The organism is Thalassotalea sp. PLHSN55, assembly GCF_052030545.1.
Lineage (GTDB): Bacteria > Pseudomonadota > Gammaproteobacteria > Enterobacterales > Alteromonadaceae > CANMXU01.
Map to the genome: position 1 here is coordinate 115,343 of NZ_JBPDIH010000008.1, position 57,671 is coordinate 173,013.

Annotated in this window: 60 protein-coding genes (2 of these 60 running past the window's edge); 21 read left to right on the top strand and 39 right to left on the bottom strand. The window is 39.7% G+C overall.

What is annotated here, in order from left to right; translation table 11 throughout:
- Both clpA and clpS read right to left on the bottom strand, forming a co-directional pair.
- A protein-coding gene (clpA, locus tag ACRRSQ_RS15890; RefSeq protein WP_440876750.1) for an ATP-dependent Clp protease ATP-binding subunit ClpA crosses the window boundary here: on the bottom strand, nt 1-1,568 show its 5' portion. Its footprint begins 688 nt before the window's first position; only the first 1,568 of its 2,256 coding nucleotides appear in the window; the start codon lies at nt 1,566-1,568; its stop codon lies beyond the left edge, outside the window.
- Between the two features lie 28 nt (nt 1,569-1,596).
- Nucleotides 1,597-1,917 carry an ATP-dependent Clp protease adapter ClpS gene (gene clpS / locus ACRRSQ_RS15895; RefSeq protein ID WP_440876751.1) on the bottom strand — a complete coding sequence of 107 codons (321 nt, stop codon included), beginning with the start codon at nt 1,915-1,917 and terminating at the stop codon, nt 1,597-1,599.
- Between the two features lie 211 nt (nt 1,918-2,128).
- Between clpS and cspD the strand changes: the two genes are divergently transcribed.
- Complete coding sequence (gene cspD, locus ACRRSQ_RS15900) at nt 2,129-2,350, top strand: cold shock domain-containing protein CspD (RefSeq protein WP_440876752.1); 222 nt, start codon at nt 2,129-2,131, stop codon at nt 2,348-2,350.
- Between the two features lie 136 nt (nt 2,351-2,486).
- Here cspD and icd read toward each other — a convergent pair whose 3' ends face one another.
- Nucleotides 2,487-3,740, bottom strand: a complete 1,254-nt coding sequence (gene icd, locus ACRRSQ_RS15905; protein WP_440876753.1) for an NADP-dependent isocitrate dehydrogenase — start codon at nt 3,738-3,740, stop codon at nt 2,487-2,489.
- A 289-nt stretch (nt 3,741-4,029) separates the two neighbouring features.
- On the bottom strand, nt 4,030-6,261 hold the full coding sequence (locus ACRRSQ_RS15910) for an NADP-dependent isocitrate dehydrogenase (RefSeq protein WP_440876754.1): 2,232 nt from the start codon (nt 6,259-6,261) through the stop codon (nt 4,030-4,032).
- A 226-nt stretch (nt 6,262-6,487) separates the two neighbouring features.
- On the opposite strand from ACRRSQ_RS15910, the gene ACRRSQ_RS15915 reads away from it, so the two are divergent.
- The 8 genes from ACRRSQ_RS15915 (at nt 6,488) to ACRRSQ_RS15950 (ending at nt 14,169) form a co-directional block, all read left to right on the top strand.
- Nucleotides 6,488-7,060, top strand: a complete 573-nt coding sequence (locus tag ACRRSQ_RS15915; protein WP_440876872.1) for a pseudouridine synthase — start codon at nt 6,488-6,490, stop codon at nt 7,058-7,060.
- Between the two features lie 38 nt (nt 7,061-7,098).
- Nucleotides 7,099-7,560 carry an NUDIX hydrolase gene (locus ACRRSQ_RS15920; protein ID WP_440876755.1) on the top strand — a complete coding sequence of 154 codons (462 nt, stop codon included), beginning with the start codon at nt 7,099-7,101 and terminating at the stop codon, nt 7,558-7,560.
- 133 nt (nt 7,561-7,693) lie between these two features.
- A complete protein-coding gene (mnmA, locus tag ACRRSQ_RS15925) occupies nt 7,694-8,860 on the top strand; it encodes a tRNA 2-thiouridine(34) synthase MnmA (protein ID WP_440876756.1) in 1,167 nt (388 codons plus the stop codon).
- A gap of 15 nt (nt 8,861-8,875) precedes the next feature.
- Nucleotides 8,876-9,490 (top strand): high frequency lysogenization protein HflD, encoded by a 615-nt coding sequence (gene hflD, locus ACRRSQ_RS15930; protein WP_440876757.1) that lies wholly within the window; start codon nt 8,876-8,878, stop codon nt 9,488-9,490.
- A 39-nt stretch (nt 9,491-9,529) separates the two neighbouring features.
- Nucleotides 9,530-10,900 (top strand): adenylosuccinate lyase, encoded by a 1,371-nt coding sequence (gene purB / locus ACRRSQ_RS15935; RefSeq protein ID WP_440876758.1) that lies wholly within the window; start codon nt 9,530-9,532, stop codon nt 10,898-10,900.
- Nucleotides 10,901-11,296: 396 nt separating this feature from the next.
- A complete protein-coding gene (locus tag ACRRSQ_RS15940) occupies nt 11,297-12,442 on the top strand; it encodes a JmjC domain-containing protein (RefSeq protein WP_440876759.1) in 1,146 nt (381 codons plus the stop codon).
- Between the two features lie 4 nt (nt 12,443-12,446).
- Complete coding sequence (locus tag ACRRSQ_RS15945; RefSeq protein WP_440876760.1) at nt 12,447-12,908, top strand: GNAT family N-acetyltransferase; 462 nt, start codon at nt 12,447-12,449, stop codon at nt 12,906-12,908.
- Between the two features lie 217 nt (nt 12,909-13,125).
- Nucleotides 13,126-14,169 carry a Glu/Leu/Phe/Val family dehydrogenase gene (locus tag ACRRSQ_RS15950; RefSeq protein ID WP_440876761.1) on the top strand — a complete coding sequence of 348 codons (1,044 nt, stop codon included), beginning with the start codon at nt 13,126-13,128 and terminating at the stop codon, nt 14,167-14,169.
- A 59-nt stretch (nt 14,170-14,228) separates the two neighbouring features.
- Here ACRRSQ_RS15950 and ACRRSQ_RS15955 read toward each other — a convergent pair whose 3' ends face one another.
- Nucleotides 14,229-14,663, bottom strand: coding sequence for a GNAT family N-acetyltransferase (locus ACRRSQ_RS15955; RefSeq protein WP_440876762.1), 435 nt, complete (start codon nt 14,661-14,663; stop codon nt 14,229-14,231).
- A gap of 191 nt (nt 14,664-14,854) precedes the next feature.
- Between ACRRSQ_RS15955 and ACRRSQ_RS15960 the strand changes: the two genes are divergently transcribed.
- A complete protein-coding gene (locus tag ACRRSQ_RS15960) occupies nt 14,855-15,511 on the top strand; it encodes a class I SAM-dependent methyltransferase (RefSeq protein ID WP_440876873.1) in 657 nt (218 codons plus the stop codon).
- 50 nt (nt 15,512-15,561) lie between these two features.
- Here ACRRSQ_RS15960 and ACRRSQ_RS15965 read toward each other — a convergent pair whose 3' ends face one another.
- The 13 genes from ACRRSQ_RS15965 to ACRRSQ_RS16025 form a co-directional block, all read right to left on the bottom strand.
- Nucleotides 15,562-15,795, bottom strand: coding sequence for a hypothetical protein (locus tag ACRRSQ_RS15965; protein ID WP_440876763.1), 234 nt, complete (start codon nt 15,793-15,795; stop codon nt 15,562-15,564).
- A gap of 46 nt (nt 15,796-15,841) precedes the next feature.
- Complete coding sequence (locus tag ACRRSQ_RS15970) at nt 15,842-16,585, bottom strand: metallophosphoesterase family protein (protein WP_440876764.1); 744 nt, start codon at nt 16,583-16,585, stop codon at nt 15,842-15,844.
- Between the two features lie 176 nt (nt 16,586-16,761).
- Nucleotides 16,762-17,169 carry a GNAT family N-acetyltransferase gene (locus tag ACRRSQ_RS15975; RefSeq protein WP_440876765.1) on the bottom strand — a complete coding sequence of 136 codons (408 nt, stop codon included), beginning with the start codon at nt 17,167-17,169 and terminating at the stop codon, nt 16,762-16,764.
- Nucleotides 17,170-17,634, bottom strand: a complete 465-nt coding sequence (locus ACRRSQ_RS15980; RefSeq protein ID WP_440876766.1) for a DUF3291 domain-containing protein — start codon at nt 17,632-17,634, stop codon at nt 17,170-17,172.
- Nucleotides 17,635-17,792: 158 nt separating this feature from the next.
- Entirely contained in the window at nt 17,793-18,482 is a 690-nt protein-coding gene (locus tag ACRRSQ_RS15985) for a hypothetical protein (protein WP_440876767.1), read from the bottom strand.
- A 243-nt stretch (nt 18,483-18,725) separates the two neighbouring features.
- Nucleotides 18,726-19,112: an SMU1112c/YaeR family gloxylase I-like metalloprotein gene (gene gloA2 / locus ACRRSQ_RS15990; RefSeq protein ID WP_440876768.1), complete on the bottom strand. Its 387-nt coding sequence runs from the start codon at nt 19,110-19,112 to the stop codon at nt 18,726-18,728.
- An 87-nt stretch (nt 19,113-19,199) separates the two neighbouring features.
- Nucleotides 19,200-19,649 carry a hypothetical protein gene (locus tag ACRRSQ_RS15995; protein ID WP_440876769.1) on the bottom strand — a complete coding sequence of 150 codons (450 nt, stop codon included), beginning with the start codon at nt 19,647-19,649 and terminating at the stop codon, nt 19,200-19,202.
- A gap of 45 nt (nt 19,650-19,694) precedes the next feature.
- Nucleotides 19,695-20,105 (bottom strand): SHOCT domain-containing protein, encoded by a 411-nt coding sequence (locus tag ACRRSQ_RS16000; protein WP_440876770.1) that lies wholly within the window; start codon nt 20,103-20,105, stop codon nt 19,695-19,697.
- Between the two features lie 30 nt (nt 20,106-20,135).
- Complete coding sequence (gene rhlP, locus ACRRSQ_RS16005) at nt 20,136-20,978, bottom strand: rhombotarget lipoprotein (RefSeq protein WP_440876771.1); 843 nt, start codon at nt 20,976-20,978, stop codon at nt 20,136-20,138.
- 91 nt (nt 20,979-21,069) lie between these two features.
- Complete coding sequence (locus ACRRSQ_RS16010; protein WP_440876772.1) at nt 21,070-21,480, bottom strand: GFA family protein; 411 nt, start codon at nt 21,478-21,480, stop codon at nt 21,070-21,072.
- Nucleotides 21,481-21,721: 241 nt separating this feature from the next.
- Nucleotides 21,722-22,189 (bottom strand): ASCH domain-containing protein, encoded by a 468-nt coding sequence (locus tag ACRRSQ_RS16015; RefSeq protein WP_440876773.1) that lies wholly within the window; start codon nt 22,187-22,189, stop codon nt 21,722-21,724.
- 62 nt (nt 22,190-22,251) lie between these two features.
- On the bottom strand, nt 22,252-22,650 hold the full coding sequence (locus tag ACRRSQ_RS16020; RefSeq protein WP_440876774.1) for a GNAT family N-acetyltransferase: 399 nt from the start codon (nt 22,648-22,650) through the stop codon (nt 22,252-22,254).
- Between the two features lie 6 nt (nt 22,651-22,656).
- Entirely contained in the window at nt 22,657-23,244 is a 588-nt protein-coding gene (locus ACRRSQ_RS16025; protein ID WP_440876775.1) for a CAP domain-containing protein, read from the bottom strand.
- 320 nt (nt 23,245-23,564) lie between these two features.
- On the opposite strand from ACRRSQ_RS16025, the gene ACRRSQ_RS16030 reads away from it, so the two are divergent.
- A complete protein-coding gene (locus ACRRSQ_RS16030; RefSeq protein WP_440876776.1) occupies nt 23,565-23,801 on the top strand; it encodes an RNA recognition motif domain-containing protein in 237 nt (78 codons plus the stop codon).
- A 206-nt stretch (nt 23,802-24,007) separates the two neighbouring features.
- On the opposite strand, the gene ydiJ is transcribed toward ACRRSQ_RS16030, so the two are convergent.
- Together ydiJ and ppsA are read right to left on the bottom strand one after the other, a co-directional pair.
- Nucleotides 24,008-27,067 (bottom strand): D-2-hydroxyglutarate dehydrogenase YdiJ, encoded by a 3,060-nt coding sequence (gene ydiJ / locus ACRRSQ_RS16035; RefSeq protein WP_440876777.1) that lies wholly within the window; start codon nt 27,065-27,067, stop codon nt 24,008-24,010.
- 168 nt (nt 27,068-27,235) lie between these two features.
- Nucleotides 27,236-29,611, bottom strand: a complete 2,376-nt coding sequence (gene ppsA / locus ACRRSQ_RS16040) for a phosphoenolpyruvate synthase (RefSeq protein ID WP_440876778.1) — start codon at nt 29,609-29,611, stop codon at nt 27,236-27,238.
- 268 nt (nt 29,612-29,879) lie between these two features.
- On the opposite strand from ppsA, the gene ppsR reads away from it, so the two are divergent.
- Both ppsR and ACRRSQ_RS16050 read left to right on the top strand, forming a co-directional pair.
- Complete coding sequence (gene ppsR / locus ACRRSQ_RS16045; RefSeq protein WP_440876779.1) at nt 29,880-30,689, top strand: posphoenolpyruvate synthetase regulatory kinase/phosphorylase PpsR; 810 nt, start codon at nt 29,880-29,882, stop codon at nt 30,687-30,689.
- Nucleotides 30,690-30,802: 113 nt separating this feature from the next.
- Nucleotides 30,803-31,855, top strand: a complete 1,053-nt coding sequence (locus ACRRSQ_RS16050; RefSeq protein WP_440876780.1) for a 3-deoxy-7-phosphoheptulonate synthase — start codon at nt 30,803-30,805, stop codon at nt 31,853-31,855.
- An 81-nt stretch (nt 31,856-31,936) separates the two neighbouring features.
- On the opposite strand, the gene ACRRSQ_RS16055 is transcribed toward ACRRSQ_RS16050, so the two are convergent.
- The 14 genes from ACRRSQ_RS16055 to ACRRSQ_RS16120 form a co-directional block, all read right to left on the bottom strand.
- Entirely contained in the window at nt 31,937-32,122 is a 186-nt protein-coding gene (locus ACRRSQ_RS16055) for a hypothetical protein (RefSeq protein ID WP_440876781.1), read from the bottom strand.
- 52 nt (nt 32,123-32,174) lie between these two features.
- Nucleotides 32,175-32,786 (bottom strand): urease accessory protein UreG, encoded by a 612-nt coding sequence (gene ureG, locus ACRRSQ_RS16060; RefSeq protein WP_440876782.1) that lies wholly within the window; start codon nt 32,784-32,786, stop codon nt 32,175-32,177.
- A 55-nt stretch (nt 32,787-32,841) separates the two neighbouring features.
- A complete protein-coding gene (locus ACRRSQ_RS16065) occupies nt 32,842-33,555 on the bottom strand; it encodes an urease accessory protein UreF (protein ID WP_440876783.1) in 714 nt (237 codons plus the stop codon).
- Nucleotides 33,545-34,024, bottom strand: a complete 480-nt coding sequence (ureE, locus tag ACRRSQ_RS16070; protein ID WP_440876784.1) for an urease accessory protein UreE — start codon at nt 34,022-34,024, stop codon at nt 33,545-33,547. Before ureE ends, ACRRSQ_RS16065 begins: the two co-directional genes overlap by 11 nt.
- A 33-nt stretch (nt 34,025-34,057) precedes the next feature.
- The gene (gene ureC / locus ACRRSQ_RS16075; protein ID WP_440876785.1) at nt 34,058-35,761 is read right to left on the bottom strand and encodes an urease subunit alpha; all 1,704 of its coding nucleotides are present in this window, start codon (nt 35,759-35,761) and stop codon (nt 34,058-34,060) included.
- Nucleotides 35,762-35,786: 25 nt separating this feature from the next.
- A complete protein-coding gene (locus ACRRSQ_RS16080; protein ID WP_440876874.1) occupies nt 35,787-36,092 on the bottom strand; it encodes an urease subunit beta in 306 nt (101 codons plus the stop codon).
- A gap of 15 nt (nt 36,093-36,107) precedes the next feature.
- Nucleotides 36,108-36,410 (bottom strand): urease subunit gamma, encoded by a 303-nt coding sequence (locus ACRRSQ_RS16085; protein ID WP_440876786.1) that lies wholly within the window; start codon nt 36,408-36,410, stop codon nt 36,108-36,110.
- Nucleotides 36,411-36,482: 72 nt separating this feature from the next.
- The gene (locus tag ACRRSQ_RS16090; RefSeq protein WP_440876787.1) at nt 36,483-37,403 is read right to left on the bottom strand and encodes an urease accessory protein UreD; all 921 of its coding nucleotides are present in this window, start codon (nt 37,401-37,403) and stop codon (nt 36,483-36,485) included.
- A gap of 150 nt (nt 37,404-37,553) precedes the next feature.
- Nucleotides 37,554-38,249: an urea ABC transporter ATP-binding subunit UrtE gene (gene urtE, locus ACRRSQ_RS16095; protein ID WP_440876788.1), complete on the bottom strand. Its 696-nt coding sequence runs from the start codon at nt 38,247-38,249 to the stop codon at nt 37,554-37,556.
- A gap of 10 nt (nt 38,250-38,259) precedes the next feature.
- Nucleotides 38,260-39,063, bottom strand: coding sequence for an urea ABC transporter ATP-binding protein UrtD (gene urtD / locus ACRRSQ_RS16100; RefSeq protein ID WP_440876789.1), 804 nt, complete (start codon nt 39,061-39,063; stop codon nt 38,260-38,262).
- Nucleotides 39,060-40,187 carry an urea ABC transporter permease subunit UrtC gene (gene urtC / locus ACRRSQ_RS16105; RefSeq protein ID WP_440876875.1) on the bottom strand — a complete coding sequence of 376 codons (1,128 nt, stop codon included), beginning with the start codon at nt 40,185-40,187 and terminating at the stop codon, nt 39,060-39,062. The genes urtD and urtC overlap by 4 nt, the downstream gene beginning before the upstream one ends.
- 104 nt (nt 40,188-40,291) lie before the next feature.
- Nucleotides 40,292-41,920, bottom strand: coding sequence for an urea ABC transporter permease subunit UrtB (gene urtB / locus ACRRSQ_RS16110; RefSeq protein ID WP_440876790.1), 1,629 nt, complete (start codon nt 41,918-41,920; stop codon nt 40,292-40,294).
- 216 nt (nt 41,921-42,136) lie between these two features.
- Entirely contained in the window at nt 42,137-43,420 is a 1,284-nt protein-coding gene (urtA, locus tag ACRRSQ_RS16115; RefSeq protein WP_440876791.1) for an urea ABC transporter substrate-binding protein, read from the bottom strand.
- Nucleotides 43,421-43,446: 26 nt separating this feature from the next.
- Entirely contained in the window at nt 43,447-44,403 is a 957-nt protein-coding gene (locus ACRRSQ_RS16120) for an outer membrane beta-barrel protein (RefSeq protein ID WP_440876792.1), read from the bottom strand.
- A gap of 280 nt (nt 44,404-44,683) precedes the next feature.
- Between ACRRSQ_RS16120 and ACRRSQ_RS16125 the strand changes: the two genes are divergently transcribed.
- Both ACRRSQ_RS16125 and ACRRSQ_RS16130 read left to right on the top strand, forming a co-directional pair.
- Nucleotides 44,684-48,052, top strand: coding sequence for an ATP-binding protein (locus ACRRSQ_RS16125; protein ID WP_440876793.1), 3,369 nt, complete (start codon nt 44,684-44,686; stop codon nt 48,050-48,052).
- On the top strand, nt 48,042-48,929 hold the full coding sequence (locus ACRRSQ_RS16130; RefSeq protein WP_440876794.1) for a response regulator: 888 nt from the start codon (nt 48,042-48,044) through the stop codon (nt 48,927-48,929). The genes ACRRSQ_RS16125 and ACRRSQ_RS16130 overlap by 11 nt, the downstream gene beginning before the upstream one ends.
- Here ACRRSQ_RS16130 and ACRRSQ_RS16135 read toward each other — a convergent pair.
- Together ACRRSQ_RS16135 and ACRRSQ_RS16140 are read right to left on the bottom strand one after the other, a co-directional pair.
- Entirely contained in the window at nt 48,901-49,101 is a 201-nt protein-coding gene (locus ACRRSQ_RS16135; protein WP_440876795.1) for a hypothetical protein, read from the bottom strand. The two genes, ACRRSQ_RS16130 and ACRRSQ_RS16135, sit on opposite strands and share 29 nt — an antisense overlap.
- Nucleotides 49,102-49,138: 37 nt before the next feature.
- Nucleotides 49,139-49,609: a low molecular weight protein-tyrosine-phosphatase gene (locus tag ACRRSQ_RS16140; RefSeq protein WP_440876796.1), complete on the bottom strand. Its 471-nt coding sequence runs from the start codon at nt 49,607-49,609 to the stop codon at nt 49,139-49,141.
- A 355-nt stretch (nt 49,610-49,964) separates the two neighbouring features.
- Here ACRRSQ_RS16140 and ACRRSQ_RS16145 point away from each other — a divergent pair, with 355 nt between their 5' ends.
- Genes ACRRSQ_RS16145 through ACRRSQ_RS16155 form a run of 3 tightly spaced genes read left to right on the top strand, consistent with a single transcriptional unit; the run spans nt 49,965 to nt 52,846 of the window.
- A complete protein-coding gene (locus ACRRSQ_RS16145; RefSeq protein ID WP_440876797.1) occupies nt 49,965-51,185 on the top strand; it encodes a hypothetical protein in 1,221 nt (406 codons plus the stop codon).
- Nucleotides 51,186-51,236: 51 nt separating this feature from the next.
- A complete protein-coding gene (locus tag ACRRSQ_RS16150; protein ID WP_440876798.1) occupies nt 51,237-52,289 on the top strand; it encodes a substrate-binding periplasmic protein in 1,053 nt (350 codons plus the stop codon).
- A complete protein-coding gene (locus tag ACRRSQ_RS16155) occupies nt 52,289-52,846 on the top strand; it encodes a CBU_0592 family membrane protein (protein ID WP_440876799.1) in 558 nt (185 codons plus the stop codon). The genes ACRRSQ_RS16150 and ACRRSQ_RS16155 overlap by 1 nt, the downstream gene beginning before the upstream one ends.
- Before the next feature lie 64 nt (nt 52,847-52,910).
- Here ACRRSQ_RS16155 and ACRRSQ_RS16160 read toward each other — a convergent pair whose 3' ends face one another.
- Together ACRRSQ_RS16160 and lepB are read right to left on the bottom strand one after the other, a co-directional pair.
- The gene (locus ACRRSQ_RS16160) at nt 52,911-53,291 is read right to left on the bottom strand and encodes a GFA family protein (protein ID WP_440876800.1); all 381 of its coding nucleotides are present in this window, start codon (nt 53,289-53,291) and stop codon (nt 52,911-52,913) included.
- An 83-nt stretch (nt 53,292-53,374) separates the two neighbouring features.
- Complete coding sequence (lepB, locus tag ACRRSQ_RS16165; RefSeq protein ID WP_440876801.1) at nt 53,375-54,025, bottom strand: signal peptidase I; 651 nt, start codon at nt 54,023-54,025, stop codon at nt 53,375-53,377.
- A 349-nt stretch (nt 54,026-54,374) separates the two neighbouring features.
- Here lepB and ACRRSQ_RS16170 point away from each other — a divergent pair, with 349 nt between their 5' ends.
- The 3 genes from ACRRSQ_RS16170 to nhaD all read left to right on the top strand — a co-directional run bounded on the left by ACRRSQ_RS16170 (nt 54,375) and on the right by nhaD (nt 57,270).
- Nucleotides 54,375-54,914: an acyl-CoA thioesterase gene (locus ACRRSQ_RS16170; protein ID WP_440876802.1), complete on the top strand. Its 540-nt coding sequence runs from the start codon at nt 54,375-54,377 to the stop codon at nt 54,912-54,914.
- Nucleotides 54,915-54,945: 31 nt separating this feature from the next.
- Nucleotides 54,946-55,455 carry a winged helix-turn-helix transcriptional regulator gene (locus ACRRSQ_RS16175; protein WP_440876803.1) on the top strand — a complete coding sequence of 170 codons (510 nt, stop codon included), beginning with the start codon at nt 54,946-54,948 and terminating at the stop codon, nt 55,453-55,455.
- Between the two features lie 423 nt (nt 55,456-55,878).
- The gene (gene nhaD, locus ACRRSQ_RS16180; RefSeq protein ID WP_440876804.1) at nt 55,879-57,270 is read left to right on the top strand and encodes a sodium:proton antiporter NhaD; all 1,392 of its coding nucleotides are present in this window, start codon (nt 55,879-55,881) and stop codon (nt 57,268-57,270) included.
- A gap of 76 nt (nt 57,271-57,346) precedes the next feature.
- On the opposite strand, the gene maoP is transcribed toward nhaD, so the two are convergent.
- Nucleotides 57,347-57,671 carry the 3' portion of a DUF413 domain-containing protein gene (gene maoP / locus ACRRSQ_RS16185; RefSeq protein ID WP_440876805.1) on the bottom strand. 29 nt of this gene lie beyond the right edge of the window, so 325 of the gene's 354 nt are visible here — the last part of the coding sequence; its start codon lies off the right edge, out of view; its stop codon occupies nt 57,347-57,349.

Genomic DNA, 57,671 nt, shown 5'->3' on the forward strand with positions numbered 1-57,671 from the left:
ATATACTCTGACATGTCAAAACGCAGTAGCTCTACACCCAAAACTTTTGCTAATTGCTGAGTAACTTCGGTTTTACCAACACCGGTAGGTCCGGCAAATAAAAATGAACCAACGGGTTTTTCTTCTGAACCTAACCCAGCACGCGACAATCGGATAACTGAGCTTAATTCATCAATGGCATGATCTTGGCCAAAAACCACTAACTTCAGGTTTCTATCTAAAGTTTTTAGGTTATCTTTTTCCGTTGAAGAAACAGATTTTTCCGGTATACGGGCCATTTTTGCCACAATATTTTCAATATCGGTATTGTTGATGATCTTTTTACGCTTTGACGGCGCAACTAGTTGCTGCTTCGCCCCCGCTTCATCAATAACGTCAATGGCTTTATCAGGTAAAAAGCGCTCGTTTATATATTTAGCAGACAACATAGCTGCCGCACGCAAGGCTTTGTTGGTATAACGAATGCCATGATGGTGTTCGTATTTATCTTTTAAGCCTTGTAAAATCTTAGTGGTGTCATCAACGCTTGGCTCAATCACATCAATTTTCTGGAATCGGCGCGCTAAAGCACGATCTTTTTCAAAGATGCTTTGATATTCTTGATAGGTTGTTGAACCAATACAGCGGAGTTTTCCTGCCGATAATAACGGTTTAATTAAATTAGACGCGTCCATCATGCCACCAGAAGCCGCTCCTGCGCCTATAATGGTATGAATTTCATCAATAAACAAAATAGCATTGGTATCGTTTTCTAAGTCTTTCAATAAGGCTTTAAAGCGTTTTTCGAAATCGCCACGATATTTTGTTCCTGCTAGCAGTGCGCCCATATCCAAAGAATAAATAGTCGCGCCTTCAAGAAAATCAGGGACTTTTTCTGAAATCACTAAATTAGCTAAGCCTTCTGCAATTGCAGTTTTACCAACGCCTGCTTCACCGACAAATAACGGATTATTTTTACGACGGCGACTTAACACTTGCAAGGTACGCTCTAATTCTTGGGTTCTACCAATTAGTGGATCGATATTTCCTTTTTTGGCTTCTTCATTTAAGTTAGAAGAGAAGTTTTCAATGGTACGAGGCTCTTCACCTTCGTGCACTTCAGTTTCTTCTGTGCTTGGTTGTTCTTGGTTTTCAACTTTGCCAATGCCATGAGAAATAAAATTAACAATGTCTAAACGACTAATGTCAGATTTTTTAAGGAAGTATGCGGCTTGAGATTCTTGTTCACTGAAAATCGCTACTAAAACGTTAGAACCATTAACTTCGCTTTTCCCTGACGACTGTACATGGAAGACAGCACGTTGCAATACTCTTTGAAATCCAAGCGTTGGTTGAGTCTCACGCTCATCTTCTCCTAACGGTATGACCGGTGTGGTTTCCCCGATAAACTCTAAAAGCTCTTTTTTTAACTTGAGCATATCAGCACCACAAGCTTTTAACGCTTCAATAGATGAAGGGTTATCGAGCAAGGCTAATAATAAGTGCTCCACTGTCATAAACTCGTGTCGTGACTCTTTCGCTTGGCGGAAGGCTAAGTTCAATGAAATTTCTAAGTCTTTATTTAGCATAGGCTACTCCACTTTAAACCTGACAATATTAAGCTTTTTCCATCGCACACATTAATGGGTGCTGATGTTCTTTGGCAAAATTGCTTACTTGGCAAACTTTTGTTTCTGCTACTTCTGCAGAATACGTGCCGCACTTGGCTTTTCCTTCATAATGAATCGTAAGCATGATATCTGTTGCCTGATCCTCGTTCATATTGAAAAACTTCCTTAGAACTTCAACGACAAAATCCATCGGCGTATAATCATCGTTAAGTAAAACAACGTTATACATAGGTGGCTTTTGAACTCTCTCCTTAGTGACTTCTTCTACTGCTTCGTAATTTTCACTAAATTCTTTTCTATCACTCATAATTCTATATTAGTCTGTTGGTGGAAATTTTGCTTTAATAATTTACATTAAAATTTTACTGTTTTTGCGTAAAAAACCTAAATAATAACTTGACTAAATAAATATTTTATCTACGATTTACTTTGTGGCTAAAAATTAGTCTCATTTAAACTTATAAGATTCTTTAGGGAAGCATACCTAATTACCGAGTAATATAGAAGGAAGCAGAAGTATGGCTCACGGTACAGTTAAATGGTTCAATAATGCAAAAGGTTTTGGTTTTATTCGTCCTGAAGACGGAGGCGAAGACATTTTTGCTCATTATTCAACAATTCAAATGGATGGTTACCGCACACTAAAAGCGGGTCAGGATGTCAATTACGAGTTAAACGCTGGCCCTAAAGGTCATCATGCAGCAAGCATTAGCCCTGCCGATGTTGACGACAAAGAATAATTAAAAATCCTGCAATAAAAAACACAGCAATGGCTGTGTTTTTTTATGTCTAAATTATTACACGGTTGCTTTGGCACTACTTCCTGAGTTTAGCAAATATTTGCTTAACTAAACACAGGAAGTAAAGAACTTAATGTTAAGACATATGCTTGATAATGCAGTCACCAAACTCTGAACATGTCACTAACGTCGCATCGTCCATTAAACGTTCAAAATCATAGGTTACTGTTTTGGCGTTAATAGCGCCCGACATACCAGTTAGTAGTAAATCAGCTGCTTCTGTCCAGCCCATATGACGTAACATCATTTCAGCAGACAAGATAACCGAACCAGGGTTTACTTTGTTCTGACCCGCATATTTTGGCGCAGTACCATGAGTTGCTTCAAAAATAGCCACTTCATCGTTTAAGTTAGCGCCCGGAGCTATACCTATACCACCAACTTGTGCTGCTAATGCGTCAGACAAGTAGTCGCCATTTAAGTTAAGCGTCGCGATCACGCTGTACTCAGCAGGACGTAATAAAATTTGTTGTAACATCGCATCAGCAATAACGTCTTTAATGACGATTTCTTTACCGGTATTTGGGTTTTTAAATGAACACCAAGGACCACCGTCAAGTAAATCGGCACCAAACTCTTCTTTCGCTAATTGATAACCCCAATCTTTAAAAGCACCTTCGGTAAACTTCATGATGTTACCTTTGTGCACTAACGTCACAGAGTCGCGATCATTATCAATTGCATACTGAATGGCTTGTCGCACTAAACGTTCAGTACCTTGTTTGGAAACTGGCTTGATACCAATACCACAGTTCTCAGTAAAACGGATTTTAGTTACGCCCATTTCATCCGTTAAAAAGTCAATTACTTTACCGGCATCTTCTGTACCTGCTTGGTATTCAATACCGGCATAAATATCTTCTGAGTTTTCACGGAAAATCACCATATCAACTGCTGCAGGATTTTTAACTGGGCTTGGTACGCCAGTGAACCACTGAACAGGACGTTGACATACGTATAAATCAAGTAATTGACGCAATGCCACGTTTAACGAGCGCATACCACCACCAACAGGCGTGGTTAGCGGCCCTTTAATACCCACTTTGTATTCTTTAAACATGTCTAATGTTTCATCAGGCAACCAAGTTTCGGAATCGTAAGTTGCTGTCGCTTTTTCCCCCGCATAAACTTCCATCCAATGAATTTTTCGTTCACTGCCATATGCTTTGTTTACCGCTGCATTAACTACATTAATCATTGGTGGCGTAACATCGACACCTATACCATCACCTTCGATAAATGGAATGATAGGATTATTTGGAACTGACAATCTTCCGTTTACAATAGTTATTTTTTGACCTTCGCTGGGAACATTTACTTTACTGGTCATAATGCGATCTCCTAGGGTGATGTATTTACTTGTTAAGCAACAAATACAGGGTTGCTATGTAATTGAAGTTAAAACAATTCAAAGTGACTTGCAATCAAATTAAAACAAAATTATGCGTAAGATTACAGTTAAGTAATAAATAGTGAAAATTACTGAAATAAATATAGCTTAGTTTTTAAACGTTTGTTTGAAATTACGTATAAGTTATTTAAAAATTTATTAATAGGCATAAAAAAGCTAGGCAATTGCCTAGCTTTTTATAACAAACTTTATTTACGCTTTAATAAGCTTATAGCAAAGTCGATAAGATAGTGTTTAACGTTTCACTTGGACGCATCGCTTTAGACGCTAAATCGTCTGATGGGCTGTAGTAACCATTAATATCAACAGCTGGGCCTTGAGCAGCATTTAACTCATCAACAATTTTAGTTTCTTGTTTCGTTAAAGCTTGAGCCACTGCAGCAAAAGAGCTCTTTAACTCTTGGTCTTGCTCTTGCGCAGCAAGTTCAATCGCCCAGTACATAGCTAAATAAAAGTGGCTGCCACGATTATCTAACTCGCCGACTTTACGTGAAGGCGATTTGTTTTGTGTTAAAAATTCACCGGTCGCTTTATCTAAAGTATCCGCTAAAACTTGTGCTTTTGCGTTGCCAGTAGTCACACTTAAATGCTCTAAAGACGCAGCTAATGCTAAGAATTCACCTAAAGAATCCCAGCGTAAGTGGTTTTCTTTCTCAAACTGTTGAACATGCTTAGGTGCTGAACCACCCGCACCTGTTTCAAATAAGCCGCCGCCATTCATTAGTGGCACTACAGAAAGCATTTTAGCACTAGTACCTAGTTCTAAAATTGGGAATAAATCAGTTAAGTAATCACGTAAAACATTACCTGTTACAGAAATAGTATCTAAACCTTCTTTAATACGTACTAACGAGTATTGCGTCGCTTCTACTGGTGATTTAATTAAAATTTCTAAACCGTCAGTATCATGATCAGGCAAGTATTGCTTAACTTTCTTGATAAGCTCAGCATCATGGGCGCGGTTTTCATCTAACCAGAAAACGGCTGGAACACCAGTTGCACGAGCACGTGTTACCGCAAGTTTAACCCAATCTTGAATTGGAGCATCTTTTGCCTGACACATTCTCCATAAGTCACCTTCAGCAACCTGATGTTCAATTAATGTCGTACCTTCAGCATCAACAACACGTACAACACCAGCACCACTTAATACAAATGTTTTGTCATGAGAACCGTATTCTTCGGCTTTTTGCGCCATTAAACCAACGTTTGGTACACTACCCATAGTTGTTGGGTCAAAAGCACCGTTTACTTTACAGAAATCAATTACTGCTTGATAAACGCCTGCGTAACAACGATCTGGGATCATCGCTTTAGTGTCTTTTAACTTACCGTCTACGCCCCACATTTGACCAGACGTTCTAAGTGCTGCTGGCATTGACGCATCAATGATCACATCACTTGGTACATGTAAGTTAGTAATACCACGGTCTGAATCAACCATAGCTAGTTCTGGGTTTGTTTCGTAAACGGCTGCGATATCTGCTTCAATTTCAGCACGCTTCTCTGTCGATAAACGACCAATTTTTGCGTATACATCGCCAATACCGTTATTGGCATCAACACCTAGTTGTTCAAATACATCGGCATGTTTTGCAAATACGTCTGCGTAATATACTTTAACGGCATGACCAAAAATAACAGGGTCAGATACTTTCATCATGGTCGCTTTCAAGTGAAGCGATAATAAAATATCTTCTTGTTTAGCTTTCGCAATTTCAGTTTCAAAAAACTCTACTAAAGACGCTTTGCTTAATAGTGATGCATCGATAATTTCTTTTTCTTGAAGAGCTAATTGCTCTTTAAGTACTTTAACGCTACCGTCAGCTGCAACAAATTCAATTTTAACTTCTGTTGCTTTATCAATCGTTACTGAGCGTTCGCTTGAGTAAAAGTCACCTTCGTGCATACTCGCAATATGTGATTTTGAATCAGCAGACCATTTACCCATAGAATGTGGGTTATTGCGAGCGTATTGCTTAACAGAACCTGGAGCACGACGGTCTGAATTACCTTCACGTAATACAGGGTTTACCGCACTACCTTTAATTTTATCATAGGTGTACTTAATAGAAGCTTCCGCTTCATTAGAAGGCTCTTCAGGGTAATTCGGTAATTGGTAACCTTTTGCTTGCAGTTCTTTAATTGCCGCATGTAACTGTGGAACAGAAGCACTAATGTTTGGTAATTTAATAATATTAGCTTCTGGTTTTGTCGCTAGTTGACCTAATTCAGCTAAAGCGTCATCTATTCGTTGCTCTTTAGTTAAATATTTAGGAAAATTTGCAATAATGCGACCAGCAAGTGAGATATCACGCGTTTCTACGTTAATTGCTGAAGATGCAGTGTAAGCTTGAATAATAGGTAAAAGAGAATACGTGGCTAAAGCCGGAGCTTCATCAGTAATGGTATATATAATCTTCGAAGGTTCAGTGGTCATTTAATTTCCTACTCAAAATATCCAAATGGTTTGGTTCAATGAATAAATATTCAACAAAACGTATTTTAAATTCACCTAACCATAAAATTTATTAGCGCGCGAATAATATAGGAAAATGACGCGTTTTTAAATAGCGCATGTAAATACATTACTACATTTAAGGCAATAAATAGTGAAATCAAGGCAAAATCGTAATAAAAATGACCACTTCCGTAACAAAAGGTCATTGGTACGACCAGATAACAGTGCGCAAAAGGTGGTTTTATTTAACAAACCTTTCGATGTATTAAGCCAATTTACCGATGGTGATGGTCGTAAAACATTAGCTGACTTCATTGATATTAAAGAGGTCTATGCAGCTGGACGACTCGACCGAGATAGCGAAGGCTTATTGATTTTGACAAATGACGGAAAATTACAACATAAATTAGCTAATCCGAAAAAAAAGACTGAAAAAACCTACTGGGTACAAGTTGAAGGCGTGCCGACGGCACAAGATCTTGAAAAATTACAACATGGGGTTGATTTAAAAGACGGCCCGACCCTGCCCGCCAAAGTCAAAATAATGCAAGAACCTAATGTTTGGCCACGCATTCCCCCCATTCGAGAGCGTGCAACTATTCCGACTACCTGGTTAAGTATCTCTATTATTGAAGGCAGAAATCGCCAAGTTAGGCGAATGACAGCACATATCGGTTTCCCAACATTAAGGCTGATTCGATACAGTATCGGCAAATGGACAATCGATAACATTAACAATGGTCAGTATCAATTAATTGAAAAAAATAACGCCAGTTAATTTTCGAGAGAGTTTACACCAGTATTTGAGGATAAAAAATGGACCATGGCGAAGAGCAATTCAAACCCAACACAACAGTTGCAGCGGTTATTCATCATAAGAACAAATTCTTATTAGTCGAAGAGATTGAGCATAACCAATTAGTATTAAATCAGCCTGCTGGCCATGTTGAAGCAAATGAAAGTTTACTTAGCGCAATTAAACGTGAAGTCTTTGAAGAAACCGGCTTACAGCTTTCGCCAGCTTATCTTTGCGGAATTTACTATATGTACCGAGCAGATATTAGTTTGCATTTTTTGCGCTTTTGTTATGTATTTGAGCTAGATAGCTTTGAAATGGCAACACCTCAAGACGACGAAATAGTGGCAACACACTGGCTGACACTTGATGATATAATTGCGCAAAATACGCGACATCGTAGCGACATGGTCCAGCAGTGCATTAACGATTATCTAAGTGGCGTAAATATTCCGCTATCGTCAATAAAATCTAATCTTTAACGAGTGATAAAAATCTATAACAAAGCATTTTTGCGTGCTATAATTTGCCGCCTTTTTTTATAATCGCGTAAACTCGCTTCCCTAGCGCACAATAAAGGTGAATGCGAGCACTATGCAGTAACACGCAAAGACCATGAACGATATTACAGATACAAATTTATCAGATACAACACATGCCGCTAAATCGCCTGAGCAAACCAAAGTTATCGTTGGTATGTCTGGCGGTGTAGATTCTTCAGTTTCAGCCTACTTATTACTTGAACAAGGTTATCAAGTAGAAGGTTTGTTTATGAAAAACTGGGAAGAAGATGATACCGACGAGTATTGTGCTGCAGCAACTGACTTACAAGATGCACAAGCCGTATGTGATAAATTAGGTATCAAACTGCACACCATTAATTTTGCAACAGAATACTGGGATAATGTCTTTGAATACTTTCTTGCTGAATATAAAGCAGGTCGTACACCAAATCCCGATATCATGTGCAACAAAGAAATTAAATTTAAAGCCTTTTTAGAGTTTGCCTGCGAAGATTTAAATGCTGACTACATTGCCACAGGCCACTATGTGCAGCGTGAATTGCGCGACGGTCATTGGAAAATGATCCGTGGTTTAGATAATAATAAAGATCAAAGCTATTTTCTGTATACCTTAAATGAACAGCAACTTTCACAAACCTTATTCCCTGTTGGTCATATTGAAAAGCCAGAAGTAAGAGCTATTGCTGAAAAAGCAAACTTGATCACCCACAATAAAAAAGACAGCACGGGTATTTGTTTTATCGGTGAGCGTAAATTTAAAGATTTCCTTGGCCAATACTTACCAGCCCAACCAGGTGTTATTGAATCTGCCGATGGTGAAGCCATTGGTCAACACGATGGTTTAATGTATCACACGTTAGGTCAACGTAAAGGCTTAAAAATCGGCGGCCTAGCTAACGCAGGTGAAGAGCCTTGGTATGTTGTTGAAAAAGATTTAATCCGCAATGTACTCATTGTTGGTCAGGGCCATAACCACCCTCGCCTTTATTCAAAAGGTCTTATTGCTAACCAATTGCATTGGGTTGATAGAGCACCACTTAGTGAAACAATAAAATGCACGGTAAAAACGCGTTACCGCCAAGAAGACGTTGCTTGTACTGTGGTAAAAATGCCAACAAGTCATGACGACCCACTAAAAGATGAATACATGATCATGTTTGACGAGCAACAAAGCTCAGTAACACCAGGTCAATCAGTTGTTTTTTACCAAGATGATGTTTGCCTAGGCGGCGGTATCATTAATACCTTGATCCGCTAATTGTTAAGAGCCAATATGCAACAACAAACACTTACCCTAGCTGCAATTTGCCAAGTAGCCTATTTAGTACAAAAGCTTTCACGTACGGGTCACGTTGACCATGAAGCACTAAAGGTGATGTTAAACAGCATCACCATCACCTCACCAGATAATACATTAGCCGTTTATGGTGATGATGTTGCTCATTTAAAAATAGGCTTAACAACGTTAATCTCACACCTAGGTGATAAATCAACGCAGAAAGACCCTGAACTTACCCGCTATGTGGTGAGCTTAATGGCGCTCGAGCGTGGCCTTCAAAAACGTCGTAATAAAATGAATGAACTTGGTGAACGCATTGAACAAAGTAAACGCCAATTAGCGCATTACGACATAGACAGCGAAACACTTATCAGCAGTTTTGCCAGTATATACAGCGACATTATTAGCCCAATTGGTTCGCCAATTCAGGTAACCGGCGAACCAGATATTTTAAAGCAAAGCATTAACCAGCATAAAATTCGCGCACTACTATTAGCCGGCATTCGCTCTTGTGTATTATGGCGACAAGTTGGCGGCAAACGACGAAACATTATTTTTTCTCGTCGTAAAATTGTCGATTGCGCAAAACAGTTACTTAACAACTTATAATGTAAAAACATTTAGAACTTAAAAACTCAGGACTATATTATGGAACTTTCAGCACTTAGTGCAATTTCACCCGTTGATGGCCGCTACGGTAGCAAAACCAAAGCCTTACGCCCTATTTTCAGTGAATTTGGTCTAATTAAATACCGCGTAACAGTCGAAGTACGTTGGTTACAAAAACTTAGCACAACTGCAGAAATTGCTGAAGTACCAGCGTTTAGTGATGAAGCAAATGCAGTATTAGACGCAATTGTTGACAACTTTTCTGAGCAAGATGCCCTTGCGATTAAAAACATTGAAGCAACAACAAACCACGACGTTAAAGCAGTTGAGTACTTTTTAAAAGACGCAATTGCCGACAATGCTGAATTAAATGCCGTTAATGAATTCATTCATTTTGCCTGTACCTCAGAAGACATCAATAACCTTTCACATGGCTTAATGCTCTCTGAAAGCCGCAGCGAAGTACTTTTGCCGGTGATGGATGAAATTTTAAGTGAAATTAAAGCATTGGCTGTTGAATACCAAGCAATGCCAATGATGTGTCGTACACACGGTCAACCTGCTTCACCTAGTACCATGGGTAAAGAAATGGCTAACGTTTATGTACGTTTAAAGCGTCAACGTGACCAAATCGCAAACGTAGAAATGTTAGGCAAGATTAACGGTGCTGTTGGTAACTACAATGCTCACTTATCAGCCTACCCTGAAGTTAACTGGCACAACTTTTCAAACGAATTTGTTACTAGCTTAGGTTTAACGTGGAATGCCTTTACTACGCAAATTGAACCACATGACTACATTGCCGAGCTATTTGACGCAGTTGCGCGTTTTAATACCATTTTAATTGACTTTGACCGTGATGTTTGGGGTTACATTGCCCTTGGTCACTTCAAACAAAAAACCATTGCTGGCGAAATTGGTTCATCAACCATGCCGCACAAAGTTAACCCTATTGATTTTGAAAATTCAGAGGGTAACTTAGGCATTGCCAACGCTATTATGGCGCATTTAGCACAAAAACTACCTGTTTCTCGCTGGCAACGTGACTTAACTGACTCAACCGTATTACGTAACCTAGGTGTTGGTTTTGGCCACGCACTTATTGCTTACGCTGCAACATTAAAAGGTATCAGTAAGTTACAAGTTAATGAACAAGCTTTATTAGATGAATTAGATAAAAACTGGGAAGTATTAGCTGAGCCTATTCAAACAGTTATGCGTCGCTACGGTATTGAAAAGCCTTACGAGAAGTTAAAAGACTTAACTCGTGGTAAGCGCGTAAATGCTGAAATTATGGCTGACTTTATCGACAACTTAGAATTGCCAGACAACGCTAAAGTTGAATTAAAAGCAATGACGCCAGCCTCATACATTGGTCGCGCAATTAGCTTTATTGCTGAACTAGACTAATGTAAATATAGAGCGTGTTGATCCTTACTGTTTGAATTTTGTTCGAGATAAAAGCGTTTTAATCGCGGCGTGAGGTTTGTTGCCTAGTCATCTAAGCAAAACACCTCACACAGGTTACAAGTTCCAGACGTAACCTAAGTACCTACATCCATGTAGGTAACAAAGAGTAAAAAGCTTTTAGCCGAATCCTTCGGACAGCGTTTGTTGTCATTTATACGGTGTTGGTGCTTTATCATGTGGAATAACCACACATCAAAAGCACCGCCTTGTATAAATACCCAACAAACTGCTGCAAAAACAAACTTGAAAGATCAACACGCTCTAGCTAGCTAATCATTTATAAATTAAAAAAGGATTCGTTTGGATCCTTTTTTATTGCAAAATTTTGGATGTAACATGTACCAAATTAATTGGGGCGATATCACCCCAGAAATTTTTCTCAAAAAATACTGGCAAAAAAAACCGTTATTTATCAAAGGCGCTTTTCAAAACTTTCAAGATCCTATCGAAGCAAACGAACTTGCAGGTTTGGCGATGGAAGAGCATATTGAGTCGCGTATTATTTCACAAAATTCACAAGCACAGTGGCAAGTTGATCACGGCCCGTTTGACGATTTTAGCCAATATGGTGAACAAAATTGGACCTTGCTAGTACAAGCCGTCAATCACTGGTCTCGTCAAACCAACCAATTATTGGCCCCGTTTAACTTTCTGCCCTCATGGCGAATCGATGATGTAATGGTAAGCTTTTCAACGCCAAATGGTGGCGTTGGGCCACACTTAGATCAATACGATGTATTTATAATACAAGGTGAAGGAAAGCGTCACTGGCGTGTAGGGCTACCGGATGCTAAATTAGCGGAGAAAACGCCTCACCCAGATCTTAAGCAAGTAGACGATTTTGTTGCCGAAATAGATGTTGTTACCTCGCAAGGTGACCTACTTTATATTCCACCGAATCATCCCCATGACGGTAATTCAATTGAAAACTCTATTAACTTTTCAATTGGCTTTCAAGCGCCGAACGCGCAAGACTTAATTTCAGCATTTGCTGACGAAATGCTTGATAAAAATTTAGGTATCCAACGTTTTGGCGATCAAGGTCGAACTATTGCGACAGCAAGTGAAAACATTGAAAACGCAGATCTTGCAGCCTTAACGCAGTTTTTCTTATCACAAATAAGCAACAGCAATAGATTTGAGCAATTTTTAGCAAGTTATTTAACAAAATCCCATCATGGCTTAGAACTGCTGATCCCAACAACACCCATTACTGATCAGCAGTTATTGGATATAATCGATGAAGACATTGATTTTGTTCCTGTTTCAGGCATAAAAGCCGCTATGGTTCCACAGCTAGAAAACCCGTTAATCATTAATGGTGACGAATTCCCTGTGTGCCAACAAACACAGGCTTTAGCAAAGCTACTTGCCCAAAAATCGCCTTTGACCAACAAAATGCTAAAAAGTTTCCAAGATTGTTTGAAAAACAGACAACTGTTAACTAGCATTTTAAATAAGGGTTATTGGTATATAGAGTAGATGTGTGTCTTATAGTGTAAGCCGTGTTGAGTGGGGATTAGCTGCCCCACTTCTAAAAAATGTTAGAGAAAAAGTATTTGTCTGCGAATGGCGGATCCCAAAAAATATTGAATTTGATCAGCAAGACCCGCGTGCCTACCATATTTTAGTTTGCGACGATATTAGCCAAGAGCCCATAGGCACCGGTCGCATTATGCCTACTGGTGAAATTAGCCGCATCGCTGTATTAAAAAATTATCGTCACGATCCTGTAGATAAAGTGATTTTATCAAGCTTAATTCGTATTGCTAAAGAATTAGAGCTAAATGAAGTCTTTATTTCAGCTCCCCTTAGCACGGTAAACTATTTTAGTGAACGTAACTTTTGTCCAATAGGCGCAGTGTTTATGGAAGCCGGTATTGCTAGGCAACGCATGGCTTGTCAAATCACGAATATTGGCATGGCAAAGTATTATCTAAGTCATTAGTTCTCATTCTCTAGTAACAAAATCTCTAATTTGTGCGCTCAAAAACCTACGTCAAAGCTCATTTGTACCTTTAAGTTAACACTTACGTAAACGGCAATTTATTCTGTTGGTAGCACCGCTAAAAATGTCGTGCTAAGGTTCGGGAATCCTTACTAATGTGGCGCCTTTAAGAGATGGTAGACCACTTAAATAATGCACAGTTTTTCGGAGAAGTAACGTGTCCTTTTTTGATTTAGTTGATTTTGACGATCATGAACAAGTCGTATTTTGCAGCGACCAAGCAAGTGGCTTAAAAGCAATAATAGCCGTCCACAGTACTGCATTAGGCCCTGCTGCTGGCGGTTGTCGGTTTTGGGATTATGCATCAGATGAAGCAGCGCTAACCGATGTATTGCGATTATCTAAAGGCATGACCTATAAAAATGCCATGGCAGGTTTGAAACTTGGTGGTGGTAAAGCGGTGATCATTGGCAATCCAAAACAACTAAAATCTGAAGCCTTGTTTACTGCCTTTGGCAAAGCAGTTAATAACCTTAACGGCCGTTATTACACTGCTGAAGACGTTAACATCACCACAGCCGATATGTCGTTAGTTAATCAACAAACTGATTTTGTATCTGGATTAGAAGGTAAAAGTGGCAACCCAGGCCCATTTACGGCATTAGGTACATTTTTGGGTATTAAAGCTGCGGTAAAGTTTAAACTGGGTAAAGATGATTTAACAGGAATTAAAGTCGCCGTTCAAGGCCTTGGCAGTGTTGGCTATTCATTGTGCGAAAAGCTTAATCAAGCCGGTGCTATTTTATATGTTAGCGATATAAACCCAAATGCACTTGAAAAAGCAGAGCGTGAGCTAAACGCAAACATTGTAGGATTAGATGAAATTTACCAACAAGACGTCGATGTATTTTCACCATGTGCATTAGGCGCATCGATTAATGATGATACGCTACAACAGCTTAAAGCTAGCATAGTTGCAGGTTGTGCCAATAATCAATTAGCTCATGCTCGCCACGATAAAGCAATGCTTGACCAAGGTGTTTTGTACGCACCTGATTACGTGATAAATGCAGGCGGCATTATCAACGTAGCATTAGAAATATACCCAGAAGAATACTGCGCTGATACTGCAACGGCATTGGTGCAAAATATTTATCAAACTTTAATGAACGTATTTGAAAAAGCACAAGCGACTAATCAGCCAACAGGCATAGTTGCTGATGAAATGGCCAGAGAAATCATCGCTAAAGGTAAAAAATAGCCTATCTAAAATCATCAACACTAGCACGAGTCTGACGAGGATAATAACTCCTCGCAGACTTAAATTGACTTTAGCTTCTTCACTAAACAATAGGTTGTGTGGCCGACTGGATAGTCAGCTAATTCACCAAATACGCTGTAACCATGCTTTTCATAAAAAGGTTTTGCTTGAAAACTTAATGTTTCTGTTCGCATATAGCTAAAACCTTTTTCAAGCGCAAACTTTTCAGCTGCCTGTATTAGCTTGCTACCAACCCCCTGCCCTCGAGTCATTGGCGATAACCACAATAATTCGATAATGCAATAATTCCAAAAAGCTGTTGCTCTGATCCCGCCAACAACTTTCCCCTGAGCATCTTTTGCAAAAACAGCAAATTTATTATCCGCTTCAAAAACTACATCATCAGATAGGTAGTTTTGATTATAAGACTCGATTCCCTGACTGATCGTTTTTAAATCTACTTGGTTGGGCTGAGTAGTAATTTCTATATTCATTCTGCTTAACTTTTTAATTTTAAAGTTAAATTTTAATACATTTCTATAAGGGATGTGAATAAATGGTTATGAACAAATAAGTTAAATCGCTTGCCTTATAGCCTCAGTACTATACTCTGTATGCAAATTTTCGTTTTGTCATTTATCTATCGCTCGATGGCTGGCTCAGCGCTCAACTTTTGAGACGAATGATGACAGCCCTTCGCTTAAGCTACCAAACCATTGAGTTTGGTAAAACTGATATACACCTGTGCACTCTGCGCGATAAACAAGAATTCCACGATCCTAACGGCGTGGCTGAAAAGCTCGGTATTCATTCGGGCACGTGGTCGTTATTTGGCGTTGTGTGGCCATCAAGCCTAGTTTTAGCCCATTTCATTGTTGATTATCAAACAAAGTCTAAACGCATTTTAGAAGTGGGCTGTGGTATTGCGCTCTCTAGCTTGTTATTGAATAAACAACACGCAGATATCACAGCAACTGACTTTCACCCAGAAGTGAACAAGTTTTTGCAACGAAATGCATTACTTAATGAAGGTGACCCCATTGCCTTTGAACGAGTTGATTGGGCTGACGAAAATGACCAACTGGGCAATTTTGATTTAATTATTGGCAGCGACTTACTCTATGAAGACGGCCATATAAAACTATTGGCTGACTTTATCAATGATCACGCGAATCCTGAATGTGAAGTTATTCTAGTTGATCCCGGCAGAGGCCGAAAAAACAAGATTTGTAGAGAATTAGAAAGTGTTGGTTTTGTTTCTAGTCAGCAAAAACCACTGCATACCGATTTTTTAGCACAAGAGTTTAAAGGCCATATTCTTAAATTTATTCGAAGTGTTTAGCGCTAGTTGCCAATGGGTATACACAGCGCTATGTATTAGTTCGATTTAGGTTATACAACAAAGCTGATTAGAACAACAATAACAATTGCCACAAGTAGCCCGGTAAATATAATTCGCCCTTGATGCGCCCTTTGTTGTTGCGCATTTGGGTAAGCGCCAAATGTCACAGCCAATAAAAATAATCGACCAAGCCAATATAAAAATCGCTCACAAATCGCTTCTAATAAAAACCATCGTATAAACCTTAATATGGTTTTAAGTAATCCTTCGGCTAACTCTTCCATAGAGATCCTTCGTCATAAAAGTGGTAATAATAAAATACGAAAAGTGCTATAAACACCGGCCCGTTTTAATAAAGTGTACCCAGTCTGTTCTATTTCTTTGCTGGCAAGCTTCAATTGCTGGTTCAATATCGTATGGTACATTGATATGTTTTATCTGCCAGCTGCCACGGTTCAATTCGACAATTGAATACGATGCCATTGTGTTAAAATTTTCCATTGAATGAACAACAGGTAAATTATCGGTGTATGCTTGTAATCCGACACTTCCAGGGTTTACGATTGTTTGTCCTGTACTTAACTTAACCGTTCTTGGTGTATGAGTATGACCACAGCATATTAAGTTAGTCGTTTGACCATTAAGTAAGCTTATTATCTCGTTATCTGCGCGTAAACGCGCATAGCCAAATTCAACATTTTCCAATAAATAAATTAAATCACTTTGTGGTGTTCCATGGCATAAATAGACATCATCATTAAATTGCATATCAAATGGCAGCGCTTGCAGCCACGCAATTGGTTTAGGACCAAGGTCATCAACAATAAACTTCATGGTTGGATTTAACGCCATTTCAGTTTCGGTTGCTTCAACTATTTGCCGATCTTGATTACCACTTATGGTGATCATTTCATGTTGCATTAACAAATCGTACGTTTCTTTGGGCGCAATGGGGCCATATAAGATATCGCCTAAGTTAATCATGTGATCAACGCCGTTGTGCTGAGCATCTTGGATCACCGCTTCTAATGCAAAAACATTGCTATGAATATCTGACAAAAGAGCAAACTTCATTTATTAAGCCTTAAAATTAATGTTAGGTAGACAAATACTGAAATCAGCATGGCAAAAACGCTAAAGGGATAAGAACAAAAAGGTCGGTACATACAAGATAAAATACCGCAATCTTGTCGCCTCAATTGAAGTGTAAATTTAATGTCACCGACCCCTTAGGCACTTTTAATACACGCTTAGTGTTCATCGCCTGCATAAATCCACATAGGTTCAGTGTTACCGGCGCGTTCAAAACCAAGTGCTTGATAAAACGCAATAGCCTCGCCATCGGCAGTTAGCATTTGTTGATGAAAACCATTGTATACCGTTTGCAAAGCATCCATCATCTGCCGGCCAACGCCTTTTCCTTGATAATCAGGATGCACCAACATATGAGGGTAATACACCACCAAATGCCCGTCGGAGATCGCATTAGCTAATCCAATTAACTTACCATTCTCTCGTGCGGTAACTAATGAGTGCGAATTAATTAACCCAGCTATCAGCTGTGTTGGTTTATCTGCTGAAGACCACTTATTGGCTCGATACAAGCTAACAACTTCTTCTTGATTAATCGATTGGTCAAAACTGACTTCAATGTTCATTTATTTTCCTTGTGCTAACGACAAATATTCTGCAGCGCTGAAATTGCTTTTAAACGAGAATGCCTTTGGCGTATCGCCATGCTCTCGTAAGTAATTAAGTTTTTCTATGCCTTCTTCAATACTTGGTGTGTAGCCAGTGGGGATCCACCAAAGTACATAACTATCTTCGGAGATGTTTTCAAACCACTCTTTTTTGCGACGAAGAAAGTCGCGATGATGAGTTCTAAACATAAAGTTTTTTAACGCATCGACTGACTGCCAAACTGACATATTGACAATAATGCTTGGATCGCTAAATGCTTCAATCGCGGTCGCATCACCACTTTCATCTTGTAAGCGCCATACAAACCCCGCGCTTGTCTCAGCTAAAGCATTGATCGGCGCTAAATTATCAACAAACTCTTTAATTTCTGGCGCTTGTAAATCGTATTTTGCTTTTGCGATATTCAGTTGTGCTAAATGCATACTCCCTCCTATGCGTAACTGTTCAAGGATTAAGTGAATCTGTGACCTATTGATAAATATATCAGCAGTCGTGTCGCATCAATTAAGTTTAAATTTAACGTCAGCGGCCCCTTAGTCTAATCCTTAGTCTTTAAATATTTCTTCGAGTGTAATTACTGTTAACTTCTCACTCCGAAGCTGAAAACACAATTTGGATAAACATGATGTGAACTTAACGGTTTTAATTGCAACAAATCAACCTTGCCAACAACATCGGAGATATTACTTTGGTGAATTTCAAAATAAAATCTCCAATCACCATTTGACGAAGTAAGTTCTATATAGGGATAACCTGTTAACGTCCATGTCCCAGTTTTATGCTCGGTGAGCGTATTAGGATCTTTTGTATACAAGAGTTGATAGGTCTGATCTCGCTTTAGAAATAACTGTGCCGAGACTTCACATTGCTCGCTGTTATATTGATTTACCAGATCTTGGCTATGCATTTTATCAGTTTGTTTAACGCCTTCAGGTATTAAAAACAATCCAATGCTGTTTTTTGAATACCAATGATTGCCTTTAAACAAAGCTTGTAATTCAACATCAGGCCAACCAAGTTGACCAATTTCTGCGATAAAACTGTCTAAATTTTTTTCACCGTCTATAAAAGGTGAATAGACGATAGTAGACTTTTGAATTTCATCGGGAAAAACAAGAACATTCGCTTTAACATTATAATCTAATGCTTCGAGCTTTTGCGTGATCCGTTGCGCTTGTTCATCTGATAAGTAACGTTTGTAAAGATGCACGTTAGTTGAAGAGCAGCTTGCTAATAATGCTGCAATGATACAAATTTTTAAAAGTCTCAAATTACCACCTTCCTTGGTTTTACTGTTAGGATTTAGTTATACGATTCGTTTTCTTCAACGTTCATATTCCACTTCATCGATAATCTATTTCCCAGCTGCAATATGAACGAATGGGGTCGGTGACATATTGATAAATATATCAGCAGACGTGTCGCATCAATTAAGTTTAAATTTAGTGTCACCGACCCCTTATTCCGCGCCGGCCCCTTAATCCCGACATAGCCGGCCAATAGCTATCTCATGCTAAATTTCTTCATACAACTCTAACGGTAAGCCATCCGGATCGCTAAAAAAGGTAAACTTCTTATTGGTATATTCATCGACTCTAATAGGTTCAACGTCAACCCCATTTGACACTAGATAGTTACGAGTTTTTTCAACAGACTCAACACTAAAAGCTAAATGACGTAAACCTAGTGCTTCAGGGTAGCTTGGTCGTTGTGGTGAGTTGTTAAAGGTAAATAATTCAAGTTGGCTACCATCAGGCAGTTTTAAATCAAGCTTATAGGAGTCACGTTCTGAGCGATAATTTTCTGCAATCACCTCTAAGCCTAATATAGACACGTAAAAATGTTTGGCTTGTTGATAATCGGAACAAATAATTGCGGCATGATGAATTGAATTAAGCACCTAATTTCCTTTTGTTGTTGCTTTGAACTTTTGTTTATTAGATTTTATTTTGTTACTTGTTACTTGTTACTTGTTACTTGTTACTTGTTACTTATCGCTAGTTTGATACTCATATTGACTCTTAGCAATTGCCCAAACGATCATGGCTAATAAAATATAGAAAAGTTTCTGACCCGATAATTCAATAGCTACCGATTCTTGTTGATCGGGCTGACTTAAAACGGAGGCAATAAAAATATCGCCAATCACTAGTAATATTGGATAAAGTAAAAAACCAAGCGCTGCAAATTTCGCCAGCTTATAGTAGCTTGGATTTTGAATAAATTTTGCTAAGCAAAATAGTGCTAGTGCAAAAGCGCTATTGGGTAATAAATGCAATAATGCCGCTTGTTGAACTTGTTCAGGTTTTGCTTGTTGTGCAAACGAAAACGTTTCGACAAGTTCATTTAAATAAGATGCAGGGTAAATAACGCCCCAAAATGGATATAGCACCATTAAAAATGCAACTAAAAATAAAGTAATCCGTATTATTAACACCTAATATCTCCTTAGTTTTTTGGCGAAGCTGATTGCATCAACAACTTATTTACCCCAATCTTCATCAAGCACATCTTGTCGTTTGGCTTCATATTCATCGGTGGTTAGTAAGCCTTCTCGATACAGTTGTTCTATTTGCCTTAAACGCATCGCATGGCTTACATTGCCATCTTGCTGTTTTGGCGCTGTTGATTTTGCACCACCTGACACCTTTAAACTATGATCAGTTACTTCATGATGCAGACTTTTATTTGAAAATATAGAATTGCGGTAAGATTGATAAATTTGCGCGCACACGGCAAATACCCAAAAGATCATAAATATTTTGCCAAACGCGGGCATATTTGAAAAATCAAAAACCATCAGCGCAACGACCAGCATGCCAATGCTTATAATTAAACCAACGGTTGAGTTGTATTTAGATTCTTTAGTTTTTGACGTGCCGTGAATTCTCATTATTTTTCCAAAACTGCCCCTAACAAAGTTTTAAACACTTTGTTTGGTTTTGATGACCAAGCATTTTCGACTCATCAGCAACACGGTAAATAGCATAATACCGTAGCCAATTGAGCCGCCACTATAGCCAGCGCGGTGTTCAATTTTGGCCACTTTTTCTTCTTTTACTCGAGTTTTGAATCTCGCAAGCTCGTGATCTAAATTGGCGGTCATATCGTTAACCGCTAAACGAAAACCTTCCAATGACTTTTCTTGTAGCGTACCGTCAATACCAACAGCGGTTGTTCGCTTCTCAAGCTTGTTTATCCCCGGGGCTCTAAATAGCATTTTTTTACTCTTAATATCAAAAACTGCAGTATCAACAAAAGTTTGCACTGAATTTTCGTTGCCAGGAATAACGTACATGCCAACGATTGTCCAATAGAGTAAGGCGGCGTTATTTTCCAGTGACTGGGTTACTTGATCGTATGAAACAAGCGCTATTACATCAATATCATAAAGGCGCCCTACTTGCTCTAACGTGGTAAAACCCTCGCCTCCTTGTAAATAAGTACTTGGAATAATATCAATACGGTCTATATAGTCATATTGCAAAAAAGATTGTTTAACTTTCTCAAGTAATTCAACTTGGTCTTTACCGTGCAGTCCATCACGATGCCAATTTTTCGAAGGAACAAAAGCCAAACCCACTTTTACCGGGAGTGACAATACTGGAAGCTCGGGTTTGTGCTCACTACGACTCTCTTTATTTGGATACAAAAAGTCCATCAAACTGCTAGATTGTGTTTGTTTACCAGTGTTGTTGCTAACAATTGCACTACATGATGTAAGCAGTAATATCGTTACTATTACGGTAATTAGGGAAGGTTTCATCGAGGTTCCTTTTCGTTGTGCACAACAATAATTATAATTTAAACAATGATCTATAAAGCAAACTCTTTAAAGCTAAGTTCGCCTAAAAGGCTTATTCAGGGTATTGAGAAAATTTATCCGCCGACTTGCCTTCTTCAAACCAACAAGGTTTTTCATCCCAAAAAATATTGGCTGAAGGTCGAATTTCAGGATCTTGTTCAACATAACCGGCAGGTACAATTAAAAACGCCCCATCACGACTAACATAAGGTACTTGCGAGCCACATTCAGAACAAAAACAATTACTAAAGCGCGCGGCTTCTGGTAAATCAAATCGTTTAATTAATTGCTCGCCTGATTTCCATTTGATTTTATCGGGTGTAGTAAACATTAATGCCGCAAATGCAGAGCCTGTTTTTTTCTGGCATCTGTCACAGTAACATTGATAAAAACGTTTAAAAGGGCCTGTAACAACGCTAGACACTTTGCCGCACAGACAACTCCCTTGTATTTCTTTACTCATTTTTTACACCTCAAATTATTTAAGTGTTTGCTTTACTGTGCTTAATTAGCACTGTTTTTATGCTATCTAATTTAAAGTAAACAAAATATAAGGCAAGTATTTGTTGATAACGACTGTAACAGTTTATTTTTATTGGTACCAAGGGGATCGGTAGCATTGTTATAAATCTACATTTTTGTCGGCTTATTGAAGTGTTCAAATTAAAGTCGCAGCCCCTTAGAGTCAATCAAATAACCGAAATTTAGCCATCATATTTTGCTTTAAATACGACTTTGAACACCTCACATACAATTGGCATTTCCTTGTTTGGGGTAAAATTTGTCGAAGCTAACTCCCGGTGATAATAATCCCAGTGAACCTTTTGCCAATAACGCAGGCTTTTATCGCCCTCTCCCTCTAATTCAGCATACTTTGCAGTTATTTCATTAAAAGGCTCGATGGAAACACTTAGCGTTTCGATAATGCAGACCGCCTCCCCGTTCCAACGAGTGACTATGTTTAATTCACCAACCTTAGGTAATGCTTCATTATTTGCTTTAAACCACCACAGCGAAGGTGAAGTTGCTTTTTTAACTCCTTTTAATACAAGCTCAGCGCATTCGTCGGCGTCTTGTTCGTTGTCACAAAAGTGCCAATAATTTAGCTGTTTAACAGCTAAGGATAACGATTTAAAATAATCGTCACATATTTTGCTAATAGATGGATGCATTGTGTTGTTTATATTAACTGATGTTTATACCATACTGCTTTTTAATGCATTTAAAAATAGCGTTAACCAACGCCCATTAACTTAGCGCTTTGCTTGAAACCATGCTTTTCATAAAGCTGATGGGCATCGTCTGTCGCTAACACTAGAAATTTTTTTCGCCAGCGGCTGTCGTTCACCACAATATCGACTAACCATTTCCCAAGCCCTTTACTCCTATATTGATGATCGATAATCACATCAGCTAAATATGCGAAAGTTGAATAATCAGTAACTACACGGGCAAAACCTATCTGTAAGTCACCTTCATATAATGAAAAGCACTCCGAATGTTCAATTGACAGTTTTATATCGGCAAACGATCTATCGGCAGCCCAATAGGAAGCTGAAAGCAATTGTTTAACACGATGCACATCAACATAATTTTTACTTTTGTAAATGATGTAGTTATTTTTGATATACATACTTAGTTAATCTTTATTTTTCGGAGCCGATAATAAATATGAGCTTTTGTTTGGAATATTGTTAACATTAGATGAATAGTTTTGATCTTTTTCATAGCCTTGACTAAGGTAAACCACCCAATACTCGATATGAGAACTTCCTCGCTCTTTGATAAAAGCAATACCGATTTCATCTTGTTCAATATAAAACTCATGTTCACCCAGCAAATGCGTTCTATGATCTCTTGAGCGCTTAAAAGCATTCCAAACCTTAGCGGCAGTTGAATAGCCACCGGCGATGGCTTCGACTTGATTGCTGGTAAAATCTCGGCCATAGTGCTTTGGTAATTTATAACCCGAATTTTCTAGGTGTGAATTTGGACTACCGCCTAAATTATGAAGAACTAACCCATAGTCAGCCATTTTTTTAGCTTTGGCCTCAGCCGCAATCATTAATGTTTTATTACACCGAATTGATTTACGTTTTTGCTCCGAATCCGCTGATATTAATTTATATAAGGTTTGCGCCTGTTCATTGTTACCACATGCATTCAATTCACTTGAAACTACATTAAATGACAAAAGACCTGCTAGAGTGACTATTATGTTTTTCACATTTAATTCCATTTATTCTTGTTAATGCCTATTTAGCAAAACGCTACAAAGGTTCGGTGACATTGTTATAAATCAAACAGCAATCGTGTCGCCTTAATTGAAGTTTTAGATTTAGTGTCCAACCCTTGAATTCCTTTCTGTTGCATAGTTAGTGTGTCAAAAAATTAATTAGAACGAAACCCTAGATATGAAAAATATGAGTTTGAACATAAAGTTATAGTAATTTGATAAGTTTCATCATTTAGTTTCAATAAACTTTACTTACCTATTTACAATGTATGAGACAATAGCGACTGACATTACACACCACATGGCACATTATGAAACTTTTGGTTCGCAACCTCTCTCGCACAACAACAGAACAAGAACTACGTATTTTGTTTTCGGCACATGGCAAAGTTACTGAATGTAACTTGGTTTTAGACCAAGAAACCGGTAAATCAAAAGGCTTTGGCTTTGTTGAAATGCCCAACGAAAAGGAAGCAAAATTAGCGCTTTCAAGCTTGCATGAAACACGCGTGGCAAAAAATAGAATTCGCGTAAAAGTCGCACAATAGCTTGCTTTAGGAGACGGTAAGATCAGCCCTATTGGTATATCAAACCACAAATGGGGTCGGTGACATAGTTATAAGCTAAACTCAATCATATTGTCTTGATTCAAGTTTGAAATTAAATGTCACCGACCCCTTTGTTTTTGCTTGCAATTAGAAAACAAAAAAGCCAGCGCAAAACGCTGGCTTTTGTTTGTTGTGGTCCAGTTTATTTAACTAAAATGTTCTAATAGCGCCTGAACTGGATGTTTAGGTTTAAACTGCGCCATGCGTTTAGTTTGACTTCGACATGAAAAACCAGTGGCCAATACTTGTTCGTTTGAAAAATCAGCTAACTTAGGCTGCCAGCTTAATTCAAATAAGCTTTTTGAGTTTTCTTGGTTTTGTTTTTCATGACCATAAGTTCCCGCCATACCACAACACCCTACCGCAACCTTGTTTAAGCTTAAGCCAAAATAGCTAAATATTGCCTGCCATTGGCTTTCACTATTTGGTAAAGCTGTTTTTTCAGTACAGTGACCAAATAATTGATAATTTGTCGCTACATTTTCAAGCTTGGCCGGTAAACGACTGTCATTACTGTCAATAACTGTGGTTAGCCATTCATGTACTAGCTGTACATTAAAATCGCCACGTTTTTCACCTAATACTTGTTTATATTCATCGCGATAACACAATACCAACGAGGCATCGATGCCAACCAACGGAATATTAAGTGCCGATAGTTCATTTAAAAACGCTGCGGCTGATTTCGCCGTTTTAGCAAAGCGATTTAAAAAGCCTTTAACGTGTTGCGCTTTACCGTTCGGTTTAAACGGTAATAAAACCGGTTTAAAGCCTAGCGCTTTAGCAAGCCCCATTAACGACTCAACCGAAGTAGCGTCATAAAATGTGGTGAACGGGTCTTGCACGATAAATACATAATCTTGTTTTTTCTGCTCATTAATCGATTTGAAATACTCTAAATCAAACATTTCATATTTTTGCGCTGCGATGCGCTCGGCTAATGTCGGTACAGAAAGTAGTGGCGTATCAACATAACCAATCGTCTTTTCAGATATTTTGCTATACAGCTTATTATCGATAACGGCATTCACTAATTTAGGCGCTTTTGCCATTAGTGGTGCTAATAATTCAACATTTGCAACTAGGTGATCTTTTAATGGTCTGAAGTAGCGAGTGTGATAAAGGTTAACAAATCGCGCTCTAAAATCGGGCACATCCACTTTTATCGGGCATTGGCTTGCACAGGCTTTACACGCTAAACAACCTGCCATGGCATCCATCACTTCGTGTGAAAAATCGTCTTTATTTTCTTTAACAAACTGCGCTTTAATCTTATCTAGCAGTTGTTTTACCGACCAGCCGTCGATATTTTGCTCTAAAGCTAAAACATCGACGCCTTTATTTTCAACAAGACGCAACCACTCACGCATCAAGCCAGCTCTACCTTTGGGAGAATGTCTTCGGTCACGCGTTACCTTGCTTGATGGGCACATTGGGCTATTCACGTCGTAATTAAAACATAAACCGTTGCCGTTACAATCAAGTGCACTGGTGAAAGAGTCTTTAACCGTTACTGGAATTTGCCTGTCGTAAAAGCCGCGCTTAACACCGTCAACTGACACAAGCTGCTCGTTAGAATCTACCGGCGTACAGATTTTTCCCGGGTTCATTTTATTGTGCGGGTCAAAAGCTGTTTTTATTTTTCGAAGCTCTAAAAATAGCGCTTCACCAAAAAATTCAGGTCCGTATTCGCTGCGGTAACCTTTACCATGTTCACCCCACATCAAGCCGCCATATTTTGCCGTTAAGGCAACCACTTTATCTGAAATATCACGCAGTAATTTTTCTTGCTCGGGATCGCACATATCAAGTGCTGGTCTAACATGTAAAACGCCGGCATCAACATGACCAAACATGCCGTAATGCAATTGTTTGTCATCTAATAGTTGACGAAACTCTGCGATAAAGTCCGCTAAATTTTCAGGCGGCACCGCAGTATCTTCGGCAAATGCCAATGGTTTTTGGCTGCCATCAGTATTACCTAACAAGCCAACCGCTTTTTTACGCATAGCGTATAATTTGTTGATGCTAGCGAGATCTGACGTAATTTGATAACCGATCACCCCTTTGCCTTGTGCAATATCTTGATCAAGGCTTTTCGACAGCTCGGCCACTTGCTGTTCAATTAAATCAGCATCTTCACCGTTGTATTCAACAATGTTAATGCCGTCCATCACTTGCCCTTCGACATCCGTTAAAAGCTCGCTAACTGAATGCCAAACAATATCTTGTTTTGCTAAATTCAGTACTTTACTGTCAATGGTTTCAACTGAAGTGGCTTTTGCTTTCACTAAACTTGGTGAATGGCGCAGTGCCGAGTCAAAGCTGTCGTATTTAATATTAACTAAGGTTTTGGCATGTGGAATTTTTGTTAAATTTAATTTCGCTTCACAAACAAAAGCTAATGACCCTTCTGAGCCGGTGATTAGACGTGTTAAGTCAAATTTGGTTAAATCGTCGTTAAATACATGCTCTAAATCGTAGCCTGTTAAAAAACGATTTAAACGTGGAAATTTATCTAAAATAAGTTGGCGATTATCACGACAGGCAGCAATCACTTGTTTATAAATTTCACCCACAGAAGTTGGCTGAGTCGCTATTTCTTCTGCTTGTTCGATGGTCATCGGCGATGTTGCTAATAACTCACCATTAGCCAATACACTTTCTAATCCCAAGACATGATCAGAAGTCTTACCATACACTAACGAGCCTTGACCTGAGGCGTCAGTATTGATCATGCCGCCTAACGTTGCGCGGTTACTGGTAGATAAATCTGGTGAAAAGAAAAATCCATGCGGTCTTAAAAAGTCATTTAACTGATCTTTAACGACACCCGCTTCAACACGTACCCAGTTTTCTTCTACGTTAATTTCTAACACACGGTTCATGTATTTTGATAAATCAACCACCACACCCGGCGTTAAACTTTGACCATTGGTGCCGGTTCCGCCGCCGCGTGCGCTAAATTTTATCGCCTGAAACTTTTCTGTATCAGCCAATTGAGCAATTAATTGAATATCTGCTTTGGTGCGTGGGTGCAACACTAATTGCGGCAGTTGCTGATAAACACTGTTATCTGTTGCCACAGCTAAACGTGCGCCGTACTGACAGTTGATGTCACCAGTAAAGTGGTGCGCTTTTAAGGTTTCAGAAAAAGCATTATATAACGGAGAGATAAGTGATTGATGGTCTAACCTAGGTAACATGTGACATTATTCGTAAATTCTGTAGAGAATTCGATTGTAACACGAGATTTTTGTAATTTTGAACAGAAATAAAAAAAGCCTAAGAACTTTTTGTTAAAACATGTGCAATAACAATATGTTCTTAAGCTTTAATGCAAACTTAAACAGTAATAGTAACGTTAAGCGTTATTATTTACCGTGTTGTTCGGCTAAGTACAACCAAGTTGGTAACACAGTATCTGGATTAAGCGATACGCTGTCTATGCCCTGTTCAACCAACCATGCGGCGAAGTCGGCGTGATCTGACGGACCTTGCCCACAAATCCCCACATACTTACCACGAGCTTTACAGGCTTTAATCGCCATTTCTAACAAGATTTTAATCGCTTCGTTGCGTTCATCAAACAAGTGAGCAATTAAACCTGAGTCGCGATCTAAGCCTAAAGTTAATTGCGTTAAATCGTTTGAGCCGATTGAGAAGCCATCAAAGTGATCTAAGAACTTATCCGCTAACAGCGCATTTGATGGCAATTCACACATCATGATCACTTTTAAGCCGTTTTCACCACGTTTTAAACCGTGCTCTGCCAAAATATCGATAACCGCAGTCGCTTCTTCTAACGTACGAACAAATGGGATCATAATCTCAACATGAGTTAAGCCCATTTCATTGCGAACACGTTTTATCGCTTCACATTCAAGCGCAAAACAATCTCTAAAATCTTGCGAGATATAACGCGATGCACCACGGTAACCGATCATTGGATTTTCTTCATCGGGCTCGTAATGTTCGCCGCCAACCAGGTTGGCATATTCGTTTGATTTAAAATCAGACATACGCACGATCACACGCTCAGGCGCATAAGCGGCTGCTAGTGTAGAAATACCTTCAACAAGTTTAGTAATGTAAAACTCTACCGGGCTTTCATAACCGGCAATAATATCTGTAATTTCTTCTTGAAGATCAATCGACTGAGTATCGAAATTAAGTAGAGCTTTAGGGTGCACACCGATCATTTTATTAATGATAAATTCAAGACGCGCTAAACCAATACCTGCATGTGGTAACCGTGCAAACGCAAACGCGCGATCTGGGTTACCAACATTCATCATGATTTTAAGTGGTAAATCAGGCATTGAATCAACTTCTGAAGTGGTTACCGTGTACTCAAGTTTACCTTGATAAATAAAGCCAGTATCACCTTCGGCACATGAAACGGTAATTTCGTCACCATTTGAAATTTTTGATGTTGCATCACCACAGCCAACAACGGCAGGAATGCCCATTTCGCGCGCAATAATAGCGGCGTGACACGTACGACCACCGCGATTCGTGACAATTGCAGAAGCACGCTTCATGATTGGTTCCCAATCAGGATCAGTCATGTCTGTAACCAATACATCGCCAGGTAAAATTTTATCCATTTCAGCCAGTGACGATAGAACTTTTGCCTCACCACTACCTATTTTGTGGCCAATCGAGCGACCTTCACAAATGATATTCGCGCTGCTTTGTAACTGGAACTGTTCCATTACATTAGCGTTTTCACGACTTTTTACCGTTTCAGGGCGCGCTTGAACAATATATAGCTTGCCGTCTAAGCCATCTTTTGCCCATTCAATGTCCATCGGACGTTGATAATGTTTTTCAATAATTACGGCTTGTTTGGCCAGCTCTTGCACTTCGGCGTCGGTAAGTGAAAATTGATTTGAATCTTTTTCTTCAATATCAACCACTTCAACTTGTTTGCCGTGAGCTGTGCTATCAGCGTAAATCATTTTAATGGCTTTACTACCAATGTTGCGTCGAATTACCGCTGGGTTGCCATTAGCAAGTGTTGGTTTGTGCACGTAAAATTCATCAGGGTTTACTGCGCCTTGTACCACCATTTCACCTAAGCCGTAACTTGAGGTGATAAAGACAACATCTTCAAAACCTGATTCAGTATCAATTGAGAACATCACGCCAGATGATGCAATATCACTGCGCACCATACGCTGAATACCGGCAGATAAGGCGACGCCACGGTGGTCGTAACCTTGGTGTACTCGGTATGAAATGGCGCGATCGTTAAATAAAGACGCAAATACGTGCTTAATCGCCACCATTACTGACTCTAAACCGCGAACGTTTAGAAAGGTTTCTTGCTGACCAGCAAAAGAAGCATCCGGCATATCTTCAGCTGTTGCAGAAGAACGTACTGCAAAAGACGCATCATCTGCAAAACCACCGGCAAGTTGCTCGTAGGCCGCTTCAATATCTTTTTGCATTTGTGGAAGAAATGGCGTGTCGATAACCCATTGGCGGATGGTTTCGCCACATTGAGCTAGCGCATTAACATCGCTCACATCTAATGTATCAAGTAACTGATAAATTTTATCATTTAAGCCACTTTGCTCTAAAAACTCGTTAAACGCATATGAAGTAGTAGCAAAACCGCCAGGCACTTGTACGCCAACGTTTGCTAAATTCGAAATCATTTCACCAAGTGATGCATTTTTACCGCCAACACGGTCTACATCGCCCATACCTAAGTGTTCATACCAAAGCACGTTTTCTTGCACAACAATTCTCCATTAAGGATAAATAATAAGTTTTAATTCGATTGACGCTATCGATATCGCAAAAACTTTGACAGCGCTAATATTCTACACTGCTCCAATAAAAAACTGAAAGCGATTATGTAAACTTTCAACCAAAGATACTCGAATAATTTAAAGCAAATCAATCTATACATGATTATTGCTATTCATTAAGTGTTTTTAATGATACATATTGGTTAATTAAGTTTGATTTACGTTATTTTTCAGTTTAGTACTTTTTGAGGCATTTATGCGTACAGCATTTTATATTTCTGACGGCACGGCTATCACTTCTGAGGTGTTTGGTCATGCGCTACTATCTTTATTTCCTGTTGAATTTCAACATCAAACCATTTCATTTGTTGAAAGTGTAGAAAAAGCACATGAAGCACGTGAGCTCATTAATAAAACAGCAAGTCGCTCAGGTGAGCCACCGTTAGTATTTCATACTTTTGTTAAGCCAGAAATTCGAGAGATTATCGATAGTTGCGACGGCATTATTTATAATTTTTTAGAACACTTTGTTGCGCCACTTGAGCAACAACTGGGTGTTACGGCAAAACCAAAAGCCCATAGAACACATAGCATTCACGAAAACAGCTACGACTACCGTATTGATGCGGTAAACTACGCCTTGGCAAACGATGATGGTGGTAAAGTCGACAATTACGAGCATGCTGACGTTATTCTGGTGGGTGTTTCTCGCTCTGGCAAAACCCCAACCTCGCTCTATTTGGCATTACAGTACGGGATCAAAGCGGCCAACTACCCATTTACCGACGATGATATGGACGAGCTTAAGTTACCTGCGTGTTTAAAAATGCATAAAAATAAAATATTTGGCTTAACCATAGACGCCCAACGTTTAATGGATATTCGAGATGGCAGAATGTCGAACAGTAAATATGCCTCAGCAAGACAATGTCGTATGGAAATACGTGAAGTAGAGAAGCTTTATAAGAAAGAAAAAATTCCTTTTCTTAATACCACTAAGTTTTCAGTAGAAGAAATTACTGCCAAAATACTTTCCGAAACAGGCTTGCAAAGATATAAGTACTAAATACAAAGGAATTTTTCATCTAAAACCCTGAAAGCAGTTCACATCTAAAGCCATTTTCGCTATCGTAGCAGCGATTTATTTACTCATGCCGATAAATGGCTTAAAGATGACCTATGACCATAAAAACTGACGAACTACGCACCACCCTCATTGACAACTTAGTTTCACCGGCAGAGCTTGCCGCGCAAATTCCTTTAGACCAAGAAACCGCCGATTTTATTATGGCAAGTCGTAAAGAAATTGAAGCTATTATTCGAGGTGAAGATAAACGTTTATTAGTGGTTATTGGTCCGTGTTCGATTCACGATACCGAAGCTGCCGTTGATTACGCCAAAAAGCTAAAACCTTTTCATGAAAAATACCAAAACGAATTATTGATCGTGATGCGGGTTTATTTTGAAAAGCCGCGTACCACCGTGGGTTGGAAAGGCTTAATTAGCGATCCAGACCTTGATAAGTCCTTTAATGTTGCCAAAGGATTAAACCTTGCCCGTAACTTATTACTTGATATAAACAAGCTTGGTCTACCAGCAACCACTGAATTTTTAGATATGGTTACCGGTCAATACATTTCTGACTTGATCAGCTGGGGTGCTATTGGTGCACGTACGACAGAAAGCCAAGTTCACCGCGAATTAGCGTCAGCGCTTTCATGCCCGGTCGGTTTTAAAAACGGTACCGACGGTAATGTAAAAATTGCCATCGATGCGATTAAAGCGTCAAGCGTACCTCATGTACTTTACTCGCCTGATAAAAATGGGCAAATGTGTATTTATCAAACCCATGGCAACCCGTCTGCACACGTGATTTTACGTGGCGGAAAAGAGCCAAACTATAGCGCTGAACATGTTAGCGATGTCGCAGAAAAACTCAGCCAAGCAAAAGTTGAAACCAAAATCATGGTTGATTGTAGCCACGGCAACTCATGTAAAGATCATAATAAGCAAATTGATGTGGCACGCTCAATTGCAGAGCAAGTCGCCACAGGTGATTCCGCTATTTTTGGCGTGATGATCGAAAGCTTTTTAGTTGCCGGTAATCAAAGCGTTCTGCCAAACGAGCCACTTGTTTATGGGCAAAGCATTACCGATGCCTGTGTTGATTTAGATACCAGTGCCGACATTCTTGCCTTGTTAGCTGATGCAGTAAGCCAAGCAAATAAATAATCACAGCAAAATAAACTTTAGCAAAAAGCCGTGAAATTTCACGGCTTTTTTGATGATACTTAGCTAGCTAACATAGCCATTTTATTGCGCTTTATTAAAGAACCTTTGGCGGATATATTGCCCTACTTTATAACACGCTATCGCAGCTAAACAGAATAAACACGCATGCACAATATTATGCAGCATGCCGTCACCTAAGTAGTGATCATCATGCGCCATGGCAGAAAAACTAAACAGTAGTGTGAAAATAATAGTTATAAACTTCATCTTAATGTCCTAATAGTTAATGATATTAAATTGGCGATGTTTTGAGTCAGTTTTACACCGACAACATCCCTTCTTGTTCAATAAAGCGAATGATGTCGTCTAACCCTTGTTTGGTTTTCATATTACTGAAAATAAACGGGCGCTGGCCGCGCATTTTTTTCGCATCTCTGTCCATCACCTCTAACGATGCACCAACAAGCTCAGCAACATCAATTTTATTAATGATCAATAGATCAGATTTGGTAATACCTGGACCACCTTTGCGGGGAATTTTATCGCCAGCAGAAACATCGATAACATAAATAGTTAAATCGGATAACTCTGGGCTAAAAGTCGCGCTTAAGTTATCACCGCCACTTTCAACGAGCACAAAATCTAAATCGGGATGACGCTCTTGTAATTCGTCAATAGCCGCTAGATTCATTGAGGCATCTTCGCGAATTGCGGTATGCGGACAGCCCCCAGTTTCAACACCTAGAATACGGTCTTGCGCCAAGGCGTTATGTTTAGTTAAAAACTCAGCATCTTCACGGGTATAAATATCGTTAGTGACTACGGCCATGTTGTATTTATCGCGAAGCGCTAAACAAAGCTCGCGTAATAATGCGGTTTTACCTGAGCCAACCGGGCCACCAACACCTATGCGTAATACTTGTTTTTTCATTTTTTTCTCTCTTGAATTTAAATGTTAACGCTTAATTTTTTATTCATTGATTTTATTACGAACGAAACAACCGGCTATATTGTGTTTCGTGCCATGCACTTGCCATCGCTAAATGCGGTAGGCTACCGCCAATTTCATCGTCAGTTAACTTTTCAGCCACTGCAATCGCAGCATCAACTTTCTCTGTTAAATCAAACAATAAGTTCTGCGCTTGAGTTTGTCCTAAAGGTACCAACTTGGTTGCTGCAGCCACTTGGTTATCGATAAACGTCCAGCAATAGCCACTTTGCACCGAGGTCAGGTCAAGCTCACATAAATAGGCAGTTAAAGCAAAGGCACTAACAAAACTAATATCTGAACCGGGTAAAAAGTGTTGATAATTTTTCTCGTCGATTCGGTCGAGATTAGTTAACAAACGAATTAGGGCTTTGCCCATCGCCACATCGGCTAGCAATAATTCACTACTTTCTCGGCAAGCTTGTAAATGCTGATCCCAATATTGAAAATCACTGACATTATCATTTGCTATCGCGCGATATAAACGCGCTAAAATGGCTAAGTCGGTGCGGGCTATCGCTTCAAATAAATTAATTTCAATCCAACTTGCAGTATCTGATGAATTATTTATCCAGCCGTTGTCGACTGCAAATTCTAAGCCTTGCGAAAATGAGAAGCCACCAACGGGCAAATTAGCGCTGCACAATTGCAATAAACGACTTAACTTAATGCCGTTGCTCGTGTTTATTTGCACGCTAGCATTAGTGTTCATGTTCATGTTCATGTTCATGTTCACCATGACTATGCGAATGGCCGCCTTTAGCGTAAGCACCATTTTCAGGCGAAAATACCGCCGGAGTGTGGTTGATGGTTAAGCCATAGTTTTGTGCTAATTCTTCTAAAACATGATCCGGCTTAAAACGCAGCCATAATTCACCAATTTGCATCGACGTATGTCGGTTGCCTAAGTGATAACACACTTTAGCAAACGTTAGCCAATCAGTAGCAACTGCGGTAGTAACTTCTTCTGCTTGGCCTTTAATTTCAATAAATAAACCGCATTCGGTTTTTAAAATTTCACCAATAAGGAGTGGATGGCCGCGCTCCATAAAAATACCAATAGCGCTGCCCTTATCTGTTACGCCTTTAATCCGCGCTTTTTTGCGGGTATCGTGATCTAGAGTGATGGCATCATCAATTGCTTGGTGAATGTGATCAAATCGTTCAAATGCTTTTAACATTAACTCTTTATTCCTTTTACTACTTTGAGTTTTTTAAAATAAGGTGTAGCGCTGCGCCAGTGGTAACTCAGTGGCCGGCTCACACGTGAGTAACTCGCCATTTGCTCTTACTTCATAGGTTTGAGCATCCACTTCAATTGTCGGTTGCCAGCTGTTATGCACCATGTCGGCTTTACCCACATTACGGGTGTTTTTACATACGCCAACCATACGTGTCATGCCAATTTTTTCTGGTACGCCTTTATCAATCGAGGCTTGTGACATAAAGGTCATCGATATTTTCGCCGTTGCTAAACCATACGAGCCAAACATTGGGCGATAATAGACCGGCTGAGGGGTAGGAATAGAGGCATTAGCATCCCCCATAGGCGCGGCAGCGATAAAACCAGATTTAATGATCATGGCTGGTTTTATGCCGAAAAAAGCCGGCTTCCACATAACAATATCAGCAAGTTTGCCCACTTCAATAGAGCCTACTTCATGGCTTACGCCGTGGCTTATCGCCGGATTAATGGTGTATTTGGCAATGTAGCGTTTAATTCTAAAATTATCATTACGCTCAGTATCAGGTGCTAATGGGCCACGTTGTTGTTTCATTTTATGGGCAGTTTGCCAGGTGCGAGTGATCATCTCCCCTACACGTCCCATCGCTTGCGAGTCAGATGAAATCATACTAATCGCCCCTAAGTCATGCATAATATCTTCAGCGGCAATACTTTCTTTGCGAATACGAGAATCGGCAAAAGCAATATCTTCTGGAATATTCGGATCTAAGTGATGACACACCATCAGCATGTCTAAATGCTCGTCGATGGTATTAATGGTATAAGGTCGTGTTGGGTTGGTTGACGATGGTAATACATTGGCTTCACCACAAGCTCGAATAATGTCAGGTGAATGCCCGCCGCCGGCACCTTCAGTATGGTAAGTATGAATAGTACGCCCTTTAAATGCGCCAATAGTATCTTCAACAAACCCCGACTCGTTTAAGGTATCGGTATGAATTGCCACCTGGACATCGTATTTTTCGGCGACAGTTAAACAGTTGTCAATTGCCGCAGGTGTTGTGCCCCAATCTTCATGTAATTTTAAACCACACACGCCAGCTTCAATTTGCTCTTCAATCGCTAACGGTAAACTCGCATTGCCTTTACCTAAAAAGCCAAAGTTCATCGGAAAGTCGTTAGTAGCTTGCAACATTTTATGTATATACCAAGGCCCCGGCGTACAAGTGGTGGCATTGGTTCCTGTCGCAGGCCCTGTGCCGCCGCCGATCATGGTCGTAACGCCTGACATAAGCGCTTCGTCAATTTGTTGAGGACAAATAAAATGAATATGCGCGTCAATGCCGCCTGCGGTTAAAATTTGTCCTTCACCGGCGATCACTTCAGTGCCCGGCCCTATTTCGATATCAATATTGTCTTGTATATCAGGATTTCCGGCTTTACCAATAATTGCTATGCGGCCGTCTTTAATGCCCACATCCGCTTTGATAATGCCCCAGTGATCAACAATTAACGCATTGGTGATCACCAAATCAACCGTTGCAAAACATGACGCTTGGCTTTGCCCCATGCCATCGCGGATGACTTTACCGCCACCAAATTTCACTTCTTCACCGTAAGTGGTGAAATCTTTTTCAACTTCTAACCACAAGTCAGTGTCAGCTAAACGAACGCGGTCGCCGACAGTTGGCCCGAACATATGTGCGTATGCATGTTTATCAATATTTGCCATAATTTTTTACCTGTTAACCTAAAGGTTAAAGAGCTCCTTGAACATCGCCGCGAAAACCATACACTTTACGTTTGCCTCGATAAGCCACTAGGGTGACTTCACGTTCTTGTCCCGGTTCAAAACGCACTGCTGTGCTTGAGGTAATATCTAAGCGGTAACCTTTGCACGCCTCTCGATCAAACACTAAAGCCGAATTTACTTCATAAAAGTGATAATGAGAGCCAATTTGTATGGGCCGGTCACCTGAATTAGCAACAGTGACTTTAATTTTGGCATACCCTACATTTAACTCGTGCACACCGTCATCGGTTTTGATTTCTCCGGGGATCAACATAGTCAGGCTCCTTTATACAATGGGGTTGTGAACGGTAACCAGTTTAGTACCGTCGGGAAAGGTTGCTTCCACTTGTACTTCAGCTAACAGCTCGGGAATGCCTTCCATGACTTGCTCACGAGTCAGTAATGTTCTACCGTAATCCATCATTTGTGCGACCGTTTTACCATCGCGAGCCCCTTCCATAATTTCCATGGAAATATAAGCCATCGCTTCAGGGTAATTTAACTTTACGCCGCGTTTTAGGCGGCGCTCGGCTAATAGCGCCGCAGTAAATAACAATAACTTATCTTTTTCTCTAGGTAATAAATCCATAACATTCTCTTTAATCAAGACTTAATTTTTCGCTTAGCTAACGCTCTGTTGGCTCACTGGCGCTCACTGATATTAGGTATGCCATACTCTCGGCTCAACCGCACTGTTACTGATGAGTTGCGGGCGTAAATGCTGCCACAAGCGAATGAACAAGTGTTTTGCTTCATTGGCCTGCTCCCCAAGATACCGTATCACTAACAAGCCTTTAATATCCGTTATGCTCACTTTGTTTTCCGCGTGTTGTTGCTCGATGATTTCGCGCAAGTGCTCAACTAATTGTTGTCGTTCACTCGCCAAAGCAAGTTGTTTAGGTGCATATACAAGAAAAGTGGCAAAAACACTTCGCCCTGCTAAACCTGCCGAATGAGCCATAAGCTGGTTATTCGGGGATATTGCGATACGATCATGATAAATGAGTTTATTATCACAATATAATCGGTTTAGTTGGGTATACGAGCCATGCTTGAATGGCTGATTTGAACTCGGCAAACCTAAACAGCTAATGTCCCAACCGAAATAAACGCTACTCGAGCTAAGGTGAATATCTACTGTATTTACGGCATCAGCGCCTTCATAAACAATCGTTTCTTGAGGGAAATTTTCACAAATAGCGTGTTGAGCTAGGCTAAAAGTGGTTATTTGCAGTTGCTTAGATTCGCCAATGCTTTGATCTTCGCGGGCACGGTAAAAGCGATTAGCCCCGGGAGTTGTCACTAACACATGTGCATTTTTTTGTAGTTCAAGCGATATTCGTAATTGATCGCCGGAAACAATTCCCGCTGGCGGATGTAACAAATAGATATGGGCGCAATCACGCCCTTCCGGGTAAAAAGCTTTTTGAACCGATAATGGCCCTTGTCGTTTTGTTGCAGCTAATGCCGTACCAAAATTTGAATGGCTAAAAACTAGGCTTAAACTCGCAAGCCATTGGCGCATATTAGCTATAGGCTTAACATTACCGGTTAACGGTATATTTTGCGTTTCGGTGATCATTGTATTGCTAACATCAAAATTATTAAAAACCTTTATTTTTCATTAAGCTAATTAGAGCTAAATAACCTTAGCGCGAAATTTTAATCAGCACCTTTTATATCAGTGTCAAAGGTCATTCGCAATATTATTAGGCCAAATTTCAACGCTTTATTACACAGATAAATACTTAGCGACTAATTCGTCAGTCAACTCGTCCATTTCACCTGAGGCGATCACTTGGCCTTTTTCCATTAAATGAAAAGCTTCACCAACGGCGCGAGCAAAAGGTAATTTTTGCTCAACTAAAATAATAGTCATGCCATGTTCTTTATTGAGTTTTAATAACACATCACGAATAAGTTGCACGATATTTGGCTGAATACCTTCATTAGGTTCATCTAAAATTAAAATGTCTGGGTTTAGCACTAAAGCACGGCCAATGGCCAATTGCTGCTGCTGACCACCCGATAAATCACCACCGCGACGATGTAACATTTCTTTTAATACCGGAAAGAGCTCAAATACATGCTCAGGAATGGTTTTACTTTTCTGACGTTTACAGTTCAAACTTATTTTTAAATTTTCTTCAACCGTTAGCTGAGGAAAAATATGACGACCTTGCGGCACATAACCTACGCCGATTTCAGGACGAGACTCAACGTTACCTTTAGTCATGTATTGGTCATTTATTTTTAACGAGCCAGAGCTAATTGGCAATAAGCCCATAATGGCTTTTAACAGTGTGGTTTTCCCCACACCATTGCGCCCCATAATACAGGTACGTGAGCCCTTAGCTATTTTGAGATCGAGATCCCATAAAATTTGCGTACCGCCGTATTTTTGATTTACTTTAGATAATTCAATCATCTTTACTCTCTTACTCTTCGCCAAGGTAGACTTGAATAACGTCAGGATTTGCTTGAATTTCACTCATGCTACCTTCAGCCAATACCGAGCCTTGATGTAAAACGGTAACAGTGCGTGCAATTGAGCGCACAAACGCCATATCATGCTCGACCACGACCACGGAATGCTTGCCAGCAAGCGACGTTAATAGCTCAGCAGTACGCTCAGTTTCTTGTCCTGTCATACCCGCGACAGGTTCATCCACTAACAATACTCTTGGATCCGCCGCTAATAACATGCCGATTTCTAACCACTGCTTTTGGCCATGAGATAAACGGCCCGCAGGATAATGACATTCTGCAACAAGACCTATGGTATAAAGAATTTCACCAATGCGATCTTTTTGCTCACCAGTTAATTTATGAAACAAGCTGGTTAATATGCCTTTATCACCCGTAAGGCTTAATTCAATATTTTCAAAAACACTGAGCGCTTCAAACACGGTTGGTTTTTGAAATTTACGGCCAATGCCCGCTCGCGCAATTTCCGCTTCATTTAGTTTTAATAAATCGACTTGCTGACCAAAATTTACCGTCCCCGTATCTGGCCGAGTTTTTCCGGTGATAACATCCATCAAGGTGGTTTTACCAGCGCCATTAGCGCCGATTAAACAACGCAATTCGCCATCGTTAATATAAAGGTTTAAATCGTTCAACGCTTTAAAGCCATCAAAACTGACACTGACATCTTCAACATATAAAATAACGCCATGGCGAGTATCTGGCCTAATGTTTTCATTGGCTAATAACGGTGAGCCACTTTTATCTACGATCATGATTTCGCCTCCGCATTGGCTGACAGCGGTTGTTGTTTGTTCTTATTGGCAAAAATATTCGGTAATAGCCCAGAAATTCCTTTTGGTAGAAATAGCGTGACTAAAACAAACAGCCCGCCTAAGGCAAACAACCAAGCTTCAGGCATGATGGCGGTAAATCGGGTTTTGGCATAACTCACCAATATCGCGCCAATTAACGCGCCATATAAGGTGCCACGACCACCAATAGCCACCCAAACCACCATTTCAATAGAATTTAGCGGTGAAAATTCCCCTGGGTTAATAATGCCAACTTGCGGCACGTATAAAGCACCAGCAACGCCAGCTAGCATCGCTGAAACAACATATATCCATAATTTGTAATGTTCCGGTTTAAAGCCGACAAAACGTACTCTCGACTCGGCATCACGAATAGCGGTTACCACCCGCCCCATTTTTGAGTTAACAATATAATGAGAAACTAAATAACCTATGGCTAAAGCCACCGCTGTCGCGATAAACAAGGCTAATTTAGTGGTCGGTGATTGCAGTGAAAAACCTAAAATTTCTTTAAAATCGGTTAAACCATTGTTACCACCAAAGCCCATTTCATTGCGGAAAAAAGCTAACATCAAGGCATACGTAACCGCTTGGGTCATAATCGATAAATAAACCCCGCTTACTCTTGAGCGAAAAGCTAACGTACCAAACACATAGGCAAGTAACCCTGGGCCAATAAAGACCATGGCAACCATCCATAAAACACTGTCAGAGCCTGCCCAATACCACGGCATTTCGGTCCAGTTTAGGAAAACCATAAAATCGGGTAAATCTGGGTTACCGTAAACACCACGGTCGCCAATTTGACGCATTAAATACATGCCCATGGCATAGCCACCTAAGGCAAAAAATGCCCCGTGCCCTAAACTTAAAATGCCGCAATAGCCCCAAACTAGATCAACTGCCAGTGCCAATAAGGCATAACATAAATATTTACCAAAAAGGCTTACTGTGTAGTCACTGACGTGTAAAAAAGATCCTTCAGCAAAAGCTAAATTACAAACCGTGACATACAAGGTTGAAATAAATAATAAGGTGATAACAAAATGCAAACTGCCAAGTTGTTCAAATTTTTTCAAAAACATACTTTTCATATCATGATTCACAGGTATAGTGACTGAGTCATTTAGGCCAGTGTTAGTATCAGCTGTTGATGACGAGGTTGTTGGTGATTTTGTTAAAGTGCTCATTAGTCTGCTGACCTCCCTTTTTGAGGAAACAGTCCTTTAGGCCTTTTTTGAATGAACAACACTAAGCCAACTAGTACAATAATGTTCGCCAGTACGGAGCCGGTTATAGGCTCTAAAAACTTATTAATTGAACCTAACGACATTGCTGCTACTAACGTGCCCCATAAATTACCGACACCACCAAAAACCACCACTAAAAAGGAGTCGATGATATACGCTTGCCCTAAATTAGGGCCAACATTGGTTAATTGGCTTAAGACGACACCGGCAATACCAGCGATACCTGAGCCTAAACCAAAAGTGATAGCGTCAACCCAATCACTTTTAATACTTAAGGCACGCGCCATATCGCGGTTTTGCGAAACAGCACGAACATGTAAACCCAATGAAGTTTTCTTTAAAATCATCAGTAAAGCGACAAACACCATTAAAGAAAAGATAATGATATACAAACGGTTATAGGTTAATGAAAACACAGGGTTGATTTGCCATGAACCACTCATCCACTCTGGTGAAGCAACTTGGCGGTTTAGTGGTGAAAAAATACTGCGCACCAGTTGTTGTAAAATTAAGCTAATACCAAAAGTTGCCAGTAAGGTTTCAAGGGGGCGACCTTTTAAGTGACGAATAACGCCACGTTCAATTAAAACGCCCACAAACCCTGACACTAAAAACGCTGCCGGAATGGCCATTAATAATGAGTATTCGATCAATTGTGGAAAAGCTTGTTGAATAACATAAGTGGTATAAGCGCCGAGCATCATCATTTCGCCGTGCGCCATGTTAATTACCCCCATCACGCCAAAGGTAATAGCTAGGCCAATCGCTGCAAGTAATAATACCGAACCTAAGCTAAAACCAAAAAAGAGGGTTTCAAGAAACTCAAAAATACCTTTGCGATCGTCAATATCAGCCAAGGCTTTAGTTAACTCTGCCGCTAAAGTTTTATCATGCTCATTTGTTGAGTCTGCAATCGCTTCAAGTTGATTGCTCATTGCGTTTTTAACCGCTGGCTCTAAACTGGTTTTTAACTGTTCAATAGCCGCCAACTTTGCTTCATGGCCTTCATTAATCAGTTGATTAACAAGAAGTGCTACCGACATTAATTCGCGCACGTCTTCGTCTGGCTCGTTATTCACTAATGCCGTTACTGCGGTAATACCGGTTGAATTGGGTTTATCGAGTAATTGCTTAATTGCTTTAATGCGAATGTTTTTATCTGCTGACCTTAAATCTAACAGCGCCAACAAGCCCCTAATTTTCCCCCGTAAGGCGTTATTGGTTTTAATTTTTTTAATGGCACTTTTAGTGACTGCCTCTAGCGGAGTATCAGTTAACACATCGGTTAGCTCATAGCGTTTATTGGCATTAACCTTAGCCCTAACAATTTGCTTATTGGCTTTTAAATAATACAATTCACCGTTGAGTAAATATTCAAGTGTCGCGGGCACTTGCGGTTCATTTGTTGCTGAAATTTGCTCTATCAAGCCCTTCATTTTTGATAATTTAGTGCTAGGGAGTTGTTTAAACAAAGAGGGAAGTTTGCTTTCTGCAGCAGCGATCGCCTCACTCGACAGGGTTTGCCATGACAGCAAACAAGCGATCAAAACAGAAAAAATACGCAACATTGCGGCGTCCTTAGTTACTAGTAAAGTTACAAAGCTGTTTACACGTCGTTGCTAAAACAGCTTAAAGTTATATTTAGTGCTTAATGTTTATTGGTTTTATCGGGGTCATTTACTCAAAACACTCTGATATCGATAATTAAATTGCTTTGAGTAAATGGGAAGCAAGCTTCCCATTAAACTAAACGTTATTGTGTTGGTTTGTTTCTAGATAAACCTTTAGAAATTTTGACCAGAACACTTAGCGGTTTTCACATCGAAGTTGCCGCATGAAACCGGCGCGGTCCAATCTGAAATAAGGTTTTTAGAGCTGTCTAAGAAATTAGACCATGCATCACCAATCACGGTATCTGGCGTTTCTGAAACCACTTCAAATTGACCATCTTCTTGAATTTCACCAATTAACACTGGCTTAGATAAATGATGGTTGGCATTCATAACCGCTGTACCGCCAGTTAAGTTAGGAACAGCAATACCGATAAGTGCTTGCTCAACAGCGTCAACGTCGGTTGTGCCCACTTTCTCAACCGCTTTAGCCCACATTTTAAACCCAATATAGGTTGCTTCCATCGGGTCATTGGTTACGCGCTTGTCATCACCAATGTATTTTTTCCAATTTGCAATAAAGGCTTCGTTTTCATCAGATTCAACGCTTTGGAAGTAGTTCCAAGCCGCTAAATGACCAACAAGTGGTTTAGTATCAAAACCTGAAAGTTCTTCTTCACCTACCGAGAACGCAACCACGGGAATATCTTCAGCAGAAATACCTTGGTTACCTAATTCTTTATAAAAAGGAATGTTTGCATCACCGTTAATTGTTGACACAACAGCGGTTTTCTTACCAGCAGAACCAAACTTTTTAATTTTTGAAACAATACCTTGCCAATCAGAATGACCAAACGGCGTATAGTTGATCATAATGTCTGAGTCTTTAACGCCTTTAGATTTTAAGTACGCCTTTAAGATTTTATTGGTCGTACGAGGGTAAACATAGTCAGTACCCGCTAAAACCCAACGCGTTGCGCCAATTTCATCCATTAAGTAATCAACCGCAGGAATGGCTTGTTGGTTTGGCGCAGCGCCCGTGTAAAATACGTTTTTAGATGATTCTTCACCTTCGTATTGTACTGGGTAGAATAATAAACCGTTTAGCTCTTCAAGCACCGGTAACGCTGATTTGCGTGATACCGAGGTCCAACAACCAAAAATAACATCCACTTTTTCTTTCGCTAAAAGCTCACGGGTTTTCTCTGCAAATAAAGGCCAGTTAGAGGCAGGATCTACCACTACAGGTTCTAGTTGTTTACCAAGTAAACCACCGGCTTTGTTTTGTTCTTCAATCATCATTAAAACGGTATCTTTTAATGTGGTTTCAGAAATAGCCATAGTGCCTGATAATGAATGTAAAACACCCACTTTGATGGTGTCGGCAGCATACGCCATTTGTACAACTAAGCTACTTGCAATAATTGAACTTGCCGCAATAATTTTTTTAAGTTTCATAATAAATTCCTATTAAGTCTGGTGGATTAAAACGTAATTAAAGCTTCAACCGCGTATGAGGTAACATCAACGTCGTTAATTTCATCCATACGGTATTCAAATACCATTAATAGGTTGTCAGAAACGGTATAGCTTGGTGAAATGGTAATACCCGAAGCATCTTCATAAGTGGCACCCGAGGCATCTTCAATATCCCAATCGTGGTAACGCAGGGTTAAACCAATGTCGTCAAAAGCGTAGTTAGCCATTAATAAGAAACCTGTTGCTTCACTGCCAACAAATACGCTGTCTTCGGCGCTGTTATATTCCGCCGCGAGTGTTAACGCGTCTTTTGAATAGCTTGCCCAGGTGTTGATTAATTCAACATCGCCATCTTTTGAGTAAAAACCTTTAATAGTAATTTCATCTGTTGGCATTAGCGCCACCATGGTTTCAATGGCAGGATGCTCTGAGTCGGTACCTTCTCCAGCAAGATCATTCACAACTGAAACAGCTACGGCATATTTATCACCGCTATAAATACCAGAAACACCTTGTTGATAACCGCCATAAAAATATTTTGCATAGCCAGTGCCTGAATATTGGAATAAACCCGTAGGCTCTTCAGTTTCCCAGCCTGAGTAACTTAAAAAACGACCGGCTTTTACGCTAAATTGATCAGATACGGCATAAGTAATAAAGGCTTGTTCAATATCAAGCTCTTGATTATCTTCTAAATCATCACCTTGATCTTGATATTCAACATCAACAAAAGCAGCAAGCTTACTGTCAAACTCATAACCAACATTTAATTCAACTTGGTCAAGACCTGAAACGTGAAAAGATTCACCGCCGTCAATATCAACTGCAAGGTATGACATATCAATAAAACCAGAGATGCTGAGCTTGTCTTTGGCTTCATCAGCGTGTGCCGATGTTGCTGCAGCTAATGAAAGTAGCACTGTAGCGGCTACCGGCGTTAATTTTGTAAAGAGTGTTTTCATGCGCATTCCTATAAAAGTGTTTAGTTACGTGTCTTTGACATCTTTTTAAGTTGATGACTATTAACACAAGCCTTATTTGAGCTGGCTCTAGTATCGATGTTTTATGGAAGTGTGAATATGCGCAAAAGCGCGAAAAGGCCTACGTAAAATTACGCATATAATGTTGCTGGCATTTATTATATGATGCATAGAAGAGTGTTTTATGATGTTGTTTTTGCTTGAATATCTCTCATAAAAAGCGAAGGGTTCATGCAGTCAATATCTAATCTATAAGAATTAAATGCAATCAAGCCAAAAAATACTTCCCACACGCCGAACCTACAATAAGCTCGTTGCCAACGAAATGATGGAAGACTTCGCGCTGAGGTTTACCGCCAAACGTGCACGCCAATGGTCTTTAAACCGTATCGCGGTTACAGCTTTAGGGATTGTTTCGTTTTTAGTCTTAGAAGCAATTGGTGGCGCAATCACCTTAAATTTTGGTTTTGTTAACGCCGCATGGGCAATTTTGGCGGTAGTGGCGATTATTTTTTGTACCGGCTTGCCTATTAGTTATTACGCGGCAAAATATGGCGTTGATATCGACTTACTCAGCCGCGGCGCTGGGTTTGGTTATATTGGCTCGACTATAGCGTCACTGATTTATGCTTCGTTTACGTTTATTTTCTTTGCCCTCGAAGCTGCCATCATGTCGATGGCATTGCAAATTCTCTTTGGCATCCCTTTATCCATTGCATATGTGATCAGTGCTTTGGTTGTATTACCGCTCGTTACTCATGGTATTGCTTATATCAGTCGGTTTCAGGTGTGGAGTCAGCCGTTTTGGCTGATTCTGCAATTGCTGCCACTGTATTTTGTCTTTAGCCACCCCGATAGTGATTTTGCTGATTGGCTAACGTTTACCGGTAATGCGGGCGAACAAGGCGGATCATTTAACCTATTATTTTTTGGCGCCGCCTCAGCGGTATTGCTTTCTTTAGTGGCCCAAATTGGTGAGCAAGTTGATTTTTTGCGTTTTTTACCCGAAAAGCCCAAGAAAAAACAATGGCGTTGGTGGTTAGCATTAATTAGTGCAGGCCCAGGTTGGATACTTTTTGGCGCGTTAAAGTTATTTTTAGGATCTTTTTTAGCCTATTTTGCCTTAAGCCAAGGGGTGCCTTTAGCTTTAGCTGACGACCCTGCGCACATGTATACCCTAGCGTTTAGCTTAGTATTTGACAATCCTGAAATTAGTGTCTTAATTGCCTGTTCTTTTGTGGTAATTTCTCAACTAAAAATTAATGTGGCCAATGCCTACGCGGGGTCATTAGCTTGGTCTAACTTCTTCTCTCGAGTTACACATAATCACCCTGGCCGCGTCGTTTGGATGATTTTCAACGTTGCCATTGCGCTGCTCTTAATGGAGCTGGGCATTTATCAAACCATTGAAAGCATGTTATCGGTTTATTCGGTTATTGTGCTCGCATGGTTAAGCTCGGTTGTTGCTGACTTAGTGATTAATAAACCGCTCGGTATTAGCCCTAAGCATATTGAATTTAAACGCTCGCATTTATTTGATATAAATCCTGTTGGCGTTGGCTCTATGCTAATTGCCAGTGTGGTTGGTTTTACCAGTCACTTTGGTTGGTATGGCGAAACCTGTAAAGCACTCGCCTCTTTTATTGCCTGTGGTTTACCCTTTATCACCGTACCTGTGATTGGTTATTTAACCAAAGGGAAATATTACTTGGTTGATAATAATAAGCAGGTCTTTGATGTACCGACAAAGTGCCATATTTGTGAAAATACCTTTGATCAAGAAGACATGAGTTACTGCCCTGCTTATAAAAACCCAATATGTTCACTATGTTGCTCGCTAGATGTCCGCTGTGGTGACAAATGCCGTACTGAAGCCACCCTATCGAAACAATCGCATCATTTTTTCAATCGCTTTTTAAGCACTGATTTATTAAGCATCATGACCACGCCCATGATGCAGTTTATTTCGATAACCCTAGCGTTAAGCTGTATTGGCGCGGCTATTTTATTTCTTATATACCTGCAAGTTCCTTTGGCTGACGCACAAGTAAAAGAGGTATTTGCAATAACCTTAATTAAAATATTTTTCTTATTGTTTATTATTATCGGCATTATTAGTTGGCTGTTTATTTTAGCGCGTAGTAGCAACAACCTCGCTTTAAAAGAGCTTCGCTTGCAAACCAATGCCTTAGCCGTAGAAATTGATGCGCATGAAAATACCTCTCAAGCCCTTAAAAATGCAAAGGATATTGCTGAATCGGCGAACCAAGCCAAAAGTCGCTACCTTGCTGGCTTAAGCCATGAACTGCGTACCCCGCTTAATGTATTGTTAGGTTATGCGCAATTACTCAGTCAAGATCCTGAAATACCAAGCCATCAACGCGAAAGTCTGAGTATTGTTAAACGAAATGGCGACCACTTAGCTGATTTAATTGAAGGTTTATTAGAAATATCAAAAATTGAAGCTGGCCGGTTAACCCTGCACCGCGACGAATTTAACCTTAAAGCGATATTGCAACAATTGGTTGATATGTTTCAAATGCAGGCCAATCAAAAAGGCCTAGCGTTTTATTACCTGCCTCCGGCTAACTTGCCCGATAATGTTGCCACAGATAAACAGCGCTTTCGACAAATTCTGATCAACCTTATTTCTAATGCGATAAAGTACACAGAAAAAGGCTCTGTCACCTTAAAAATTTCTTACCGTAATGAAGTAGTACATTTTAGTATTATTGATACCGGCATGGGGATTTCTCAAAAAGATCAAGAAACGATTTTCAAACCTTTTGAGCAAATACGCAATGCGCAAACTCAAACCATTAGCGGCACCGGACTAGGCTTAACCATTTCTCGCTCACTCACGTATTTAATGGGGGGTGAAATTACCTTGACCAGCCAACTCGGTGAAGGCTCGACTTTCCATTTAAAGCTGATGCTACCGCAGATTTCTCAAAACACCCAAACTCCGGAGCAAAAAAACACCCCAGTTATTGGCTATTGTGGTGAACAACAAACAATTTTAGTGGTCGATGATGATGTATACCAGCATCGATTAATGTCTGATTTTCTCACGCCATTAAACTTTAACATGCTATTTGCCCCAGATGCTGAACAAGGCATGCGCTTACTGGAAAATAACCCCGTAGACTTGATGATTTTAGACGTGCGAATGCCTGTAACTGACGGCTGGCAAATGGTTAAACGCATGCGCGAACAATGTTTTTACTTGCCGGTGATCATGGTTTCTGCCAACGCCCGTGACAATGAGTTTACCTTGGCGGCAGAAGGTTACCATAACGACTATATTGCCAAACCCGTTAACTTAGCGGCATTATTAGCTAAAATTGGCGAGCTGTTAAACTTAGTTTGGCAATACCAAGGCCAGCCTAGCGACGAACTCCCCAAGCTAAGCCCAACATCAGTTCAACCGCTTAGCAGCACTGCGCAATATAAAGACTTGATAGGGTTTGCTGAAATTGGTTACCTTTCGGGGTTTCATCAAAAATTCGATGAAATTAAAGAAAATTATGCCATTCCTGAAGAGGTTGCCAATCAAATCAATTTTTACATTAAACAATGTAATTTCCCGGCAATTATTCAACTGCTAGAAGAGTTATGTAATGAACAATAATATGCAAGAAGTGGTGTTAGTTGTTGACGACTCCCCCGAGTCGCTTGGTATGTTAAATGTCGCTTTAAATACACAAGGCTACACCGCCTTAGTGGCGCTTAACGGCATTCAAGCACTCGCAATTGTTGATAAAATAAAACCAGACGTTATTTTACTTGATGCGATAATGCCCGAAATGGATGGCTTTGAAACCTGTAAAAAACTCAAACAATTACTGCCTAATACGCCCATCATTTTTATGACCGGCTTAACTGATGTTGAAGATGTCGTAAAAGGTTTTGATGCAGGTGGTGTTGACTACGTTACCAAACCTATCGCGCCGGATGAAGTCATTGCCCGTATTAAAACCCATATTCAAACCGCCAAACTTGCTTTGAGTGCTCAAAGCGCTTTAGATCATGCCGGTAACAATGTATTTTGTGTTTCTGCTGAAGGTCGTCTTTCTTGGGCAACACCTGATGTCCACGCAATGATCGAGCAAATATCCACAGGAAATAGTATTCCATGGGCTAGCTTAGCCGCAGAGCTCAAGCAATGGCTGGCAAATGATACCAGTAAAAACATCACAATGACTTGTTTTAATGAACCTATTGAAGTGTCATACGAGCGGCAACAAAATGAGCTACATTTATTGCGTATCAAAACCTGCCAAGCCGAGCGCACCGCCACCGACTTAAAAACCCATTTACCGGTCACGAAACGTGAATCGGAAGTGCTTTATTGGGTGACTTATGGAAAAACCAGCTGGGAAATTTCGCAAATTCTGAGCATGAGCCCAAGAACCGTGAACAAGCACTTAGAGCAAATTTACCGAAAACTAGGTGTTGATAACCGCACTTCGGCAGCAGCTATTTCATTAAGAATTTTAGAAGGTTAGCAAAGTATACGCGATGCGCTAACGCTAAGTTCTTTGCTGGAGTTGCCAGTATTTTGGCTTTTGGCATTTGGCTTTTGGCTTTTGGCTTTTGGCTTTTGGCTTTTGGCTTTTGGCTCAATAATACTGAGATCACGATAACGCTAAACAAACAGTGTACATTGCTAATCGCCATGAAATGGGCTTGCTTGTTTAGCGAAATTTTTAGCACGCTATAATTTATTTAATAAACCATCGCTGGCATCTTCAACTAAATCAATCACGTATTGAAAGCCTTTAGCACCGCCATAATAGGGATCAGGCACTTCACTTTCATCATGATTTTCAGCATAGTCTAAAAATAACTGCACTTTATCAAATAAATGATCGGGGCCAATTTTTCGTAAGTCTTTAATGTTTTGATTATCCATGGCGAGGATCAAATCAAAGTCTTCAAAATCTTTTGCCGTGGTTTTTCTTGCTTTTATACCGTCAAATGAATAACCACGAGCCATACCTGCTTTTTGCGCACGGTGATCGGGCTTTTCTTTAGCATGAGAACTGATGGTACCCGAAGAGTCGATTTTAAGGTTTAACCCTTTATCTTTAGCTTTTTGGCGAAAAATAGCTTCTGCGCTAGGCGAACGACAGATGTTGCCCATGCAGACAAACAGTACCGATTTGACGTTTTTTAGATCAGTCAAAACAACTTCCTTGAATAATTAGTAATGAAAAAGGCAGACCAAGTCTGCAACATGCGACTAAATACACTATCTAAGCGTTCACACAGCAATAAGAGAATGACCGAGAGAATATTTACTGGTTGCTATTCAATCATAAGGCAAAGGCGACTACAAGAAGCGAATTAACATTCTTTGATTTGAATGTTATGCATGTTTTTAAAACCAATTCTTGGCATGTTTTTACCTAATCACTGTAAATACAGAATTACGATGCATAAACAAAAAACTAATTAAATCAATAGGATTAACTCATAAAACAGGATATTATTAGGACGTAGCCTTTGATAAATAAAATTAAAGAAAGGAAGTAGTTTTCATGGCGCCTCTTGCAATTAGTATTCGTACCATCTCCCCAATTATTGTTCCTCTCGACTTAAAAACCGGTACCGACCGAACCTCGAAAGCATTTGAGTTATTTGAAAAAAATATTCATACCGCGTTCGATTCAGCGTTACTTGGTAAAACAAATCAAGCACAAGCAGGGTATAAATCTATTGAGCAAGACAGTTGGCAAATGCGCCTATTTACTTGGACTGATAATATTGAGGCGCCAACGATAAAAATTCACGTATTTCCAAACAATATTGGCATTGTAGAAATTGACCATACCTTTGAATACACAGGCGATAACAAACTCATTGAACAACAAGCACAAGATCAAGCAGAACAACAAATCGCCGCGATATATAGCACATTTATTGAGACTATAAATGCTATCTGCGATCCGCAATATGGCAACTTTTTACGTACACTTAATCAACATCAAGACCAAGCAAAAATATTTTGGGTGTCTCGTACTGTTATTCTTGATTCTCAAGATTTAGCGCAGCCTTTATGTGAGACGTTATTAACTAAATGGCTTGCTCATACACAACGGTCGCAAGATGCGCATGATATTTTAACCCAGCAGAAAGATTACTCTATGACTTGGTTAAATTATGCCATTGTCGATTTAAAGCCTAATGATGATCGTTTAGACAGCATGATTTTGGCCCAATATTATTATTCCGCTCAAGAGCAATGTAATAAGCTGCTTAAACAAGCTATCGATGGTGCCTACAACGATGCAAAAAACGGTCAAGCGCAAGAAAAATTAAGTAAAACTCGCGTAAGAACACGTATGCACCAAGTTGATTATAATGAGCATTTAAATTATCTCACCCGCAATAAACGCAACATGTTAGAAGACATACTTGGGCATTGGAACTATCAGCAACTCACTGAAAATGGTCAGCGTATGATCGAAATTTGTTCGAGCAAAATAGACGAAACAGAAAATATTAAGCGTGAACGTAGTTCGTTATTAACCGACTTATTACTCGTAGCGTTAAGCTTTTTCACTGTTTTTGAATTATCGCTTTATTTAACCGAACTTAGCCGCGAAATGATGTCACGCCCTACTTTAGATTTTAATGATGATGGCCGCTCTTTTATGCTGCAATTTATTGCTGAAATTGACATGGACGTGATGTTTGGCTCTGGTTTCTTCCTTACCTTACTGTTGGTCTTTATTTATAAAATTATAAAGTCTCGATAAACAACCAGCCCTTAATCGGTTAACGTTCAAACATTTTAGAAGGTATTTTTAGTGCAACATTTAACAAATTTCGTTTATCAACAACTAAAACAAACAAAAATATTGCTGGTAAGCTGTGTAATTGCAAGCAGTGTATTTTCGCCAAACAGTCTGGCAAGTAACCCAAAAAACGTTAATTTACTGACCGACGTTTGGCCGCCATATATTAATGAAGATGACAAAGCTAAAGGCAGCGCCGCTAAGTTAGTCGAGCTGCTGCTTAATCATCAAAAAGTGGCAACCAACTGGCAATATATGCCTTATGAATATGCCTTTGACCAAGTGTCGTCACAGCAAGCCAACGCTTCTTTTCCCTACTTTAAAACAGCGCAACGACAAGCACAGGTGTTATTTTCTCAACCGGTATTTTCTGTTACCAGTCGCGTGTATTACAACCGACAGTTTTTAAACGCAAGCCAAGCAGAAAAAGCATTTAACGATAAAAAGCGTATCGGAAAAGTTGCCGGTTATAGTTATGGTGAAACGATTGATCAAGAACTTACTCAGGCGCACGAATTTGCCAGTGAAGATCAAGCACTAACGGCATTGCTTAATAACGACATCGATGTACTGCCAATGACAGAAGGTGTAATGAATCATCAGTTAAGTACGAATTTCCCGCAACGAAAACAGCTCATTGTTGCCTTAAAAAATATCGCTGATAAATCAAGCTTGCATGTTATTGGCGCTAAAAATACGCAAGGCGAAACGATAATTACCATGGTAAACACCGCCTTAAATTATATGCAGCAACAAGGCATGACCAGTTTACTCAGCACTACCTCAGATGTTGCAGCACCTGTTGATGTTGCCAAGCTTGTCTCCTCTGAAGGCTATCCGTTGATCCTTGGGCAATCAAGCGCCAGCGGCGACAATATTCAATACTATACGCTACCGCAAGGCAGCAAAGTATTGGTGATCAAGTGGAGTCCAAAAATACTACAACCTTCTCATAACGACAGCATTTATAAAAATATGATGGATTTAAGCAAGGTGGTTTTATTAAATGGACCACATGTCGGTAAAGAGTTGTACATTCGCAACATGCACATCGAGTTACAATAATGCTAATTGCTACTATAGGTTGGTTAGGTACGTTTATTTATTTAGCCAACCACGCTTATATTTCGTTCACGCAAGAATGGAAAAAAACCATTTATTATGGCGCTAATGCAGTTGCCGCGGCGTGCTTAATCGTCAGTTCTTTTTTTACCGAGTCTTGGCAAGCTATTGTCATTAATGGTTTCTGGTTAGCAATAAGCCTTGCGCTACTTGCTAATAAAGATATTTCAGTAATAAAATTTAGTCGTCGTATTTTTTATACCGTTGTGGTGATGTTTATCGCCAGCTTTATTGCTTATTATCTAAGCCAAGCACAGCTTAATATGGCGATTTTAGGTTGGTTGTCGGCATTTGTATTTTCAGGCTGTTATTTATTGTTTAGCCAAGAGAAAATGTTACCGCGATATTACCTTTGTTGGAATGCTTTTGCCGCAATTGCGCTAATGCCGCAGTTATGGATAGATGGCAATTGGCCGGTATTTTATTTGGAAATATCTTGGGCCGCTATTTCAGTTTATGGTGCGGTGCGCAAGTTCAGCCAAATTCATTTAATTGATTAAACTTGCGTTGAGCTTACGTTTAAGGTTTTGCTAAATTTCAACGACGTTGGTGGCAAAACCTTATTTACGATACGCTTTTATGGGCTAAGCTTGCAGCATTTTGCTCCCAGTTCTGACCATCAAAGTCCGTAACATTGATTTCTGTTGGCAAAGTATCTAAGCAGTTAACGTTAATATCGATACCGTCAGGGTTAGAGCGCGGCGTATAAAACGGTTTAACACCACAATGTTTGCAAAACGTGTGCTTTGCCACACCAGTATTAAAAGTATAAGTCGTTAAACTCTCTGCTCCGCTAAGCAAAGTAAAATCTTTTAACGGCACGATTAAATGTAAAAAACCGCCTTTGCTGCATATTGAACAATTACAGCGGTCAACTTCAAGCTTTTCTGGCGCGTTTACTTGAAAGGTTACCGCTTGGCAATGACAGCTTCCGTTATAAATCATAGTGCCCTCTTCTTTTTAATTGACTATTTTTATTGACGACTTTGATAGACTAAGAACAGCAACCTCTATATTTGCGTAGCTAATTACAAGCTATGAAAAAAACGGTCTGCTCTTGGTATGTAATAATTATCATAATTAAACGACATTACCACACTTTTTGTACGACCTATAATCTCATCTCTGGGCACAAAACCAATCACGCGCGAATCAGAGCTATTATCTCGATTATCACCAAGGGCTAAATAGCTATTATTTGGCACAACAACGGGAGAAAAAGATGACAGCGAACTGCCCGATTTTTTAACGCGGATCATATGTTCAATGCCCAACAGATGCTCTACGCGATCGGCGCTTAGAGTATTTTCGGTTAAATGTTGATATTCAATGGGTTGACCATTAATCATTAAACGGTTATTAGTAAGCGAAACCACATCGCCAGGTACGCCAATTACACGCTTAACAAGACGCATATCAGAGACTTTAGAGTTAAAAATAATAATATCGCCACGCACTGGTTCACCTAGCTTTATTAATGACACATCGCTAAATGGCAGTCGTAAATCGTAGGCAACTTTATTCACTAAAATGCGATCGCCTTCAACAATTGTCGGCTTCATTGACCCTGTTGGCACCGTATTCCAGTCAGCAAATGCGCTACGAAAAACACTCATTAATAGTATAAAAATAAGAAATGATTTATTTTCTTTTAATAGCGTTAGCATTTTCTTTTTCATAAATAGTCCTTGTTTTAAAAATAAGTCGACAGCTTGTGTGAGTTTTTAGATTGATTGCTGTGTTAAGACGTTTACACCAATTATTTGTTCCATCAATTAACGTTAAACATTAAAAACATCAAACTAAGCAGCACTAGCTTTTGTATATTTTTAATTTATTTCAGGCAGTTAAACACTAATGACCGTTATAAATATTTGCGGTTAAAACGTAAGTAAATGTGTGCACATTATCTCCTCTTGTTAAATATCATCTCTTAATACATCGAGCATTTGCATTCAATCATTATGGGTTCCATAATAGAACCTATAAATTACGCACAACGCCATACCTTATCGACCAAGGAAGTTTATGTACCCTTTAGCACGTTTTATGAAAGTCTATTTTGGCGCTAAAAAGAAAACGCCCATTCATTATCTTGAGCCAAGTTCTATCGAATTTAGGTGTCATCCTTGGGATCTTGATATGTTTAATGAAATGAATAACGGACGTGTTATGACCCTATACGATTTAGGTCGCTTCGATTTATCGTTTAGAAACAGCTTATTTAAAGTGATGAAACAGCATAAATGGGCCATGGTTGTTGCCGGCAGTTCTGTGCGTTACCGTAAACGCATTATGTCTTTTGATAAAATTACCATGCACAGCCAATGTGTCGGCTCAGACGACAAGTGGATTTACATGGTGCAGTCAATGTGGGTAAAAGGCGAACCTTGCTCTTCGGTATTAGTGCGTGGCGGCATAACCTCGCGTGACGGTTTAGTTTCACCTGAGAAGTTGGTTACAGCGATGGGCTTTGAATTTAACGAACAAGCTTTACCTTTATGGGTACAAGAATGGATTGATTCAGAGCAACATCGCCCTTGGCCACCAGTAAAAGAAAATATTTAAAAGCGATATAAAAAAGTAGTAGGAGTTTAATATGCGATGGCAAGACATCGATAGCAAGCCTTGCTCGGTTGCTCGTTCAATTGCAATATTTGGTGATCGTTGGACTTTATTAATATTAAGGCAAATTTTTCTAAAAGTTCGCCGCTTTTCACAGTTACAACATTCGCTGCAAATTTCACGACACAGACTGTCAGATAGGCTAACCCGGTTAGTTGATGCAAATGTGCTACATAAATCGTTGTACGATGAGTCACATCAGCGCTTTGAATATCGATTAACTGATAAAGGCAAAGAACTTTTTCCTATTATCATTGCCATCACCAATTGGGGTGATAAATGGCAAGCAGACAGCGACGGCGTGCCTATTCAATTTACCCACACAAGCTGTGGAAATATCGCCAATGCTAAACTGACATGTTCATGTTGTAGCGAAGTGGTAAACGTTCACAATATGTCAGGCAAGTTAGGACCTGGGATAACCAATAAAATTAACCGAGGCGAATTAAATAAAGATGACTTTCTCGGTTATGAACAAACGTAGTTGCCCCATCAATTTACCACTCGCATTTTCTATCAAATAAGTACCACTTCCGACTAAAATCTAATTGCCCTTTGCTTAGAATTAGAATATAAACACTAATTATTGCACTTTAACAAATGATTAATGATCAGGCGCAAAAATTTTGCGCTATTTAAGTGTAATAATTTGTCGCGAAATTTGTTTGCAACAGTAAAACAGTGTTTGGTTGTTGCAAGCTTCTTTCAAGCAAGACATTACCGCAGTTTATTTACACTATCATTGCGGTGCTGTTAATAATTAGCGGTCAATAAACCATCTAAAGTTAATGATTTTTATAGCAAAGTATTAAAAACAGACAACTTTGTAACGATCAATCTAAAAAAAGCTTTGGTAGAATTGACTCACTTTAAACAACAATAATTTACACCATTTTCTGAGAATATAATGAAACAACTCTTATTCCTTTTACTTGCAATGTGTACACCGAGTATTGCTTTTGCATCTGGCGCTGTACAACAAACGATTGATCTTACCAATCATTGGATTGGTTACACTGCTATCGCCATTTTTGTAGTGTCTTACAGCTTGGTTATTTTAGAAGAACAATTACACTTACGAAAATCTAAACCGGTATTATTAGCTGCCGGCCTAATTTGGATTTTAATTGCCGCCTTTTATGGTTCACAAGGCATGCCTCATGCAGCGGAAGTCGCCATTCGCCATAACTTCTTAGAGTATGCCGAATTGTTTTTCTTCCTACTTGTTGCCATGACCTACATTAACGCCATGCTTGAGCGCAACGTTTTTGACGCCCTGCGCGATTGGCTTGTTATGAAAGGTTTTAGCTACAAATCTCTATTTTGGTTAACGGGTATTTTAGCCTTCTTTATTTCACCTATTGCCGATAACCTAACAACAGCATTAATCATGTGTGCCGTTGTATTAGCGGTTGGTAAAACCGAGCCTAAATTTGTTGCCATTAGCTGTATCAATATTGTTGTTGGTGCCAACGCAGGTGGCGCATTTAGTCCATTTGGCGATATCACCACGCTAATGGTTTGGCAAAAAGGCATTGTGCAATTCCAAGAGTTTTTTGCCTTGTTTATTCCATCGGTTGTTAACTTTGTTATTCCTGCCTTTATTATGCAGTTTGCCATTCCTAAGGGTAACCCGACGGCAGAATCAAATGAGATGACACCAATTAAAATAGGCGGCTTAACCATAGTGGCGCTATTCATCCTTACGATTGTAACCGCGGTTTCATTCCATAACTTTTTACACTTACCACCAGTATTTGGCATGATGACAGGTTTAGCCTACTTAAAATTCTTCGGTTATTACTTGCGTAAAAAAGGTCATGCAACTATCGATAAGTCGGATATGCCAACCAGTAACAAGATCAAAGATGACTTTGATATTTTTGATAAAATTGCAAAAGCAGAATGGGATACCTTATTTTTCTTCTATGGCGTAATTTTAGCTGTTGGTGGCTTAGGCTTTATGGGTTACTTAGGCATGGTGTCTGAATTTATGTACGGTGAACTCGGTGCAACAAATGCCAATATTTTAGTCGGTATTTTATCAGCCATTGTTGATAACATTCCGGTAATGTTTGCCGTGCTAACGATGCAACCAGAAATGGATCACACTCAATGGCTACTAGTAACATTAACAGCTGGTGTTGGTGGTAGTTTATTATCCATTGGCTCTGCTGCGGGTGTTGCACTTATGGGGCAAGCTCGAGGCTATTACACCTTCTTTGCTCATTTAAAATGGGCGCCAGTAATTTCTTTAGGTTACTTTGCCAGTATTTACGTGCATTTATTAATAAACTAATCAGCGCGTTAGATAACAAAAAAGGCTACCTAAGGTAGCCTTTTTTTGATTCTAACTTTTTATAGCTAGATGAAATCTATTCGTTTAGGTCATCAAATTGGCTGTCTGTTGGTGCTGAGCCTACTGGCTTAACATTGCTTTGCGTAAAACTATGGTGTCGTTTAGTTTTTTCAACAGCATTTACATACTTACGCCATAACTTAACCATAGCATTTGCGCTTTCGTCACCAGAGTCGATCGCAGCAACAAACAAGCTTTCTTCTTCATTTTCAGGCGTTAACGCTTTATCAGCCAATCGCATTAACGTATCACCGTATTGCTCTAATAATTCAGTTTCTTTTTTATTAAAAAAGCCAGAGCGACCTATCCCCCTTGGGAAGTCACTTTCACCATAAAAAAGT

What these genes read in the sequence shown, in the direction of transcription:
- ACRRSQ_RS15920 (WP_440876755.1), top strand. Translation starts at nt 7,099, where the DNA reads ATGGACCATGGCGAAGAGCAATTCAAACCCAACACAACAGTTGCAGCG.
- ACRRSQ_RS16090 (WP_440876787.1), bottom strand. Translation starts at nt 37,403, where the DNA reads ATGATCACCGAAACGCAAAATATACCGTTAACCGGTAATGTTAAGCCT.
- lepB (WP_440876801.1), bottom strand. Translation starts at nt 54,025, where the DNA reads ATGAAAAAGAAAATGCTAACGCTATTAAAAGAAAATAAATCATTTCTT.
- ACRRSQ_RS16085 (WP_440876786.1), bottom strand. Translation starts at nt 36,410, where the DNA reads ATGGATTTATTACCTAGAGAAAAAGATAAGTTATTGTTATTTACTGCG.
- ureG (WP_440876782.1), bottom strand. Translation starts at nt 32,786, where the DNA reads ATGAAAAAACAAGTATTACGCATAGGTGTTGGTGGCCCGGTTGGCTCA.
- ACRRSQ_RS16065 (WP_440876783.1), bottom strand. Translation starts at nt 33,555, where the DNA reads ATGAACACTAATGCTAGCGTGCAAATAAACACGAGCAACGGCATTAAG.
- ACRRSQ_RS15960 (WP_440876873.1), top strand. Translation starts at nt 14,855, where the DNA reads ATGACAGCCCTTCGCTTAAGCTACCAAACCATTGAGTTTGGTAAAACT.
- ACRRSQ_RS16010 (WP_440876772.1), bottom strand. Translation starts at nt 21,480, where the DNA reads ATGAGTAAAGAAATACAAGGGAGTTGTCTGTGCGGCAAAGTGTCTAGC.
- nhaD (WP_440876804.1), top strand. Translation starts at nt 55,879, where the DNA reads ATGAAACAACTCTTATTCCTTTTACTTGCAATGTGTACACCGAGTATT.
- ACRRSQ_RS16015 (WP_440876773.1), bottom strand. Translation starts at nt 22,189, where the DNA reads ATGCATCCATCTATTAGCAAAATATGTGACGATTATTTTAAATCGTTA.
- ureC (WP_440876785.1), bottom strand. Translation starts at nt 35,761, where the DNA reads ATGGCAAATATTGATAAACATGCATACGCACATATGTTCGGGCCAACT.
- ACRRSQ_RS16120 (WP_440876792.1), bottom strand. Translation starts at nt 44,403, where the DNA reads ATGAAAACACTCTTTACAAAATTAACGCCGGTAGCCGCTACAGTGCTA.
- ACRRSQ_RS16160 (WP_440876800.1), bottom strand. Translation starts at nt 53,291, where the DNA reads ATGATTTATAACGGAAGCTGTCATTGCCAAGCGGTAACCTTTCAAGTA.
- cspD (WP_440876752.1), top strand. Translation starts at nt 2,129, where the DNA reads ATGGCTCACGGTACAGTTAAATGGTTCAATAATGCAAAAGGTTTTGGT.
- ACRRSQ_RS16155 (WP_440876799.1), top strand. Translation starts at nt 52,289, where the DNA reads ATGCTAATTGCTACTATAGGTTGGTTAGGTACGTTTATTTATTTAGCC.
- ACRRSQ_RS16145 (WP_440876797.1), top strand. Translation starts at nt 49,965, where the DNA reads ATGGCGCCTCTTGCAATTAGTATTCGTACCATCTCCCCAATTATTGTT.
- urtD (WP_440876789.1), bottom strand. Translation starts at nt 39,063, where the DNA reads ATGATCGTAGATAAAAGTGGCTCACCGTTATTAGCCAATGAAAACATT.
- mnmA (WP_440876756.1), top strand. Translation starts at nt 7,694, where the DNA reads ATGAACGATATTACAGATACAAATTTATCAGATACAACACATGCCGCT.
- ACRRSQ_RS15965 (WP_440876763.1), bottom strand. Translation starts at nt 15,795, where the DNA reads ATGGAAGAGTTAGCCGAAGGATTACTTAAAACCATATTAAGGTTTATA.
- urtE (WP_440876788.1), bottom strand. Translation starts at nt 38,249, where the DNA reads ATGATTGAATTATCTAAAGTAAATCAAAAATACGGCGGTACGCAAATT.
- ydiJ (WP_440876777.1), bottom strand. Translation starts at nt 27,067, where the DNA reads ATGTTACCTAGGTTAGACCATCAATCACTTATCTCTCCGTTATATAAT.
- ACRRSQ_RS15980 (WP_440876766.1), bottom strand. Translation starts at nt 17,634, where the DNA reads ATGCATTTAGCACAACTGAATATCGCAAAAGCAAAATACGATTTACAA.
- ACRRSQ_RS16020 (WP_440876774.1), bottom strand. Translation starts at nt 22,650, where the DNA reads ATGTATATCAAAAATAACTACATCATTTACAAAAGTAAAAATTATGTT.
- clpS (WP_440876751.1), bottom strand. Translation starts at nt 1,917, where the DNA reads ATGAGTGATAGAAAAGAATTTAGTGAAAATTACGAAGCAGTAGAAGAA.
- ACRRSQ_RS15910 (WP_440876754.1), bottom strand. Translation starts at nt 6,261, where the DNA reads ATGACCACTGAACCTTCGAAGATTATATATACCATTACTGATGAAGCT.
- ureE (WP_440876784.1), bottom strand. Translation starts at nt 34,024, where the DNA reads ATGTTAAAAGCATTTGAACGATTTGATCACATTCACCAAGCAATTGAT.
- ACRRSQ_RS16125 (WP_440876793.1), top strand. Translation starts at nt 44,684, where the DNA reads ATGCAATCAAGCCAAAAAATACTTCCCACACGCCGAACCTACAATAAG.
- ACRRSQ_RS15940 (WP_440876759.1), top strand. Translation starts at nt 11,297, where the DNA reads ATGTACCAAATTAATTGGGGCGATATCACCCCAGAAATTTTTCTCAAA.
- ACRRSQ_RS15970 (WP_440876764.1), bottom strand. Translation starts at nt 16,585, where the DNA reads ATGAAGTTTGCTCTTTTGTCAGATATTCATAGCAATGTTTTTGCATTA.
- ACRRSQ_RS16055 (WP_440876781.1), bottom strand. Translation starts at nt 32,122, where the DNA reads ATGAAGTTTATAACTATTATTTTCACACTACTGTTTAGTTTTTCTGCC.
- rhlP (WP_440876771.1), bottom strand. Translation starts at nt 20,978, where the DNA reads ATGAAACCTTCCCTAATTACCGTAATAGTAACGATATTACTGCTTACA.
- ACRRSQ_RS15955 (WP_440876762.1), bottom strand. Translation starts at nt 14,663, where the DNA reads ATGAATATAGAAATTACTACTCAGCCCAACCAAGTAGATTTAAAAACG.
- ACRRSQ_RS16130 (WP_440876794.1), top strand. Translation starts at nt 48,042, where the DNA reads ATGAACAATAATATGCAAGAAGTGGTGTTAGTTGTTGACGACTCCCCC.
- urtC (WP_440876875.1), bottom strand. Translation starts at nt 40,187, where the DNA reads ATGTTTTTGAAAAAATTTGAACAACTTGGCAGTTTGCATTTTGTTATC.
- hflD (WP_440876757.1), top strand. Translation starts at nt 8,876, where the DNA reads ATGCAACAACAAACACTTACCCTAGCTGCAATTTGCCAAGTAGCCTAT.
- icd (WP_440876753.1), bottom strand. Translation starts at nt 3,740, where the DNA reads ATGACCAGTAAAGTAAATGTTCCCAGCGAAGGTCAAAAAATAACTATT.
- ACRRSQ_RS16050 (WP_440876780.1), top strand. Translation starts at nt 30,803, where the DNA reads ATGACCATAAAAACTGACGAACTACGCACCACCCTCATTGACAACTTA.
- purB (WP_440876758.1), top strand. Translation starts at nt 9,530, where the DNA reads ATGGAACTTTCAGCACTTAGTGCAATTTCACCCGTTGATGGCCGCTAC.
- ACRRSQ_RS16135 (WP_440876795.1), bottom strand. Translation starts at nt 49,101, where the DNA reads ATGGCGATTAGCAATGTACACTGTTTGTTTAGCGTTATCGTGATCTCA.
- ACRRSQ_RS16030 (WP_440876776.1), top strand. Translation starts at nt 23,565, where the DNA reads ATGAAACTTTTGGTTCGCAACCTCTCTCGCACAACAACAGAACAAGAA.
- ppsR (WP_440876779.1), top strand. Translation starts at nt 29,880, where the DNA reads ATGCGTACAGCATTTTATATTTCTGACGGCACGGCTATCACTTCTGAG.
- ACRRSQ_RS16170 (WP_440876802.1), top strand. Translation starts at nt 54,375, where the DNA reads ATGTACCCTTTAGCACGTTTTATGAAAGTCTATTTTGGCGCTAAAAAG.
- ACRRSQ_RS16175 (WP_440876803.1), top strand. Translation starts at nt 54,946, where the DNA reads ATGCGATGGCAAGACATCGATAGCAAGCCTTGCTCGGTTGCTCGTTCA.
- ACRRSQ_RS16000 (WP_440876770.1), bottom strand. Translation starts at nt 20,105, where the DNA reads ATGAGAATTCACGGCACGTCAAAAACTAAAGAATCTAAATACAACTCA.
- urtB (WP_440876790.1), bottom strand. Translation starts at nt 41,920, where the DNA reads ATGTTGCGTATTTTTTCTGTTTTGATCGCTTGTTTGCTGTCATGGCAA.
- urtA (WP_440876791.1), bottom strand. Translation starts at nt 43,420, where the DNA reads ATGAAACTTAAAAAAATTATTGCGGCAAGTTCAATTATTGCAAGTAGC.
- ACRRSQ_RS15975 (WP_440876765.1), bottom strand. Translation starts at nt 17,169, where the DNA reads ATGAACATTGAAGTCAGTTTTGACCAATCGATTAATCAAGAAGAAGTT.